This window comes from Paenibacillus sp. FSL L8-0644, from assembly GCF_038008165.1.
In the GTDB taxonomy this organism is placed as follows: Bacteria; Bacillota; Bacilli; order Paenibacillales; family Paenibacillaceae; genus Paenibacillus; species Paenibacillus polymyxa_D.
On record NZ_JBBOYN010000002.1, the window covers coordinates 57,672 to 115,342 of the forward strand.

Annotated in this window: 57 protein-coding genes and 1 pseudogene (2 of these 58 cut by a window edge); 20 read left to right on the plus strand and 38 right to left on the minus strand. The window is 44.0% G+C overall.

Features of this window, described 5'->3' with window-relative positions; translation table 11 throughout:
* The 3 genes and pseudogenes from NSS94_RS25425 to NSS94_RS25435 form a co-directional block, all read right to left on the minus strand.
* On the minus strand, positions 1–187 hold the start of the coding sequence (locus tag NSS94_RS25425) for an alpha/beta fold hydrolase (RefSeq protein ID WP_069011176.1). It extends 656 nt beyond the left edge of the window; the window shows 187 of its 843 coding nt (coding positions 1–187); its start codon is at positions 185–187; its stop codon lies beyond the left edge, outside the window.
* A 125-nt stretch (positions 188–312) separates the two neighbouring features.
* Entirely contained in the window at positions 313–681 is a 369-nt protein-coding gene (locus NSS94_RS25430) for a hypothetical protein (protein ID WP_165150101.1), read from the minus strand.
* Between the two features lie 158 nt (positions 682–839).
* Positions 840–968: pseudogene (locus tag NSS94_RS25435) on the minus strand (LysE family translocator); the annotation flags it as partial.
* 270 nt (positions 969–1,238) lie between these two features.
* On the opposite strand from NSS94_RS25435, the gene NSS94_RS25440 reads away from it, so the two are divergent.
* The 4 genes from NSS94_RS25440 to NSS94_RS25455 are packed head-to-tail and all read left to right on the plus strand — an operon-like array spanning position 1,239 to position 5,236.
* Positions 1,239–2,666 carry a spore germination protein gene (locus NSS94_RS25440; protein WP_340932127.1) on the plus strand — a complete coding sequence of 476 codons (1,428 nt, stop codon included), beginning with the start codon at positions 1,239–1,241 and terminating at the stop codon, positions 2,664–2,666.
* Positions 2,667–2,680: 14 nt separating this feature from the next.
* On the plus strand, positions 2,681–3,889 hold the full coding sequence (locus NSS94_RS25445) for a Ger(x)C family spore germination protein (protein ID WP_318628355.1): 1,209 nt from the start codon (positions 2,681–2,683) through the stop codon (positions 3,887–3,889).
* A 6-nt stretch (positions 3,890–3,895) separates the two neighbouring features.
* Complete coding sequence (locus tag NSS94_RS25450; protein ID WP_029515077.1) at positions 3,896–4,123, plus strand: hypothetical protein; 228 nt, start codon at positions 3,896–3,898, stop codon at positions 4,121–4,123.
* A 12-nt stretch (positions 4,124–4,135) separates the two neighbouring features.
* The gene (locus tag NSS94_RS25455; protein ID WP_340957757.1) at positions 4,136–5,236 is read left to right on the plus strand and encodes a GerAB/ArcD/ProY family transporter; all 1,101 of its coding nucleotides are present in this window, start codon (positions 4,136–4,138) and stop codon (positions 5,234–5,236) included.
* 55 nt (positions 5,237–5,291) lie between these two features.
* Here the strand turns inward: NSS94_RS25455 and NSS94_RS25460 are convergent, their stop codons facing one another.
* A complete protein-coding gene (locus NSS94_RS25460) occupies positions 5,292–5,984 on the minus strand; it encodes a pseudouridine synthase (protein ID WP_029515081.1) in 693 nt (230 codons plus the stop codon).
* Positions 5,985–6,099: 115 nt separating this feature from the next.
* Positions 6,100–6,297 carry a DUF3934 family protein gene (locus tag NSS94_RS25465; RefSeq protein ID WP_029515083.1) on the minus strand — a complete coding sequence of 66 codons (198 nt, stop codon included), beginning with the start codon at positions 6,295–6,297 and terminating at the stop codon, positions 6,100–6,102.
* Positions 6,298–6,507: 210 nt separating this feature from the next.
* On the opposite strand from NSS94_RS25465, the gene NSS94_RS25470 reads away from it, so the two are divergent.
* The gene (locus NSS94_RS25470; protein ID WP_029515084.1) at positions 6,508–6,936 is read left to right on the plus strand and encodes a VOC family protein; all 429 of its coding nucleotides are present in this window, start codon (positions 6,508–6,510) and stop codon (positions 6,934–6,936) included.
* 101 nt (positions 6,937–7,037) lie between these two features.
* Here the strand turns inward: NSS94_RS25470 and NSS94_RS25475 are convergent, their stop codons facing one another.
* Positions 7,038–7,409 carry a winged helix-turn-helix transcriptional regulator gene (locus NSS94_RS25475; protein ID WP_029515086.1) on the minus strand — a complete coding sequence of 124 codons (372 nt, stop codon included), beginning with the start codon at positions 7,407–7,409 and terminating at the stop codon, positions 7,038–7,040.
* Between the two features lie 234 nt (positions 7,410–7,643).
* On the opposite strand from NSS94_RS25475, the gene NSS94_RS25480 reads away from it, so the two are divergent.
* Entirely contained in the window at positions 7,644–8,219 is a 576-nt protein-coding gene (locus NSS94_RS25480) for an NAD(P)H oxidoreductase (RefSeq protein WP_029515088.1), read from the plus strand.
* Positions 8,220–8,381: 162 nt separating this feature from the next.
* Here NSS94_RS25480 and NSS94_RS25485 read toward each other — a convergent pair whose 3' ends face one another.
* The 4 genes from NSS94_RS25485 to NSS94_RS25500 all read right to left on the minus strand — a co-directional run bounded on the left by NSS94_RS25485 (position 8,382) and on the right by NSS94_RS25500 (position 12,006).
* The gene (locus NSS94_RS25485) at positions 8,382–9,389 is read right to left on the minus strand and encodes a FecCD family ABC transporter permease (protein WP_029515089.1); all 1,008 of its coding nucleotides are present in this window, start codon (positions 9,387–9,389) and stop codon (positions 8,382–8,384) included.
* Complete coding sequence (locus NSS94_RS25490) at positions 9,386–10,411, minus strand: FecCD family ABC transporter permease (protein WP_069011182.1); 1,026 nt, start codon at positions 10,409–10,411, stop codon at positions 9,386–9,388. Before NSS94_RS25490 ends, NSS94_RS25485 begins: the two co-directional genes overlap by 4 nt.
* A 33-nt stretch (positions 10,412–10,444) precedes the next feature.
* Positions 10,445–11,428, minus strand: a complete 984-nt coding sequence (locus NSS94_RS25495; protein WP_029515092.1) for an ABC transporter substrate-binding protein — start codon at positions 11,426–11,428, stop codon at positions 10,445–10,447.
* A gap of 128 nt (positions 11,429–11,556) precedes the next feature.
* Complete coding sequence (locus NSS94_RS25500; protein WP_029515094.1) at positions 11,557–12,006, minus strand: Imm63 family immunity protein; 450 nt, start codon at positions 12,004–12,006, stop codon at positions 11,557–11,559.
* A gap of 86 nt (positions 12,007–12,092) precedes the next feature.
* Here NSS94_RS25500 and NSS94_RS25505 point away from each other — a divergent pair, with 86 nt between their 5' ends.
* Positions 12,093–12,248: a hypothetical protein gene (locus NSS94_RS25505; protein ID WP_245231687.1), complete on the plus strand. Its 156-nt coding sequence runs from the start codon at positions 12,093–12,095 to the stop codon at positions 12,246–12,248.
* Positions 12,249–12,351: 103 nt separating this feature from the next.
* Here NSS94_RS25505 and NSS94_RS25510 read toward each other — a convergent pair whose 3' ends face one another.
* The 10 genes from NSS94_RS25510 to NSS94_RS25555 form a co-directional block, all read right to left on the minus strand.
* A complete protein-coding gene (locus tag NSS94_RS25510; RefSeq protein ID WP_029515095.1) occupies positions 12,352–13,272 on the minus strand; it encodes an aminoglycoside phosphotransferase family protein in 921 nt (306 codons plus the stop codon).
* Between the two features lie 196 nt (positions 13,273–13,468).
* Positions 13,469–15,490 carry an NAD(P)/FAD-dependent oxidoreductase gene (locus tag NSS94_RS25515; RefSeq protein ID WP_029515097.1) on the minus strand — a complete coding sequence of 674 codons (2,022 nt, stop codon included), beginning with the start codon at positions 15,488–15,490 and terminating at the stop codon, positions 13,469–13,471.
* Positions 15,491–15,778: 288 nt separating this feature from the next.
* Positions 15,779–16,309, minus strand: coding sequence for a hypothetical protein (locus tag NSS94_RS25520; RefSeq protein WP_029515099.1), 531 nt, complete (start codon positions 16,307–16,309; stop codon positions 15,779–15,781).
* A gap of 141 nt (positions 16,310–16,450) precedes the next feature.
* The gene (aguB, locus tag NSS94_RS25525) at positions 16,451–17,326 is read right to left on the minus strand and encodes an N-carbamoylputrescine amidase (protein WP_029515101.1); all 876 of its coding nucleotides are present in this window, start codon (positions 17,324–17,326) and stop codon (positions 16,451–16,453) included.
* Positions 17,327–17,355: 29 nt separating this feature from the next.
* Positions 17,356–18,387 (minus strand): agmatine deiminase family protein, encoded by a 1,032-nt coding sequence (locus tag NSS94_RS25530; protein WP_069011185.1) that lies wholly within the window; start codon positions 18,385–18,387, stop codon positions 17,356–17,358.
* A 118-nt stretch (positions 18,388–18,505) separates the two neighbouring features.
* Entirely contained in the window at positions 18,506–19,057 is a 552-nt protein-coding gene (yfcE, locus tag NSS94_RS25535; RefSeq protein ID WP_029515104.1) for a phosphodiesterase, read from the minus strand.
* A gap of 352 nt (positions 19,058–19,409) precedes the next feature.
* Positions 19,410–19,790: a VOC family protein gene (locus tag NSS94_RS25540; RefSeq protein WP_069011186.1), complete on the minus strand. Its 381-nt coding sequence runs from the start codon at positions 19,788–19,790 to the stop codon at positions 19,410–19,412.
* Between the two features lie 231 nt (positions 19,791–20,021).
* Positions 20,022–21,437: a glycoside hydrolase family 1 protein gene (locus tag NSS94_RS25545; protein WP_029515108.1), complete on the minus strand. Its 1,416-nt coding sequence runs from the start codon at positions 21,435–21,437 to the stop codon at positions 20,022–20,024.
* A 211-nt stretch (positions 21,438–21,648) separates the two neighbouring features.
* A complete protein-coding gene (locus NSS94_RS25550; RefSeq protein ID WP_029515109.1) occupies positions 21,649–22,257 on the minus strand; it encodes a DUF1349 domain-containing protein in 609 nt (202 codons plus the stop codon).
* Between the two features lie 35 nt (positions 22,258–22,292).
* Entirely contained in the window at positions 22,293–23,201 is a 909-nt protein-coding gene (locus NSS94_RS25555; protein WP_080658555.1) for an ROK family protein, read from the minus strand.
* Between the two features lie 314 nt (positions 23,202–23,515).
* Between NSS94_RS25555 and NSS94_RS25560 the strand changes: the two genes are divergently transcribed.
* The 3 genes from NSS94_RS25560 to NSS94_RS25570 all read left to right on the plus strand — a co-directional run bounded on the left by NSS94_RS25560 (position 23,516) and on the right by NSS94_RS25570 (position 25,625).
* Positions 23,516–23,851, plus strand: coding sequence for a ribosomal protein L7/L12 (locus NSS94_RS25560; RefSeq protein WP_069011188.1), 336 nt, complete (start codon positions 23,516–23,518; stop codon positions 23,849–23,851).
* Between the two features lie 17 nt (positions 23,852–23,868).
* A complete protein-coding gene (gene ybaK, locus NSS94_RS25565) occupies positions 23,869–24,348 on the plus strand; it encodes a Cys-tRNA(Pro) deacylase (RefSeq protein WP_069011189.1) in 480 nt (159 codons plus the stop codon).
* 86 nt (positions 24,349–24,434) lie between these two features.
* Complete coding sequence (locus tag NSS94_RS25570; RefSeq protein WP_069011190.1) at positions 24,435–25,625, plus strand: oxalate decarboxylase family bicupin; 1,191 nt, start codon at positions 24,435–24,437, stop codon at positions 25,623–25,625.
* 78 nt (positions 25,626–25,703) lie between these two features.
* Here the strand turns inward: NSS94_RS25570 and NSS94_RS25575 are convergent, their stop codons facing one another.
* Positions 25,704–26,423, minus strand: a complete 720-nt coding sequence (locus NSS94_RS25575) for a YebC/PmpR family DNA-binding transcriptional regulator (RefSeq protein WP_013310214.1) — start codon at positions 26,421–26,423, stop codon at positions 25,704–25,706.
* A gap of 218 nt (positions 26,424–26,641) precedes the next feature.
* On the opposite strand from NSS94_RS25575, the gene NSS94_RS25580 reads away from it, so the two are divergent.
* Positions 26,642–27,406 carry a spermidine synthase gene (locus tag NSS94_RS25580; protein ID WP_080658550.1) on the plus strand — a complete coding sequence of 255 codons (765 nt, stop codon included), beginning with the start codon at positions 26,642–26,644 and terminating at the stop codon, positions 27,404–27,406.
* On the opposite strand, the gene NSS94_RS25585 is transcribed toward NSS94_RS25580, so the two are convergent.
* From NSS94_RS25585 to NSS94_RS25595, 3 genes are all read right to left on the minus strand, one after another.
* Entirely contained in the window at positions 27,403–29,142 is a 1,740-nt protein-coding gene (locus NSS94_RS25585) for a proline--tRNA ligase (protein ID WP_341040468.1), read from the minus strand. The two genes, NSS94_RS25580 and NSS94_RS25585, sit on opposite strands and share 4 nt — an antisense overlap.
* Positions 29,143–29,647: 505 nt before the next feature.
* On the minus strand, positions 29,648–30,691 hold the full coding sequence (locus tag NSS94_RS25590) for a carbohydrate kinase family protein (protein WP_029514878.1): 1,044 nt from the start codon (positions 30,689–30,691) through the stop codon (positions 29,648–29,650).
* Between the two features lie 256 nt (positions 30,692–30,947).
* Positions 30,948–32,237 carry a glycoside hydrolase family 27 protein gene (locus NSS94_RS25595; protein ID WP_341040469.1) on the minus strand — a complete coding sequence of 430 codons (1,290 nt, stop codon included), beginning with the start codon at positions 32,235–32,237 and terminating at the stop codon, positions 30,948–30,950.
* A gap of 209 nt (positions 32,238–32,446) precedes the next feature.
* Here NSS94_RS25595 and trhO point away from each other — a divergent pair, with 209 nt between their 5' ends.
* Both trhO and NSS94_RS25605 read left to right on the plus strand, forming a co-directional pair.
* The gene (gene trhO, locus NSS94_RS25600) at positions 32,447–33,340 is read left to right on the plus strand and encodes an oxygen-dependent tRNA uridine(34) hydroxylase TrhO (RefSeq protein ID WP_209950193.1); all 894 of its coding nucleotides are present in this window, start codon (positions 32,447–32,449) and stop codon (positions 33,338–33,340) included.
* 209 nt (positions 33,341–33,549) lie between these two features.
* Positions 33,550–34,476 (plus strand): AEC family transporter, encoded by a 927-nt coding sequence (locus NSS94_RS25605; RefSeq protein WP_069011667.1) that lies wholly within the window; start codon positions 33,550–33,552, stop codon positions 34,474–34,476.
* Positions 34,477–34,494: 18 nt separating this feature from the next.
* Here NSS94_RS25605 and NSS94_RS25610 read toward each other — a convergent pair whose 3' ends face one another.
* Both NSS94_RS25610 and NSS94_RS25615 read right to left on the minus strand, forming a co-directional pair.
* Positions 34,495–35,274: an ABC transporter ATP-binding protein gene (locus NSS94_RS25610; RefSeq protein WP_029514871.1), complete on the minus strand. Its 780-nt coding sequence runs from the start codon at positions 35,272–35,274 to the stop codon at positions 34,495–34,497.
* A 180-nt stretch (positions 35,275–35,454) separates the two neighbouring features.
* Positions 35,455–36,294, minus strand: coding sequence for a YheC/YheD family protein (locus NSS94_RS25615; protein ID WP_341040470.1), 840 nt, complete (start codon positions 36,292–36,294; stop codon positions 35,455–35,457).
* A gap of 208 nt (positions 36,295–36,502) precedes the next feature.
* Between NSS94_RS25615 and NSS94_RS25620 the strand changes: the two genes are divergently transcribed.
* Positions 36,503–37,339 carry a DUF6492 family protein gene (locus NSS94_RS25620; protein ID WP_341040471.1) on the plus strand — a complete coding sequence of 279 codons (837 nt, stop codon included), beginning with the start codon at positions 36,503–36,505 and terminating at the stop codon, positions 37,337–37,339.
* A gap of 62 nt (positions 37,340–37,401) precedes the next feature.
* Positions 37,402–38,745 (plus strand): sugar phosphate nucleotidyltransferase, encoded by a 1,344-nt coding sequence (locus NSS94_RS25625; RefSeq protein WP_029514867.1) that lies wholly within the window; start codon positions 37,402–37,404, stop codon positions 38,743–38,745.
* Positions 38,746–38,974: 229 nt separating this feature from the next.
* On the opposite strand, the gene NSS94_RS25630 is transcribed toward NSS94_RS25625, so the two are convergent.
* Together NSS94_RS25630 and NSS94_RS25635 are read right to left on the minus strand one after the other, a co-directional pair.
* A complete protein-coding gene (locus NSS94_RS25630; protein WP_069011670.1) occupies positions 38,975–39,670 on the minus strand; it encodes a succinylglutamate desuccinylase/aspartoacylase family protein in 696 nt (231 codons plus the stop codon).
* 5 nt (positions 39,671–39,675) lie between these two features.
* On the minus strand, positions 39,676–40,710 hold the full coding sequence (locus NSS94_RS25635; RefSeq protein WP_029514864.1) for a glycosyltransferase family 4 protein: 1,035 nt from the start codon (positions 40,708–40,710) through the stop codon (positions 39,676–39,678).
* 353 nt (positions 40,711–41,063) lie between these two features.
* Here NSS94_RS25635 and NSS94_RS25640 point away from each other — a divergent pair, with 353 nt between their 5' ends.
* The gene (locus NSS94_RS25640; protein WP_029514862.1) at positions 41,064–41,537 is read left to right on the plus strand and encodes a C40 family peptidase; all 474 of its coding nucleotides are present in this window, start codon (positions 41,064–41,066) and stop codon (positions 41,535–41,537) included.
* A gap of 82 nt (positions 41,538–41,619) precedes the next feature.
* Here the strand turns inward: NSS94_RS25640 and NSS94_RS25645 are convergent, their stop codons facing one another.
* Together NSS94_RS25645 and NSS94_RS25650 are read right to left on the minus strand one after the other, a co-directional pair.
* Positions 41,620–42,996, minus strand: coding sequence for a sensor histidine kinase (locus NSS94_RS25645; RefSeq protein WP_029514860.1), 1,377 nt, complete (start codon positions 42,994–42,996; stop codon positions 41,620–41,622).
* Positions 42,993–43,706, minus strand: coding sequence for a response regulator transcription factor (locus NSS94_RS25650; protein ID WP_341040472.1), 714 nt, complete (start codon positions 43,704–43,706; stop codon positions 42,993–42,995). Before NSS94_RS25650 ends, NSS94_RS25645 begins: the two co-directional genes overlap by 4 nt.
* Before the next feature lie 147 nt (positions 43,707–43,853).
* On the opposite strand from NSS94_RS25650, the gene NSS94_RS25655 reads away from it, so the two are divergent.
* Positions 43,854–44,504: an undecaprenyl-diphosphatase gene (locus NSS94_RS25655; RefSeq protein ID WP_341040474.1), complete on the plus strand. Its 651-nt coding sequence runs from the start codon at positions 43,854–43,856 to the stop codon at positions 44,502–44,504.
* Between the two features lie 42 nt (positions 44,505–44,546).
* On the opposite strand, the gene NSS94_RS25660 is transcribed toward NSS94_RS25655, so the two are convergent.
* The 4 genes from NSS94_RS25660 to nadA form a co-directional block, all read right to left on the minus strand.
* Positions 44,547–45,221, minus strand: a complete 675-nt coding sequence (locus NSS94_RS25660) for a phosphatase PAP2 family protein (RefSeq protein ID WP_341040476.1) — start codon at positions 45,219–45,221, stop codon at positions 44,547–44,549.
* A 339-nt stretch (positions 45,222–45,560) separates the two neighbouring features.
* Positions 45,561–46,394 carry a membrane protein insertase YidC gene (gene yidC / locus NSS94_RS25665; protein ID WP_341040477.1) on the minus strand — a complete coding sequence of 278 codons (834 nt, stop codon included), beginning with the start codon at positions 46,392–46,394 and terminating at the stop codon, positions 45,561–45,563.
* Positions 46,360–46,680: a hypothetical protein gene (locus NSS94_RS25670; protein ID WP_013310179.1), complete on the minus strand. Its 321-nt coding sequence runs from the start codon at positions 46,678–46,680 to the stop codon at positions 46,360–46,362. The genes yidC and NSS94_RS25670 overlap by 35 nt, the downstream gene beginning before the upstream one ends.
* A gap of 170 nt (positions 46,681–46,850) precedes the next feature.
* Positions 46,851–47,957, minus strand: a complete 1,107-nt coding sequence (nadA, locus tag NSS94_RS25675) for a quinolinate synthase NadA (protein WP_341040478.1) — start codon at positions 47,955–47,957, stop codon at positions 46,851–46,853.
* 166 nt (positions 47,958–48,123) lie between these two features.
* Between nadA and NSS94_RS25680 the strand changes: the two genes are divergently transcribed.
* Entirely contained in the window at positions 48,124–49,278 is a 1,155-nt protein-coding gene (locus NSS94_RS25680; RefSeq protein ID WP_341040479.1) for an IscS subfamily cysteine desulfurase, read from the plus strand.
* A complete protein-coding gene (locus NSS94_RS25685; RefSeq protein ID WP_029514848.1) occupies positions 49,275–49,814 on the plus strand; it encodes a transcription repressor NadR in 540 nt (179 codons plus the stop codon). Before NSS94_RS25680 ends, NSS94_RS25685 begins: the two co-directional genes overlap by 4 nt.
* A gap of 134 nt (positions 49,815–49,948) precedes the next feature.
* Here NSS94_RS25685 and greA read toward each other — a convergent pair whose 3' ends face one another.
* On the minus strand, positions 49,949–50,428 hold the full coding sequence (gene greA, locus NSS94_RS25690) for a transcription elongation factor GreA (protein WP_013310174.1): 480 nt from the start codon (positions 50,426–50,428) through the stop codon (positions 49,949–49,951).
* A gap of 364 nt (positions 50,429–50,792) precedes the next feature.
* Between greA and NSS94_RS25695 the strand changes: the two genes are divergently transcribed.
* Positions 50,793–51,152: a hypothetical protein gene (locus NSS94_RS25695; RefSeq protein ID WP_029514846.1), complete on the plus strand. Its 360-nt coding sequence runs from the start codon at positions 50,793–50,795 to the stop codon at positions 51,150–51,152.
* 220 nt (positions 51,153–51,372) lie between these two features.
* Here the strand turns inward: NSS94_RS25695 and NSS94_RS25700 are convergent, their stop codons facing one another.
* The 3 genes from NSS94_RS25700 to NSS94_RS25710 form a co-directional block, all read right to left on the minus strand.
* The gene (locus NSS94_RS25700) at positions 51,373–54,429 is read right to left on the minus strand and encodes an endonuclease (protein ID WP_341040480.1); all 3,057 of its coding nucleotides are present in this window, start codon (positions 54,427–54,429) and stop codon (positions 51,373–51,375) included.
* Positions 54,430–54,528: 99 nt separating this feature from the next.
* Positions 54,529–56,430, minus strand: a complete 1,902-nt coding sequence (locus NSS94_RS25705; protein ID WP_069011683.1) for a serine hydrolase domain-containing protein — start codon at positions 56,428–56,430, stop codon at positions 54,529–54,531.
* 266 nt (positions 56,431–56,696) lie between these two features.
* A protein-coding gene (locus tag NSS94_RS25710; RefSeq protein WP_341040481.1) for an amino acid adenylation domain-containing protein crosses the window boundary here: on the minus strand, positions 56,697–57,671 show its 3' end. 10,245 nt of this gene lie beyond the right edge of the window; 975 of the gene's 11,220 nt are visible here — the last part of the coding sequence; the start codon falls outside the window, past its right edge — the gene reads right to left on this strand; its stop codon occupies positions 56,697–56,699.

The window sequence follows — 57,671 nt, forward strand, 5'->3', positions numbered from 1 at the left end:
CAACATCTCGGTTATCATAGCGAATGACAAAGCGACCTGTCTCAGCTAAACGCTGACAAAATTCTTGCTCCCACCAGACCAATGAGGATTGAGCCCCCATAATCAGTAATATTGCCGGGTTAACTTGCTCGCCGAAACTCTCACTACAGATTTCTATTCCATCGCTTTTTATGAGTTGTTCGTTCATGTAGAATTCCTCCCCTCAATGATATATAACAAAAAAACACCGAATATTACCTTCATCACTTATCCCCATAAAGTACTTACGGTGCCCCGCCTTAGGCAGACAGAAATTACCGATCTACTCGGTCGCTAGTTTAAATTATTTTGTTGCAAGAAATTCAGAAAATCTCTTTGCATAGAGCCAAGAGTAAGAATTTTTTTGATTATCCTAAACCTACAATGCTGGCCTTTGATTTTAAATGACCATATTGCAGAAGACAGGTGTCCAGAATGATATTTTTGTTCTTGTAAATCAGCAACTTCATATTCAACTTTTTGTACTACTTTTGTGGAAAATAGATTGAGGAAAAGGATAATAATCCTATCATTATTTAAGAGTAATATGGCTCGACTTGTATATGCCGAAAAGCTTTGTGGAGTTGAATAGCAGATAAGCATGTCAGATTCTCTATAAGGTTCTGCTAGCTTATTGATCGTTTTTTTTGTAATGAATAGCATGATCAACTACCTCTCTATTTGGATGTTTAAATGAATTGATAGAATATCCTTCAAAAATATTATACTACACAAGTAAACTATTCCAAAAAAGGATAGTCATCTGTAGCCTATTTAAACATACTCCCTCCTCCTCACTTTAGATGTGACATATACTCAAATGCTCCAAACGTATATTTCATTGCCTTTTTTGCTCCAAAATGATGCACTGTGGATAATATGACGATATTGGTAGGGCCTGGTGTGAAGGTAGCAATAAAACAATAAATTAAAACTGATGTAATATTCATAAGGAAAACTCCTTTTAGCGTATTCTCATGAAATATTACATCTTAAGATAAATAGCATATAGTATGTTATTGCAGATATTGTATCCTTCGTAGTCACGTTATCCCATCATTTTTGCTTTTCCTCATCATACCAAGCCTTCAAAGAAAGAGAATAGCCTTTATCCTCCACCGTTGAAGATGTCATTGACCTTACCGACAACAACGCAATTATGGATTATTGTGGTATTATTTTGGATTATTGTTAATACTACGTATCTGAGGAGGGTGAAAATGAAGTTACATACCAAATTTTCAAGACAATTATGCCAGAATATTGATCTCATTTGTGACTTCATGGGAAACAGTTCGGATTTTGTTGTTCGTGAGATCACGACTGGCCATAAACACGCTGCTCTTTTTTATTTGGACGGCATGACTGACATGCAAAAGGTACAGGATAACGTGATCCGTCCGTTGCATGATCGTGTCTCCTCTGACGAGATCACTTTACCGTTATTGAAAAACGCAATTTTGGACATTGGTGAAGCAAACTTTACTCAAAACTTTGAAGATGCCTTGGAACAGATCCTCTCCGGTGGTCTTCTCCTACTCCTGAACGATATGGATGAAGGATTGATCATTTCTTTGCCTGGATGGGAAGAACGCAGCATTTCGGACTCGAAGACACAGCCAGTGGTCAGAGGTCCGCAAGAAGCGTTTACAGAAACTTTACGTACGAATACGACTATGGTTCGTCGAAGGGTGAAGGATACAAGAGTACGTCTAACTACCCTAAAAGTTGGCAAAAAAACTAAGACCGATATATCGGTCATGTATTTACATGGGATCGCTGACCCAAAAAAGGTGCAGGACATGATATCCAAGTTAAAGAACATGCATGTGGAAGGCGTGCTTGAAAGCGAATATTTGGAAGAATGTCTCCATGAAGATAAACAATTCACGATATTTCCGCTCTTTTATAATTCTGATCGCCCAGACTCTATTGCAGCAGGAATTATGGAGGGGAAAATAGCGATATTTGTGGATGGATCTCCCTTCGCCATCCTTGCACCTGCGGTGTTTGCAGATTTCCTTCAATCCGCAGAAGACTATTATCAATCCTTTGTTTACAGTAGTATCATTCGAATATTAAGGTACATTTGCCTGGCAATCTGTATGTTGGCTCCGGCCATTTATGTCGCATTAACGACATTCCATCAGGATATGATTCCAACCGTTTTGTTATTAAGCTTATCCGCGCAACGTGAAGGAGTACCGTTTCCAGCATTTATTGAGGCGATGATCATGGAAGTGGTTTTTGAAATTCTGAGGGAGGCAGGTCTTCGTATGCCACGGACGGTCGGTCAAGCCGTTTCTATTGTCGGGTCAATAGTGATCGGCCAAGCAGCTGTAGAAGCAAACATCGTTTCGGCTGTTATGGTCATTGTTGTTGCAATAACTGCCATTTCGAGCTTTGTCATTCCCTCGTACACTTTTGCTATTCCAATCCGGATATTACGTTTCGCTTTCATAGGCATAGCCGCTATGTTTGGTGTGTACGGATTGACTGTTGGTATTCTCATGCTCTTTGTACATCTGAATGGGCTTCATTCATTCGGTGTACCGTATTTGAGCCCCTTTGCCAATTACAAATCGTCGGAGCAGAGGGACGCCATATTGCGTTTTCCATATAGAACTAAAAAACATCGTAAAAACTAAAGGAGTAAACCATCATGAACTCGTATCGATCCACCATTTTATTACTGTTTATGTGCATCTGGCTAATGGTGTTTCTTACGGGTTGCTGGAACAGTAAGGAATTGAGTGCAATTTCCGTCGTGATGGCTCTGGGCATTGATGCCGTTGATGACCAATATGAAGTCAGTTTACAAGTGGTTGACCCATCGAAAATGTCGCAGAATTCCCCCATGGAACGGACGCCAACGATCGTTTTTTCCAAGCGCGCCGATACCATATTTGAAGCTATTCGAAAATTAACAACGGAATCGTCCCGAAAAATGTATATGTCTCACTTAAAGTTTGTCATTTTTGATGAGAAAACGGCAAAAAAAGGAATCAAGGAGCCGCTGGACTTTCTGTTCCGTGATCATGAAGTTCGACCTGATTTCTATTTGGCCGTTGTCAGAGGAAACTCGGCAAAGGAGGCCGTTACTTTTGTAGCTCCAACCGAGATCTTGCCTGCAATGGATATGTATAAGGCATTAAGGCTTTCTGAAAAAGCATGGGCTCCAACTTCCGCGGTCAATGTGAAAGATATTTTAGAGAAATTTACAGAGGATGGCATTGAACCGGTTCTCACCGGTATTCGACTGACAAACGTAGAAAAAGGTCTAACTATTGATAATGTGACAAAGTCGCCCCAACATGTTAAATATTTTTTTACTGGAGTTGGTGTTTTCAAGGGCGACCGACTTATCAATTGGATGGATGATTCACAAAGTAAAGCCTTTACATATATATCCAACCGTGTTTCCAGCACCGTAGCTTCCATCGATTGTCCGAATTCCAAAGGGAAATTTGTTGTTGAAGTAATCCGTTCCAAAGTAAAGATGCGTCCAGAAATAATAGACCATGAGCCGCACATTTCTCTTATTGTGGATACAGAATCCAATATCGGAACGATCTCGTGCAATGCCAACCCTAAGAATGAAGAGACATTTAGAGATCTTCAAGAATCAGCTAAAGAGCATCTGCAACAGTCTTTGAAGAAAGGCATTTCGCACGCACAACAAATCGGTTCCGATATATTCGGGTTTGGAGAAGCTTTTCACCGCAAGTTCCCACGTGAATGGCATAGATGGAAAGAGGATTGGCCACAAAAATTTCAAACGCTTAAAGTGGATATTCAGCTCAACTATCGTTTAGTCCGGTTCGGAGACATTACCAGTCCAATTGATATGGGAATACACAATCAGGAGTGAATGCATATGCTTTATGTGATTCTCGTAACTTCCATTTTAACATCGTTGTATGAGTTTAAAAAATTTAAGGCGAAACAATATGTGCGTGAAATTGTATTCAGCTCGATATTGTTGATTATAGGCGTTATATTGATTATCCTACGGATCGCCAATATTAAACTGCCGACTCCACTGACGGGCATCCAAATCCTATTTCAACCGATAAGCCGGTTACTTACTGAAATATTATCTTAAGGAGGCATTGGGATGAATTCCAACCTGACCGTTCGACAAGCTATTATGTGGTTTGCATTATATCAAATAGGAAGCGCATATCTGGTACTCCCAGCGGCAATTACCGCTGTCGCTAAACAAGATGCCTGGCTCTCCATTCCAGTCTCCTTAGGTTTCCATCTGTTATTGATACCTTTATATGCCTCCATCGCTAGGCAAATACAGGGGAAATCTTTTGTAGAGCATCTCCGTTGCCTCTTCGGTCCCTTGGGCGGGACGATCAGCATCGTTTTCATTTTTTTGTTTCCCTTTCTTGTGTTCATTATGACACTTCGAAATCTGGGCGACTTTATCACGATAGCTATTATGCCGGAAACTCCCTCCGAAGCGATATATTTCATCATGCTAATAGTCATTTATTTCGCCGTTCGATCAGGCCCTGCTGTAATTGGCCGTTGCGCGGAAATCCTGTTTTTCTTCCTTCTTGCTCTGTATCTTTTGGTCAGGATTACCCTCCTTCCTGATACCAACATAGATAATGTGCTCCCTATTTTCGAGTATGGTTTGAACCCTATCGTTCTCGCTTCGTTCAATTTGTTTGCCTTTCCCTACCTTGAAGCAATTCTGTATCTTTTTTTTGCACAGTACATCCCCGATCCAAAAAAGTGGAGAAAGACAGTGATTACCTCTGCATTGATTAGCGGCGGCATGTATTTTTTCATGGTTCTACAAATAATCGCCGTGATGAGTGAAGGTGTTGTATCTAATTTGACATTTCCCACTTATTTTATTAGCCGAACAATCAGTAACGGGGAGTTTCTTCAACGGTTTGAAATTGTTGTTGCAGTGTTCTGGTTTGTCACCATATTTTTTCGACTCGCACTACTTTTATATGTTTCAGCGCAAGGGCTTGCAGATGCTTTTCGTCTTCGAAGCGCTAACTCTCTCTTAGTTCCTCTGATCCTAATCGCATTGGCAATGGTTCACTCTATTTGGCCAAATATGCAATTTTTAACCAAGTTTTTTTCAGTATGGCCTTTTTACGCCATGATTTTCGGTATCGTGTTTCCTATTGTGCTATGGCTGGTGGGTAAGGTAGGCGGCTCGCTAAAATTTCGTAAAAAGTATCACTAAAGTTGCGTTGGCCGTATGAACATACTGTCCTTCAAATAAACTTTTGTTGTACTCATTATTGCAATTTAGCAAGAAGCAACTCCAGTTCCTCCCTCTCAAGATGTCTCCATTGCCCACGTTCCAGATGATCCAAGGTAATATTCATAATTCGAACACGTTCCAACTTGAGCACCCTGTACCCCAAGGCCTTACACATTCTGCGAATTTGCAAGTTCAGACCCTGCGTCAAAATAATGCGGAACTCGTATTCGCTTGTACGATCAACCTTGCACGGTTTGGTAATAACGTTCAATATTTCAACGCCACAAGACATAGCCTGCGTAAACTCGTTTGTAACAGGTTTGTCTACAGTTACTACATATTCCTTCTCATGACCATGCTCGGAACGCATCATTTGATTGACAATGCTTCCATCGTTGGTTAATAGAATGAGTCCCTCTGACGCTTTGTCCAGCCTGCCAATGGCAAAAATCCGCGAAGGGTAGTTAACATAACTAATAATATTACCAGCAACCTGTTCTGCTGCGGTACAAACAATGCCTATAGGCTTATTCAGAGCCAAATATACAGGTTCACTGGAATTATACGGAATAACTTCCCCATCAATCAGCACGATATCCTGTGGCTCTACTTCCGCGCCCGCTTCACAGACAATGCCATTAATCGTAATTCGTCCTGCTGCAATCAGTCTGTTGGTTTCCCGACGTGAGCAGAATCCTGTCTCACTGATGTACTTGTTAATTCTCACGATTCACCTGCTTCTGATTATAATATGTGAGTTTAAATAAAATAATTAAAAAAACACCTGATTGTTCTTGCTTAATCAGATGTTCGCCGTTTACGACAACTTATACTTTCCCGGCTTATTTGCTACTGTTGCCGCCGTTTTTATTCCTTGTTGGTTTGGCAGTGCCGCCTTTTGTGCCACCTGCCGCTTTGCTTCCCGGTGCGCTTGTAGAAGCGCTTTTTGTCCTTACTGGCTTCGCAGTTTTGTTCCAGCGTGTCCATCCCTTACTACCTGTGCCTCTGCCGGTCCCGCCGCCCTTGCTTTTTCCACCCATATGATCACTCCATTACTAGTCGTTCAGATTTAACTAAGCTATCATACCATTACTTTGAATATAATGCCCATTTGTTTTAAAAATTGAACATGTTAAGCCGCAAATACTTTCGCAAAACGGATCTTACTGTATTTTTGTTAGTTTACAGGTTAATAATGAGATAAGGCCATATAGTATGGAAAAATAATGATTCTTAAAGGAGTGAAACACATGTCTGTTGATGTTTATCTTAACTTTAATGGAAACTGTCGTGAAGCAGCGGAGTTTTACGCAGAGGCATTTGGGACTGAGAAACCACAAATTATGACGTTCGGTGAAGCACCGCCCAATCCTGATTATCCTCTACAAGAAGAAGCCAAAAATCTGGTCATGCACACGCGGCTTCAAATTGATGGTAGTAATGTCATGTTTTCAGACGTTTTTCCTGGTATGCCATTCGTAGCCGGAAACAACATCAGCCTCGCCATCGTCAATAAGGACGAAGAGAAAATTCGATCGTACTTTCATAAATTAAAAGAAGGAGGAACCGTAAACATGGAACTTCAAGAAACATTCTGGAGCAAATGTTACGGTAGCCTTAAAGATAAGTTCGGAATTGAATGGCAATTAAGTTATGATAACGGAATGACCGACAGTTAGTCTGTTATATTACCCTGCGATAGTTAAGCCCTCGCAAGCTATTCTAATTGAATACTTTGTGAGGGCTTAATATCAGCTTAAAGTTACTCTATACAGCAGCCTTAGAATTCTTCCAAAACCTTGAATTTGTCTCCATGAATCTTATCCAGGTGATCCTCTCCCCAGTAGCATAAATGGTCTAGCGCGGGTTTTAATCCCCAGCCGTAGTCCGTTAACTCATACTCTACTTTAGGAGGGATTTCATTATAAACCTTTCGTGTAACGATCTCATCCTTTTCTAGGCCTCTGAGCTGAGTGGTCAGCATTTTTTGTGTAATGCCGGGTATTAACCGACGAAACTCAGACGTTCGTTTCCGTCCTGTCATCAGATGGTAGATAATTAAAGGCTTCCATTTCCCTCCCATCACCTCTAAAGCCGCTTCCACTCCAACTTGATACTTCTTTTGAACCCTATTTTTTGTCTGTTCAGTCATTTCTTAATCCTCCTTTAGAAGGCTTCGTTTGCTCAGAACAACCCATCACTTCAATTCATTACTCAGATCAGTTTCTAGGGAATCTACCTAGGGCACTTCCATGTTCCTATGGCACCTGTATCATCCTATAGAACTTAGAAGTGCGTACTTCCAGATTATTTTCCTACTGTATATAATAGCATCAAGCATTGAGCATTCCTAGAAGTAAGCTATTGAGAAAGGTAGTGAAGAAGCATGAAAGTATTAACCGTTGTTTCACACCCGAGAAAAGATTCCTTGACCTTTAAGGTTGCTGATCGTTTCGTACAGGGTCTTGCCGATGCAGGCCACGATTATGAGATATTAGATTTGCATGGGATTGGTTTTGATCCTATTTTAAAAGGAGTAGATGAACCGGATTTGACAGTTGCGGAACAGTCCTTTTCCCCTGAAGTAGAAATGGAAATAAGGCGGATGAAGGAGCATGATGCATTGGCATTTATTTTTCCACTTTGGTGGTGGAATTTGCCAGCTATGCTGAAGGGTTATATTGACCGTGTATGGAACAACGGGTTTGCGTACGGTTCGAATCACCTGCATCATCAGCATATCTTGTGGCTTGGCTTGGCCGGCGTTTCGAAAGAACAGTTGAAAAAGCGTAACTATGATGAAATGATTACTCATTTGCTGAATGTGGGAATTGCAGATTATTGCGGAGTTTCCAATTCCAAGGTTGAATTCTTAGATGAGACCCTGAGTTCAAATTCCGGTCATTTTGTAATGCTGCTGGATCAAGCTTATCACTTTGGTTTGAATTATGGCAAGGATTAGGCTTTATTTACAATCCCCTCCGACACGAAGGCCGGAAATCCTAACAGAATGCGAGAAAGAATTATCTTTCCGCAAGGAGACCTAAGTAGTAACGCGAAAAAAGACGTTAACCCAGCCATATTTTGCATGGACAGGGGTTAGCGTCTTTTCATTATTCTGCATTTAACTAGCTTTCGACAGCAAGTAAAGGAAATAAGGGGTAACCAGTATGGTGATAATAATTCCGGTTGGAATATCTGCACCAAAGCTTATCGTCCGAGTAAGTGTGTCAGCAATCAAAATGACGAGTGCACCAACTAATGCTGTCGTAGGTAGCAATAGCTTATGATTGGGCCCTACTAGCTTGCGCGCTAGATGGGGACTGACCATGCCTACAAAAAAGAAATTCCCTCCAAGTGCCACGCTACCAGAAGCGAGCGCAACGGCAGCAATCGTCAAGCCGATAAACTCCCTTTTAATTGCTACACCGAGGCCCGATGCTGTCTGATTCCCCAAATTCAACGTATTGAGTGTGTTAGACCTGTAAAAAACGTAAAAACAGATGATAAACACCCACGGGAGCAGCACCATAATATAGCTCCAGTCGTCCCCCCACAGGTCTCCAGCCTGCCATCTCAGAGCAAAGTCATACTGTTGCTTGTCTAGCCGGAGTGTCAACATCAGAGATAATGCGCTGTAGCCACTCCCCATAGCGACACCGGTTAAAATTAGGCCTGTAGGCGAGATGTCTCTTCCCCGCCTGAAAGCAAACATAAAAATCAAGAAAGCTGCCGTGAGGCCGCCTGCAAAAGCTAACCCTGGAAGAAGAATCGGCGATAGCAATCCTTCACTAGCGAACAACGTAATATACATAAGTACAAATAGCCCCGAGCCTGAGCTGATGCCGAGTGTCCCGGGACTGGCCATGTCGTTTTTGAGCAAGCTTTGCATGATACAGCCTGATATCCCCATGCCAATACCTACCAATATAGAAAGCACAATACGTGGCAGTCGAAAGTCAAACACGATCAGGTTCTGTTTGCTCGTTCCTTCGCCCATGATGACCTTGAAAACTTCGAGTGGAGAAAGGTTCATTTTCCCAACATTCATACTGAGTATAGCCACTAACAGCGTCAGCACTACTAACAGTAAAATAATGCTAATACCCCTGCTATTGCGGGACAGCTTCAACTAAACTCCCTCCTTTGCTTGCGCACAAGGTAGAGAAAATAGGGTACGCCCACCAAGGCAAAAATAATGCCAAGGGGTGTTTCGTGAGGGCGATTGATCAGTCGTCCAAGTAAATCCGCTGCCAACAGAAAGACTGCTCCATACAAAGCTGAGGCCGGGATAATATACCGATAATCCGTTCCGACCAGATGGCGCATAATGTGTGGCACGATCAAACCCACGAAGCCAACAGGACCGACCACAATTACCGATAATCCTGTTAGAATTAATACAATTAGGGTTGAAAACAACTTAATCCTATTGGCACGAATACCCAAGCCTGATGCTACATCCTCCCCGAAGCTCAAAATCGTAATTGAGGGAGAAAGCGCGATGGCACAGACCAAACCCACTACAAACAGTGGAGCAATGAAAGCTAGTTCACCCCACTTGGCACTGGCTGTACCACCAGCAGACCAGTAATCAAGGGCTTGGCCAATCTCATACTTAATAGCGATAAACGTACTAAATGCACCAAAAAGCATGGAGATGGACATTCCTGCCAGTACCAGTCGCTGAGGCGTCATGCCTCGCTTGCCTATAGATGCGATGTAATACGTAATGCCCGTAGTGATTGCTGCACCTAGGCAAGAATACAGCATGGTTTCTCCGTAGGTGCGACCAGGCAAAAAGGCCATACATAACGCAATAGCAAATGTCGAGCCTGAGCTTATGCCAATGAGTCCCGAATCCGCTAGTGGATTACGAGTGGTTCCCTGCATAATCGCCCCACACACAGCCAAGCTACACCCTACCATGATATCTGCCACGGTGCGTGGAAACCGCAAGGTGTGAATAATCTGATGTTCCGTAATGTAGGGATCAAACTGAAATATAGCCCCCCACGCCAGCTTCAAGCTCATTTCAGCAGCACCAAAGGTAATGGATGCTGCGGTAACCACCAGAAGCAGGAACACGCCCACGATCATGCAGCCTATAAAATGAAATATTCCTTTTTTATTTGGTTCTTTGTGAGTAGACATCGATTACACCCTTAGTTGGTCAATTATGCATCATTACTTCGTCTGTTCCAGCAATTTGCTAATCATATAATCTAGCTGTCCCGTCATACTAGCAACGTCCGAATAATAGAACAGTCCTGCATATTTCGCTGGAATTTCGATGATATGTCCGTTTTTAACGGCTGGAATGCTGCTCCAGATTTTTGTCTTCGCATATTCGGATTCCTTGCCTTCCTGCTTAAACCAAAGGACATAATCTCCAAAGTATTCAGCAGCTACCTCGTAGGATAAAGAACCACGATTCTCTCCGGAGTTTTTAACCAATGTGTTGAGCTTTTCCGGTTTGTGAAGTCCAAGATAATTGTAAAGCAACGTTCCTCCGCGTGAGCCTGTTTCATAATAAATTCCGTAGGAGCCACTGCCCCAGTCCTCGAAAATGCTAAACGTTTTGTCCTTGAATATGTCGGAATTTAGTTTTTCTTTGGCCTGACTCAGCTTGCTTTCAAACAGTGAAATCACTTTGTCCGCTTCTGCTTCATGTCCTGTGGCCTGACCAAGAAATTTCAAACGTTCTAGGGAGGTCATTTTATCCTCAGGTATCACAAGAACAGGCGCAATTTTAGACAGCTTATCATAATCCTTTGTATCATATGTAATGATAAGATCAGGATCATACTTCATAATTTCCTCAGTTTCCCACTTTTCAATATTGGGGACGTCGTTAAACTTATCGTAAAAAGGCATCGTTTCTTGTTTCCACCCCATGACTGCGGCCGGCTTAATCCCTAGTGTAAATACATCACCAACATACCAGTTCACGACTACCCGTTGAGGATTAGCGGGCACCTTCACATCTCCTTTTACCGTAGAGACTGTACGTGTATCAGAATCACTGCTTACCTCTTCCTTCGTGGACGACGCGGATTTAGCAGATGAATCAGACGAGCTGCCAGCATTCCCACAACCTGAAATAACGAAAATCACTACGAATAGTGCACATAAAATCATGTGAAACTTCTTGTTCATCATACGATGCATGTTGCAAATCTCCTTTGAAATATAGTAAGTGCAAAGCATACTTAAAATTAATGATATTGATAATCATTATCACTAATATAAAATTGTAAATTTCACCTCACTGATTGTCAACTGTTTCTTGTTTTGTTTTACTTTAATGGGTTCTCCAGTGTTGCTCTTCTATTCGCTTCATGCCATTCCTGATAGATTCCTCCAATTTCATAAAATGCTTTGTTCATTGAAGTTGTCAGCTCCTTCATGATCTCCTTTGTATATTTTAAATGAGTATTTATGTTATCCACTTTATATTTGCGAAGCAGATTCAGATGGGCAATGATGTGAATTGTATCTTCGATGATCCAATAAATCACATCCTCTTCCTCTTTCGTAAGCTTGTTCAGCATCTGTATGCCTCTTTCATACATTTGGAGCGTATAACCCCGCTTGCTCACTTGCACATACGGACTCAGATCATCATAAAAATCCGTACAGAAAGGTCGTCTTACATATTGCTCATACTGCTCTTCATATATTGAAGTTTGTTCAAGCAGTTTAATCGTCATATCTATGAGTTCTTGTTCGCTATATATTTTTTTCATCAGATTTTCCCTTCCCTCTCTCTACTAAATAAATTCAAGTCATATGGACGAAAGCATCGGCTATTCTATGGGTAGTGGTATCCCTGATGTTCAATGGAACGTACGCGCTCGCAGCTTCAGCAACATCAACGTTTATCGTTACGTTTCAACAAGCAACCTTGGTATACAACGATCACGTAGGCACGATTAGGCCATTGCTGTCCAGGTGGCAGGTCAATCCATTAGTGAAGGTAACAGCGTAAAGGCCTCCTCCGTTTCTGCCAAAGGTTCTACCGTTAAGCTAAAAGTGACGATAATAGAATGCTAAAAATAGACCGTCACTCCCAGGAGCAGCGGTCTTCATATTTACAAGTCGCGGTAACTGGGCAGGTACCATTTCGGTATATAGGATTGAAAGTCATCATATGCCTCCAATACCTCTTCAGCTCGTTGCACCATATCGTCTACCTCTTCTTTGCCAAATGGAATGGCCCAGTGGATCGATGAAAGCTGATTGCTTGCAATATACAGAGCCATTAATCTAAAAAATAAATCAGGTACATTGTTATTAAAATAACCGTGGATTCGGCCCGAAGCGAATAAAGGACTTAATGCTGCACACCAGGTAATTCTATTGAATTCTTCCCAAGGATCACCATAGTCCATTCTATTAAAATCGATGATACCCAGTTCACCAGATGGGGTAACCACCATATTGCCCACATGATAATCCCCATGCTGAAATGTTTGAGGACGATTTTCTAATAGATGACGGTTTTGCTCAATAAAGCTTATGGCTTGATCTGCTCCCTTTAAGAAAATACCGCATGACTTATAGTTTGTAATATACCTGTTGATTTTGCCATTATAATGCTCAGCCCATGGGGCTCGATCTGGCTCTGCATGAATCTCATGCATTTTTTTCAATGCATCTCCCGCTTGAACTCCAAGTTGATACTGTTGTGCTGCAGCTAACGTGGGGATCATCTCTTCAGCATCTTTCCCTTCGATCCAGGTGAACAAGGAATATACAGATTGACCCTCATTACAAAACCCAAATTCAAGCGGCCGGGACATGAACAGATTCTCCACGTGATTCAGTTTTTTTACAGCTTCAAACTCGCGTTTCTTTTTATCATAATGAACCATATCCGCCATTCTTAGCAGCAAGTCTCTACCATCAGTGGTTCGAATATAATATTTTTTGTCACTGGACCAGCCTCTATGAATCTCTTCCACGTTGCTCCACTTGCTGGCACCCGGTATTTCACTAAAGAGTTGATTCACGCTCATCCCCCCACGTTAAAATAGCCTTACTTACTAACTTACTATATGCTTTCCATAGTTTACCTTTGAAATGACAGAGGAATCAATCTTCTTCCAGAAAAAACTCAAATAAAAAAGGCTGAAAAGACAAGCTGTCTCTTCAACCTCAATATTCACTGAGTTGCCATCGTGAACACCCATCACTTATATTATAAAATCAGTAAGAATACGAAAACTCATGTTTAAATTCGTCTACCCGTTGAATGGTTTTGAGAATATTGCGACCTTCACGTGTACCATCAATAATACGACGAGCTTGTTTACTATCCCCAATATTAATAACTTCTACTTGATGTTTTTTACCATATTCGAGCAAGCTGTCCATCAGCGGACTGTATGAACGCATACCCAAGCATACGAATCCAAGATCAAAAGGAATCTCAAACTCCTGTTCTCCATGCTTTACTTTGAAACGGTCGCTACACACTTCTGTCAAAGCTGTTTCCGTATGGACGTTCACTTCCCGCTCCTCTACCATTTTCATCATGGAGATTCGGGTAATCATATCCAGATCTTTACCGAGTAGCGGCATCATCTCAATAATGGAAACCTCTTGTGCTCCACGCTCTGCGTAATATTCGACGACATCCAGTCCCACAGCCCCGCCACCAACTACAGCAATGCGTTTACCTTCAAACTCCTGGAATTTCTCCATGTTGTGCAAAAGATCAAAGATGGAGAACACTTTTGTCCCCGGTTTGCCCAGTTGCTCATGCAAACCTGCAATAGGCGGAAGAAGTGGTATGGCCCCCGTCGCATTGACAATAATATCAGGATTCAGGGCACTAATCATCGCCAAATCGGCTCGGCTCCCTGTTACAATGTTCAGATTGGTTAACTGTTTGGTGCGTTGAATCAGATAATCAGGGAAATCATTGATGCGTGTTTTGTCTGGCAAGCGGGCAATATCACGGGCCAAACCGCCCAACTCTGGTTTCTCCTCAAAGAGGGTTACTTTGCAGCCTACTTCGGCTGCCGTACATGCTGCTTCCATCCCAGCGGTACCCCCACCGATCACAACAACCTGAACATTGTTTTTAACACGTTGTTTCCGGTATTCAGCTTCCTTGAACAGATCCGGATTTACCGTACAGCAAATCGGTTTACTTTTGGAGATACGATGATCGGCACAACCAATGTTGCAAGAGATACATTTTCTAAGCAAATGTTCGTAGCCGTTTTGCACTTTAAGCACCCAGTTCGGTTCTGCAATCAAGCCTCTACCCATTGCCAGAAGATCCGCGTCACCTCTCACCAAAATATCCTGCGCAGCCTGTGGGCTCCGAATATTACCTGAGGTCATCGTTACCTTCCCGAATTTTTCTTTTACCGCTTTGGCCATATATGAGCGCCAACCATCTGGCAGGTTCATCCCGTCAATCTGGAACTGGATGGAATCATTCAGAGCAGCAGAAACATTCAAAATATCTACCTCATCATTAAGATACTCCAATAACTCGAGTGTATCTTCCAGTGTGTTTCCACCTTCTGTGAACTCTTCCGCGCTAAAACGTAAGCAAATAGGGAAGAATGGGCCTACCACTGAACGAATTTCATCAATGACTAATCTGGCAAAACGGGTACGGTTTTCTGCACTGCCGCCAAATTCATCCGTGCGTTTATTATACATCGGCGAAAGAAACTGACTCAGCAAGTAGGAGTGTCCCGCATGAATTTCAACACAGTCAAATCCTGCTCGTTGCGCTCTTCCCGCTGCTTCTCCGTATTTGCGCACAATGGCGTAAATTTCTTCTTTTTGCAAAGGTCTTGGAATCGCTCCGCCCTTTTTAGAAGGAATATTGGAAGAAGATACAGGCTGAATTCCGTTCAGTCGTCCCGCATAAGCTGAAGCACCCGCATGGTTAATTTGTACAGAAACACAAGCTCCATAAGAGTGTAGGGCTTCTGTTAATCTAAACAGTCCGGGAATAAACTGATCGTTATCCATACGCAGCTGGGTTGTTCCGTTTGTACCCATTGGGAAATCCAGACAAACATTTTCTACTGTTATCAAGCCGGTACCACCTTTGGCCCGTTGCACGTAATAGTCAATATGATCCTGAACAAAGCTTCCGTCCATGGCAGCAAAGTTAGTTCCCATTGGGGGCATAACAATCCGATTTTTCAAGGTCATGCGTCGTATGGTTAGAGGTTCAAAGATAGCAGGATAGTGGTTCATTGTTCTTCCTCCTTGCGAGTGTACAAATTTCATGTTCAAGCTTCCATTAAAGCATTCTCATATGTGATTTATTTCACTTTTGGGAATATCGAGATGTTATTGAGTACGATCATTCCTTATGACTTGATTTTATATCATCTAATCCATAAATTCTAATGCTATTTTATGTACTAAATCATAGTTTCAATCTATAGATTAACTGGAGTTATAAATAAAATAAAAAAGGAACAATCCTGTGAGGAATGTCCCTTTGGTGTGGAAAAATCATGCTTATATTCTGGTATCCATCTACCGAGCTGTTCTTTTAAAACCGTTGGGTACACGTACCAAAATCCCTTCCCTAACGTATCTGTCCAGCAGTCCACACATTGTGGTATATCCATTTACTTCGAATAAAGGTGCGTAGGCTGAGGCTTTAGGAGAGGTATTCAGATATTTAAGGAAAAATCCTTCGTCGATGACCTGGGTATCGTAAATATAAGCCTCAATAGATGTATGCCGTTCTGGGTGATGCTCCCCAATATTCATAAACAGACAATGATCACCATGCAAATCAGCTGACCATATTCCATCAATAATCAAGTCTGTTTCTTTCTGTTCCAGCCATTCAAACTGAGTTGGGAACGGGTCGAACTCAGAAGGTCTGAATTGGTGGGTTTCGGTAGCCATTCGTTCACATAAACGCTGAGCAGATAGTGTGTATTCGTCCCACAAGCCCAGAATAGCCATATCTCTTTCATTCGAGTATTCCCACTCTTGATCCTCTTCTGTCGAAGTTGAGAACTGTGCGAGTGATTGGTCTATCCCCTTATGTCTCATTGCTGTTTTCTTTCCTCCTATCCATCACTAGAAGTGCTCCATTCAGAAACCAAAAATCCCCTGCCCGAAAAGCCGGGTGAGTCCAATGAAAGGAAACACCCCGGCTTGACGTCAAGGGAGACTTGTCTATCCGTATCAAGATTATACTTTTAAATCACCATCATAGGTGGCAATCATATTGTACAGTTCAGGACGACGGTCACGGAAAATGCCCCATTCAATCCGTCCTACTTCCAGCTCATCCAGGTCAAATTCAGCAGTAAGCACTTCTTCATCGGTACGACCCGCTTCTGCGATCTTGTTACCTTGATGTCCGGCAATAAAGGATGAACCGTAGAATGTAATACTAGAGTCTTCGTCCGTTTCAGTTCCGATCCGATTGGAAGCTATGACTGGAATCAGGTTGGAAGCCGCATGACCCAGCATGCAAGTCTGCCAGTGATCCTTGGAATCAATGGCAGAATCCTGCGGTTCCGAGCCAATAGCTGTCGGATAGAACAAAAGTTCTGCGCCCATGAGCGCCATACAGCGGGCCGCCTCAGGATACCATTGGTCCCAGCACACGCCTACCCCAATTTTGGCATAACGTGTATTCCATACTTTAAAACCGGTATCGCCCGGATTAAAATAAAATTTTTCCTCATACCCAGGACCGTCCGGGATGTGGCTTTTGCGGTATTTACCTAACACTTCACCGTCTGCGTCAATGACGGCAAGACTGTTGTAGCGCGCGTAGTTTTTCTTTTCATAGAAGCTGATTGGCAGCACAACCTGTAATTCTTTGGCGATTTTCCTAAAATGGTTAACCGCTTTGTTGTGCTCCAGCTCAGTGGCATATGAATAATAATCAGACTTTTCCTTCTGGCAGAAATATGGAGTCTCGAACAACTCCTGTAGCAAAATAATTTGTGCGCCCTGCGCAGCCGCTTCACGTACTAACTTCTCTGCTTTACTAATATTTTCTTCGATATTGGTAGAACAGCTCATTTGAGTTGCTGCAACTTTTACTTTTCTCACTTTAGTCCTCCTTTTAGATGTTGTATCGTTCAACGCTTTACAGCAGGCATCTGCTGGGTCGTACAGTGCACGTTACCGCCTTCACGGATGACCGCCATACCGTCTACAGTACGAATGGTGCGATCTGGAAATACATTTGCCAGCACTTGCTCAGCTGCAAGATCACTCTCAGCGGCAGTGCCGCCGAACACTGGCAAAATAATACCGCCATTCACAAAATAGAAGTTAATATAACTCAGTGTCAATCGGCTGTCTTCATAATCCACACGCGGCGGCTGACCGATTCGAATCACTTCCAGCTTACGGCCTTTGGCATCCGTTGCTTGCTCCAGAATGCGCAGGTTTTCCTGCGTGATTTCGTAATTTTCATCCTCAGGATCATCACACACTTGCATAATGACCTTGCCAGGAGCTGCAAAACAAGCAATATTGTCCACATGACCGTCTGTTTCGTCGCCACTAAGACCACGTTTTAGCCATATTATCTTCTCGGCACCTGTATACTCACATACATGCCGTTCAATTTCTTCTCTGCTTAATTCCGGATTTCGGTTGGAATTGAGCAAACACTCTTCGGTTGTAATCAGTGTGCCTTCGCCATCTACGTGCAGTGAGCCGCCTTCCATCACAACCGGTGCATCAAACCGTGGAACTCCAAGTTTGTCCAAAATTTGCGGTGCAACCTGGTCATCCAGGTCCCATGGGGCGTATTTGCCACCCCAGGCGTTAAACTTCCAGTTAACACCTGCCAACTGACCATGCTCGTCTGTGAGAAAAGTAGGGCCGTTATCACGCAGCCACGCATCGCTGTGCTCAATCGACAGCAGTTCTACCCGTTCCCCAAGTTCAAGCGCCTTAACGCTCTCCAAATCTTCCGGATTTACGACCACAGTAACTGGTTCAAATTCCGCCATGGCGCGTACAATTCCGGCATAGCCCTTGCATACATCAGCATGCATATCCGGGTAAACCATTGAAGATTTTACAGGCCAAGAAATATACGTGCGTTCATGTGGCGCCCATTCAGGCGGCATCTTATAATGTGAATCCTTAATTTGCATGTATTGAAGCTCTCTTTCTTTTTCATAATGTAGACTCCGCTCCTATCATACAATAATATGATCTTTGTCTCAATCGAAGCGGAAAACTTTCAATAATTTACATTCACATTGGAGTAAATTACTTTGAAAATGTGATTGCTTTCACTGTATTCCCATCAAAATCCTTCACAGTGAATTGTGCCCCCTCCAACACACCGTAAGAGGATGGATAGTTTTCTTTTGGCAGCGAGATCGAACCGGGGTTCAGTATAAAGATCCCATTTTCCACATCCGCTACCGGAATATGAGTATGTCCCTGGATAAACACATCTCCCGCTTCTAGTGGTGGTAAATTTCCGATACTAAAGCCATGTCCGTGCGTGACATAGATTCTCCGTCCTTCATGGTATAGCAAAGCATAATCACCCATCATAGGAAACTCCAGCAGCATCTGATCCACCTCTGCATCGCAATTTCCGCGCACAGAAACCGCAATATGGGACTTGTGCTTATTCAGCAGTGCGGCGACTTCTGCCGGATTATACCCTTCTGGTAACGGATTACGTGGTCCGTGGTACATATAATCTCCGAGCAGGACAAGACGATCGGCTTTCTCCTCCCTGAACTTTTCCAGTGCCAATTGCAACCAATGCAGTGAGCCGTGAATATCTGATATAAACATCAATTTCATAATTATTCTTTCCTTTCTGAATAGGCTGAAAATATTCCACTTAAGCACATTATTGCATTATTCCCTAAACAAATCTGTGCAAAAATGTTCTTTCGTTTGGTCATACTCTTTTTAAGACAATAAACTACAGCTCCGAGTGAGCTGTAGTTTATTGTTATTCCTTTTATATTTGTACTTATCATCTTCGGTGATTTTACGGGTGACCTTGCAAGGGTTTTCAACCGCAATCACACCAGAAGGCACATTACCACCGATCCATCCTCGCTTCGCTTATTTAGATACAGAAGTCAGATTTCTTTTAAAGCTTCATTGTAGGATTCCACATGCTCACTCTTCAGAACTGAAAAGCTACTCACATTGAAATTTCCACTAAATTACCTTCTGGATCTTTAATTACGCTTTCATAATAGCCGTCACCTGTCAATCTTGGCTGACCCACTACTTCATATCCTGCAAGCATGAGCTGCTCTGTCTTTTCATTCACCAGTGCTTTACTTCCAACGGAAAATGCCACATGAGCCCAGCCCGTAATATTGATCTGTGGAGAATGATCTACTCCCGTTTTGCGCATAACTTCTAACCTTGCTCCATCCTCAAAAGTGATAAAATAGGACTCAAACCCTTTTGTCGCATTATAATATTTATCATTAGATTTCCCATCAAAGTATTGCTCGTAAAAACTCTTCATCTTTTCTAAGTCTCTCACCCAGATCGCTACATGCTCAATCTTCATTATTTTCCTCCTTCTGTAGCCCTCATCATTAAAAATCATTAATTTATACTGGACTCTATTTTCTGTATAGTTATTATTATCGTTTTAATAAGTCTTAATATATATTAGTAATTAATTTTTGTCCAATTCTAACACCCCTAAAAAATTAGCAACCGCTTCGTAAAAGAAAAAAAGCGGTCGCTATCTATAAGCCTTCATTTATATATAATTAATCACTGGATTATTTATAAATTAACGTTTCAAGCTTTCACCATTCGTAGCAATAACTTCTTTATACCAATGGAACGATTTCTTCGGATATCTTTCAAGTGTACCGCTGCCATCATCGTGACGATCTACGTAAATGTAGCCATAACGTTTCTTAAGCTGAGCGGTCGATGCGCTGACAAGGTCAATACATCCCCAAGACGTATAGCCCAAAACCTCTACTCCGTCCTCAATAGCTTCTCCAACTTGAACCAAATGATCATTCAGGTAGTTGATCCGGTAGTCATCTTCAACCGTTTTTTCGCCTTTTTCATTTGTAATCAGTTCATCAACGGCGCCCAGACCATTTTCAACGATGAATAGTGGTTTTTGGAAGCGATCATAGAACGTGTTCAGGACATAACGTAAACCTTGCGGATCAATTTGCCAGCCCCACTCACTTGCCTCAAGATGCGGATTGATGACACCACCAAGGATATTACCTTCACCTTTGACTTTTTTAGCTTCGTCAGCTGTCTCACAAGTACTCATATAATAGCTGAACGAGATAAAATCAACGGTATGTTTCAAATCTTCGGCATCACTTGGTTCAAAGTGAATAGTAATTCCGTTTTCTTTAAAGAAACGTTTCATGTAACCTGGGTATTGACCTCTTGCGTGAATATCGGCAAATGCCATGTTTCTGTGATCAAATTCCATCGCAGCAATGACATCGTCTGGATTTGGTGTCAGCGGATAAGTAGGCATACTCAGCACCATACAGCCAATTTTGAAATCAGGGTTGATCTGATGACCGATTTTTACCGCTCTTGCACTCGCTACAAGCTCATGGTGAATAGCTTGATAAAGATCTTGCTCACTAAGTTGATCTTTTGGTGTGCTAATTCCTCCACTCATGAATGGTGCTTCAAGAATGGAGTTGATTTCATTGAAAGTCAACCAGTATTTAACTTTATCTTTGTAGCGATTAAATACAGTTGTAGCATAGCGCTCATAAAAATCAACAAGCTTACGGTTTACCCAACCATCGTATTCTCTGGACAAATGTAAAGGTGTTTCATAGTGAGATAGTGTAACGAGTGGCTCAATTCCATATTTGTGAAGTTCATCAAACAAATCATCATAAAATTGCAAGCCTTTTTCGTTAGGCTCCAGTTCGTCACCTTTAGGGAAAATACGTGACCATGCGATAGAAGTACGGAATACTTTGAAACCCATTTCCGCGAAGAGTTTGATATCTTCTTTATAATGATGATAAAAATCAATACCGATCAATTTCATGTTATCTTCTGTGGGTACATCCGTAACGGGCCCCCAACCACCACGAGGAGTTACATCCTGAATGGACCAGCCTTTTCCATCTTCTTGATAAGCGCCTTCGAGCTGATTAGCAGCAACTGCTCCGCCCCACAGGAAATCTTTTGGAAACTGTGTACTCATATTTTCTCCGCCTTTGCTGATGTTTTTATTAACTAGGATAGAAACACGTTACCTCTATGCTAATGTGTTATAAAGTACTTCTAATTGAATCTTAAGGTTTGTAACGCGTTTCATGTCAAGTTTTATTTTAAAAACATCCAGAGCTTATCATAGTATTATCTCCAATAATTACTCCCATATTTATAACTCTTCTATATATTGAGTAAAATGACTATTCTTCAAATGGCGGATCTACATGAATATCTCTATCTGGTTCAGTACTTACCCAGCGTGTAAAGATAACCTGAAATCCGGCTCGAGTCGGCGCGCAGGCAAAAGGACCTGCCTGTTGTCCCGTTTCATAAGGAAAACGTGCTACACGTACAGTGCGCCAGCTTTGATTTTCGGTTCGGGCTCTAATGATAACCGCATCCTGTAGTTGTGAAGCACGGATCGTGACATTTTTCCCTACCCAATCGGGTACAGGAGCTAATGACCAATCGGAATAGCCATCTGTGACTACGACTGCCAGCTGAGGAATTCCGTCATTTAATTCGATTCCGGCTTTAATCCACTTTTGTTGTCCTTGATACAGCATTATACCGGCCTGATCGTAAAGCTCCGTAAATGAGCCTAATTGAAACGTGACTTCGATGGCAGAGCCTTCTTCCCAGTCTGTAAGCAGGGAATGTCCGCTACTGCGTTCAAACCCATACAAAGTTTTTTCCCAGTAGTCGCTTCCTTCTCTGGTTTCAACTTTAAGGAACTGGTCTTCTTCTATGGATGATACAGGATGATTAGTCCATGTCCCTGTAGTCCATGCAATCGATTTTTGATTCATTAATCTCATCCTCTCATGCTTTATTGAACGATGCCCTATTTCCTTTTCTCCACCAATTGCAAATTGTACGTCAGACTTTCAAGGGTCACTGAAATCAACCCAAACATGTATTCATCATGAGTATCGTTTTTCACAAAAATTTCGGGCATATGTTCTTTGGGTACATCTTTTAGACAGCCGTTATAAATATCGTCCAACAGATTCGGCTTGGATAACTCTCCAGTCAAAGCGATAGATACAGGGTCTATAATTGCAATAATGGAAGTTATCGTTTGGATCGCCAGAGGAACAAATCCCTCTGTGCTATTTAACTGTTTAAGCTGTTCCTCTCTTGTTAAATCAAAAGGTAAGAAGGAAACTTCCCCCGCAAATTTGGTATTTCCTTTTAACAAATGTCCATCGACAATAAAACCCGCTCCGGGGAAATTGTCTTTTGGAAACGTAACAATAGCAAAGGTTTTATCCTCATCATAATTCTGCATGTTATAAAATCCGTAGACTGTTAAATGCATATCATTTTCAATGGTAACTTCTAATCCGTATTTATCTTGAAGCTGTGGACCTACAGGGACTCCTATGAGCAGGTCGAGATCACAAACATCGATAATTCCTTGATGAACAACCCCGGGGATGCCAATTCCAATGGCTTTGACGTTTCCATAGTTATTAATCAGCTCTCCAATTTTGGTTTCTATGACCTCATAATCAATATGAGGCACAATGGAAGTATTCTCGATGATGATATCACCAAGCAAATTAGCAACAGCATAAGTAAGAGAATGTATACCGCCTTCCGTTTTCACATTTAAACAGATAATATAAGAATAATCAGCGTTATATTTGTAACGTCTAGCCGGACGTCCGCCGTTCGACTCTTCCAATTCCGTCTCTAATACTTCCCCGGTTTGAAGAAGCTCATTCAGAATATTTCCGCAGGTTGCCACACTAAGACCTGTGATACTGGCTATCGATGACTTGGTTGCATATTCCTTGGATTTCAGTGTGTTTTTAACTAACTCTACATTAATTTGTTTAACCCGAATGGTGTTATTGGAGACTGGTTGTATTTGAATACACTCCTTTTCCAGTATTTATTAAAAGGTTTATAATAAGTTGTAATATAACGCTCTGCCTGTAAAAAGTCAATTTGTACGCCTTTTCCTCTTCTCCTCTATCATCATGCTATACTATAAATAAGAAATAAATTTTTAGTGCAGCATTTCTGCGTTGAAAGTCACTTAAATAGGGGGGAATTCTGTTGTCAGCTATTGAGTATATAGCAATCATCGCATTGCTCCTCTCCGTCATACTTTTAATTAAGGTCTACAGCCTTCAATCTCGGCTTAATGACTTGAAATCCGACGTGGAGCGTCTAGAAAATCGTTCAGGAATACAAGGAACATCGCTGTCAGGCACCATCCCTGCCTCTCCTCCACATATTCTAGATGCAGGAGCTTCAGAAGATATCAATGAAAGGTTGCTCCTGCTCATTAGGGAAGGAAAAAAGATTCAAGCCATAAAAGAACTGAGAACGGCTAAGGATCTTTCCCTTAAGGATGCAAAGGATTATGTGGATCACTTGGAAAAACTCTAAAGAAAGGAAGAAATAAGATGAGTGCCAGCAAAACAAACGCCATGCGCATATTGGACGGGCAACATATACAATACAATATTTTGAGTTATGATCATCAAGATGGAAAAATAGACGGTATGAATGTGGCTGAGAAAATCGATAGAGCCCCGGAGATAGTTTTCAAAACTTTGGTTGCACACAGCAAACAAAATCTGTTTGTTTTTGTAATTCCTGTACATAAAGAGCTTGATCTCAAAAAAGCAGCCAAATCCGCGGGAGAGAAAAAAATTGAAATGCTTCCAGTTAAGGATTTGCAAAAGTTTACGGGATATATTCGCGGTGGCTGCTCCCCCATTGGAATGAAAAAGCTCTACCCCACTTTTATCGACCAGCCTGCATTGGAACTGGAAGCCATCGTTGTAAGCGGTGGGAAAATTGGGACCCAACTGGAGTTAAGTCCGCACGATTTAGCTCAAATCATTCAGGCTCAGTTTACAGATCTAACGCATACAGCATAAAACTCACTACATGATCATAAAATCTTTATGCGTATTTTCTTATCCCATACTTCATCAAGCTTCAACCTGGAGAGGAAGATTTAATGATGCATAATGATTGCCCTAAAAATGCAAGAATCCCCCAACCCATCAGATGTGATGGTGCTGGGGGCATCGACAAGGGTCCACGTGATGTGATGAGGGATCTACAGAATCCCGATATGCTGGTTCCCCCCGTAACGGACAATGGTCTCATTCCAAATATGAGATTTTCTTTTTCTGATGCCCATATGCAGCTTAATCACGGTGGGTGGTCAAGAGAAGTAACGGTAAGGGAATTACCTATTGCTACAACCCTTGCCGGGGTGAATATGAGTTTGACACCGGGTGGTGTACGTGAGCTTCACTGGCATCAGCAAGCGGAATGGTCATATATGCTGTTGGGAAGTGCTCGCATTACAGCAGTAGACCAAAATGGACGTAATTTTATTGCTGATGTGGGTCCCGGAGATCTCTGGTATTTCCCTCCTGGCATTCCGCACTCTATACAGGGACTTGAGGATGGGTGCGAATTTTTGCTGGTTTTTGATGATGGTAGTTTCTCCGATCTGAACACCCTATCCATCTCCGATTGGTTCGCACATACTCCCAAAGACGTACTTTCTGCAAATTTTGGTGTACCAGAAGCTGATTTTGCAGCAATTCCTCAAGACCAAGTATATATCTATCAGGATTCCGTTCCCGGTTCTCTTCAAAGCCAAGCGGTTTCCTCTCCCTATGGTACGATACCTCAGTCCTTCAAGCATGAATTACTAGCCCAGCCCCCAATCAAAACGCCGGGCGGAAGCGTACGAATCGTCGACTCCTCCAATTTTCCGATTTCCAAAACCATTGCAGCTGCTCTTGTTGAGATTGAGCCCGGCGCCATGCGAGAAATGCACTGGCATCCTAATAATGACGAATGGCAATACTATCTTGCCGGGCAAGGACGGATGACTGTCTTTGGCGGTAATGGTGCAGCCCGTACGTTTGATTTTAGAGCCGGAGATGTTGGATATGTGCCTTTTGCTTACGGTCATTACATTCAAAATACAGGCTCCAGCACACTTTGGTTTCTTGAAATGTTTAAAAGTGACCGTTTTGCAGATGTTTCCTTGAATCAATGGATGGCCCTTACGCCTACAGAACTGATTCAGAGTAATTTACATGTAGGTACTGATGTGATCTCAAATTTACGAAAGGTAAAATGGCCCGTTGTCAAATATCCCAGTTATTCTTATGACCCTAAAAAGAAATAACCATAAGAGGTCCGATGATTACTATACAAAAAAACACCGTATCTAAATACGGTGTTTTTACAAACTAATTAACAAAGACTATTCCTCAGAGTCTACATTGTGGTAAACCTGCTGAACATCCTCCAAATCTTCTAATGCATCAATCAGTTTATCGAATTGAACCTGTGCATCTTCTGGAAGAGAAATATCATTTTGGGCAAGCATGGTGAGCTCCGCAACGGTAAACTCAGTTACTCCTGCTTGTTTGAAAGCTTCCTGCACAGCATGGAATTGATCAGGCTCTGCATATACGATGACGGCTTCATCTTCTTCAATGATGTCACGTACCTCTACATCTGCCTCCATCAGTAGCTCCAGCACTTCATCTGCGGTTTTACCCACCAGACCAATAACTGCTGTTGAATCAAACATGTAGGCTACAGATCCGCTCACACCCAGGCTACCACCATTTTTAGTAAAAGCAGAACGCACATCCGATGCTGTACGGTTAACGTTATTGGTCAGCGCATCTACAATGACCATGGAACCGTTCGGTCCGAAACCTTCATAACGAAGCTCTACGTAGTTTTCATCGCCAGCACCTTTTGCTTTTTCAATAGCACGGTCAATGATTGCTTTGGGTACATTGTACGTTTTTGCACGTTCTAGAACTACTCTTAGTACCCGATTGGATTCAGGATCAGGTTCGCCTTGTTTGGCTGCCACATAAATTTCCACGCCAAATTTAGCATATATACGACTCGTATTAGCATCCTTGGATGCCTTCTTTTCTTTAATGTTATTCCACTTACGTCCCATAATATCCCGCTCTCTTCCTGTATGAATATACACAACGAACTTCATTATATCCTTGTATATTATATCTCCTAAAGGACATACGAACAAGTTTAAACAACTCTGTTATGGAAAAATAAACAATTCTACCTAATTAGGGATGCTTGAAAATGTGTACTTTCATTTCTCCTCATCTATGGACAATCTCCCTATCCATGTCTAAGATGAAGAGGAAGTCTGACTTGAAGGAGATCATTCACTTGGATGTCTTGTACAAAAAGTTGAGCCATAATCATGAAATCACAGTATACGAAACCACCGAGCTGTATGGTGAAAAGGGATTATTTCGGGTGATGCAGTTTTCAAATACAGCCGTCCAAGGCGCGGTGGACTTGAATCATCCACAACGCATTTTGTTCGAATATCCGAGAGCAATTATCCATCTTATGGAGCTGAACGATCCATCATTTGAAGATGTATTTGTTATCGGGCACGGTATAGGTACAATAGCGGGTCATTTTACAGATAAACGTTTTAAGATTGCCGAGCTGGATGCACAAGTTGTAGAGTTCAGCCGAACATTCTTTGGATACGATCAGGATAATGTGACTGTTGGCGATGGACGACGCCTTCTGGAGAAGGAAGCGCCGGATGCTTATGACTATGTTATTTTGGACGCCTTCACGGAGCTGGGTACGCCCTTGCATTTAGTATCCTGGGAATTTTTCAAGATGGCCAAAGAAAAGCTGGATTCCGAAGGCTCCCTGATCATGAATTTAATGGGCAAAAGTGAACACGACCATTTGATCAATGCCATTCATACAACGTTGCGTGAAGAATTTGCCTATGTCTCAACTTTCTCGCTCCCCTCGGAAGGCGCTGCCGACGTTCAAAATATCATTATGATAGGTCGGGACAAGCCAATCCGGTTTCAGGCACGTCAGATGGCGGACTTTCATGAGATTACACTCGGAGAAGGCCATATTCTACGGGATATAGATGCTTAGTGTAGTTCCAATATTCGTCTCTCTACATCTTCAATACGAATCGTCTCTTTGTTGCAGCTTTTTCGTTCCACTAACTCTACTTTCCCGTGTTCGGCATCTTTACCTACGATGATGCGCACGGGAATACCTACTAAATCGGAGTCTTTGAATTTAACCCCAGGCCGTTCCTCACGATCATCCAGCAGCACCTCCACACCGCGATCCTGCAGCTGGTTGTGTAATTTCTCGGCTATTTGCATCTGAAGCCTGTCTTTCACAGAAATCGGAATAATATGAACTTGAAACGGGGCTAGTGCATAAGGCCATATCATTCCGTTCTGATCGTGATTTTGCTCTACAATGGCAGAAAGGATCCGGGATAAGCCAATGCCATAGCAGCCCATAATCATCGCTTGCTCAGCTCCAGACGCATCCAGAAAGGTCGCACCCAGCTTCTCACTATATTTGGTGCCCAATTTAAATACGTGTCCGATCTCAATTCCACGATGAAGTTTCAATTCCCCTTCGTCACATCGAGGACATCTATCCCCTTCTATGACATTGCGCAAGTCAGCCACATGCCGAAGATCTATATCGCGCCTTGGGTTCACATGTCGATAATGGTAATCCAGCTCGTTCGCGCCTGCGATACCGCTGGACATTTGGACAACGGCGTAATCCACCCACACAGGGATTGTCAATCCGCATGGGCCTATGAACCCCGAGGGGGTTCCAGTCGCCTTTGACACGATGTTTGTACTTGCTATTTCGAATTTTTCACTACCTAAAATATGTTTAATTTTCACTTCGTTAACCTCATGATCCCCCCTAACAACTACAGCAATAGGTTGATCGTCAGCCATATAAATCAGTGTTTTGATGATTTCTTTGGGCTCTATGTGAAGCGATTCAACCAGTTGATCTATTGTACACAGGCCTGGAGTATGGAATTTTTCCATTTTAGCTGTATCAAAAGAAGGAGGGCTGACTTGTTCATTTTTATATGAGACAGGAGATATTTCTATTTTTCCCGTCGATCGCGCCACGGCTTTTTCAAGATTAGCTGCATATTCACAGCAGGTACATGCTACAATGGTGTCCTCTCCAATATCAGCTAGAGCCATAAATTCATGGGTTTCACCTTCGCCACCAATGGCACCCGCATCTGCTTCTACTGCACGAAAGTTTAGACCACAGCGAGTGAAAATGCGATGATATGCCTGGAACATGGTCGAATAGGTATGATCTAGTCCTTCCCAATGTGCATCAAACGAATAGGCATCCTTCATCAAAAATTCTCTACTGCGAAGCAGGCCAAATCGCGGACGTCGTTCATCCCGAAATTTGGTTTGAATTTGATACAACGTTACAGGCAATTTGCGATAAGAATTCACTTCATTTCGTATTAAAGACGTAATGACCTCTTCATGTGTAGGCCCCAAAGCAAACTCCCGACCATGCCGATCTTGCAAACGCATCAACTCAGGACCATAAACATCGTATCTTCCTGATTCTTGCCACAGCTCCGTTGGCTGCAATACAGGCATCAGCAGCTCCCCAGCCCCTACGCGATCCATTTCATCCCGTACGATTTGCTCTACTTTTCTGAGCACCCGTCTGCCCAGGGGCATATAGGTGTACATTCCAGCCGCCAGTTGGCGGATAAATCCTCCCCGCAGCATAAGCTGATGACTGATCACTTCAGCTTCTGCGGGTGCTTCACGCAAGGTTGTCAGTAATAATTGGCTTTGGCGCATGTGTAGCTTCCTCCTTGTTGGACGATAAAATGTACGCAAAAAGACACATCCGTCAGGGACGAATGTGTCGTGGTACCACCCTTCATTTGACCGTAGCCATACACGGAACGGTCCTTCATTAGATAACGGCGTCTAGCCGGTAACGGTTTATCATACAAACCGCTACAGCTCGCAAGGCAGGGAAACGTTCATTCGCGGCGAGAAACCTTTCAGCCCATGAGTTTCTTCTCTGTATAGCGAGTATTGAACCTTTGATCCTTGGTCTACACTATTCCTATATATTACAATTTTCACCACTTTACACGAAATGTAATTTCTAGTCAAGGAGATAATCTTCTGCTACACAGCAAGAAACTCGTTACCCTGCTCTGCCTGTAAGGGCCGCATAGAATAGATCAGTCTGTCCATCATACAACATGCTCCTTTTACAAATTCAATAATTGAGGCCATTACATACGTGAAGCTCCAAATATGCGCTGTTGTAGGTTAGAGTTCTCTTGATTAATTATGTATCATTCTTTTTAAAATACACGCCCTTGAAAAACACAAAATTTTGCGTATGTGTGCCATACAGCTCCTGAAACCTAGAATGAAGTTTATTCATAGAAAGAGTCTCTGAGACCGTCCGATCCGTTTGCAGGGTCAAGTCGACACAGCTAATTCCAAATTGGCACACTTGCTCCATAGGATAACCTTGGGTAATTCCATATATCATCCCGGCAATAAAAGCATCATCTGCGCCTGTGACATCAATGACCTCTTGAACGGGATGAATGGGAATTTGGCCATGAGTTCCATCCTGAGAGGCGTACAAAACACGATCAGCACCGCAGATAAAAATGACATTCTGAACTCCAAGTTTGTGAAAAATTCGGGTGGCATCCAACATATGCTGATCATCTGTAAGTTCTAGCTCCAAATAGGCTTCAGCCTCCACCGGTTTACATACCAGCCACTCCACTCCATGCAAATTTCGGGGAAGCTTTCTCATCTTCGAGGCCGATACCGAAGAAACGACAATCGGAATCCGATGCTCATGACAGACATGTATGGTGGCTGCAATTACGTTCATAGAGAAATTAGTGTCCAGCAGAACGAGTCGGGATGAGGCAATTAAAGGAGCATTTTCAAAAATTACTGAAGGACGAATCTGATCATAAATCTCCATTTCTGCTGTCGCTACAATCAGTTCACCACGCTCGTTCAGCAAGGCAGTATAAACCCCAGTTGACGGTTCACCTTGGACTTGCAGAGGAACCACGTGCATGTAACGGCTGGACTGTTCGATAATAAATTCACCTTCCGCATCGTCCCCAACTGCGGTCAGCAGGCTGACCCGCTGGCTCAACCTCCCTAAATTTTCGGCTACATTTCGTGCTACCCCACCGCAAGATTGCAGTCTTGTACTGCTCGGATTGGAGGTATGAAGCTGAAATGTACCTTTAATCATGATTTTACGATCCAAATTGGCCCCCCCGATACATAGTATTGGTTTGCTAGAGGGCCAAGGCTCGTCCTGTTCATTTTGGTGGATTTTTTTTAATTTCATCATTTGACTCCTTTCTCGAGTCTATTCGTTAAAATGATTTAAATTTGTACAGAAATAGGCACTATATAAAATTAACACGTTCCAAATGTCATATTCCCAAGAATAATGTCGAGTTCGTTAAAATATCCTAAAGTTACACATGCAAAAAAACACCCTATTGTAAAGATATCTTTCACTTTTACGATAGGGTGATTGGGTTGGAACTACAGCATAGTTCTTCCTTACATTATGTTATTCAGGATTTTTGCAAAATCCTCTATTTCAAAATAAATAGAGCTGCTCCGTGAGGAGGTAAATCTGTGGACAGCTCTTGTGCTAAAACACCTAAATCTACATGGTTCCATAAATCTCTGGCATTTGCCTGACCTTCAATACCAAGGTCTTTTAAGGATACACGCACCTTTGAAGATTCATCCCCAGCATTAAACAAAGCTGCATATACATGCCCTTTCCCGTTATGTGAAGTCCAAACGATATGTTCATCCTTTCTATACACCTGCCGTGCATTCAAACCGTTGCGATGAGCATTTAACACTTCTTCATTAGTCAGCAAAGAAAGAGTCCATGCATCATTATCCCGCAGTTCGCCCCCGAACATCAGGGGAGACCGGAAAATGCTCCACAAGGTCATCATCGTTAGCTGCTCATCCTTAGTAAAGCGTGTCCATCTGTCATGGCTGCCGGAATCTACCGAATCTACCGAACGAATACCCAGATGACCCAGTGGCAGCATGTCGCAATCCGGCCAGTGACCTGGACCTACATGTTCTGCCCATTTCTCGCAGCGCTCAAACATACCATACAGTAAAGGCCATACATCCCAGAAGTCATCAGTCATACGCCACATATTCGCGTTTGCGATTAAATCAGATGCATACTCCAGCGGTGCAGGACCAGGCGATAGACTCAACACCATCGGACGTCCGCATTGGGCGATAGCCCGCCTAATCAATTCAATTTCCGCCAAATGAATACCATAGAGACGTGATGCAGCAATGTCATCTACTTTGACAAAATCCACACCCCATTCCGCATACAGATCAAACAACGAATTATAGTACTCCTGTGCGCCTTCCTTGGATGCATCTACCCCATACATATCTGTGTTCCAGGGACAAATAGAGTTGGGATGCGCAATTTGTCTCGCCGTGGCTGTGGTTCCCAAAATCGGGGTATCCTGATGCACCGCCTGGCGGGAGATGCCTCTCATAATATGTATACCAAATTTCAATCCCAGACCGTGTACATATTCCGCAAGAGCTTGGAAGCCTCGTCCATCTGCTGCCGAAGGAAACCGATTCACCGCTGGAATAAGACGTGAAAATGAATCTATTGCCAATGGGACAAACGGGCGATACTGTGAAGATACTGCTCCTGACTCATACCACTGAATATCTACCACGACATATTCCCAACCATATTCCTTCAGATGCTCCGCCATATATTGAGCATTTCCCCGTACTTCCTCTTCCCGTACTGCTGCACCGTAGCAATCCCAGCTATTCCACCCCATAGGTGGTGTATGCGCTGTCAAATGATGCTTCATTTCATTCATCCTTTCATCCAGTAGATCTCATCCTGCTACCAAAAATCCCCTCATCAGTACGTAACTATTATAATGTAAACCCTTACTTTTGTCGCTCGTCTCCTTTTTCATTTCCACTTTTTATACATTTAAGTTGACTAACTAAAAGAATGTGGTACATTTAAAATTGCTTTTAAAAAACTTTGACTTGAATCAGAGGGTGATTTTACATGTGTGAACATACTTATCGAATTTTGTTGTTTTACAAATATGTCAACATTGAAGATCCTGCCACCTTTACGGCAGAGCATCTGGCTTACTGCAAGGAGCTGGGCGTCAAGGGAAGAATCTTGATTGCTGCGGAAGGAATCAACGGAACACTGTCTGGTACAGTAGAGCAAACGGAGCAATATATGCGTGATTTGCGCGCCAATCCGAAATTCCACGATATCGTTATTAAAATAGATGAGTCTGACGGTCATGCGTTCAAGAAAATATTTGTACGCCATCGTCAGGAGCTTGTTACGCTGCGTCATGAAGATGAGCTGGACCCTAATGAAATTAGCGGTAAGCGTCTGTCACCAAAGGAGTTTTATGAACAGCTTCAAGATGAAGATGTAGTTGTTCTGGACGGACGTAATGACTATGAATATGACATCGGTCATTTCCGCGGGGCTATTCGCCCCGAAGTCGAATCGTTCCGTGAATTTCCACAATGGATTCGCAACAATATGACTCAGTTCAAAGACAAGAAAATTCTGACGTACTGCACCGGAGGTATCCGTTGCGAAAAGTTATCGGGTCTTCTTATCAAAGAAGGATTTAACGATGTAGGCCAGTTGGATGGCGGCATTGTGACTTACAGCAAGGACCCGGAAGTACAAGGACGTTTGTTTGACGGTAAATGCTACGTATTTGACGAACGAATCTCGATTCCGATCAATCATACGGATGAGGACGTCATTGTCGGCAAGTGCTTCCATTGTGAAACGCCGAGCGATCATTATATCAACTGCCCAGTGTGCAATCTCCAGCATATTGCATGTCCGGATTGCGAAGAACAGCATCAGCACTATTGCTCTGACGATTGCCGAACCAAAGCGGAAACCGTAGCTACTGCATAAATTGGCAGTATCATTGGTTCATTATAATAAAAGGGATGCCCTATTAGCCGTTCATCATGGCTGTGGGCATCCCTTTTATTGTTTTCACAATAAGTGTCGTAGGCTTCATAGTATATACCTATGGCCTTGATTGTATTTTCATCTTGGACGGGCTCGAAAGTAGCGTCTTATAATGGAAAATGTCATTACAGAAAGGATGGGTGGAATTCATGATTCAAATCGTACTTTCAACTCTATTATCGGTTATCGTTCCGCTGTCCATTCCGGTGATCGCCGGATTTTTACTTGGAAAATTCATGAAGCTGGAAACGAAACCGCTCTCGACTTTGTATTTATATTTTTTAAGCCCCGCCATGATTCTGGACACGCTACTCAAAGCACAGCTTACCTGGCATGATGTGGCGCAGACTGCCGCTTTTTCAATATTAAACCTGCTGCTGTTGTGGGGAATTGCACAATTAGCAGGGAAAATCTTTAGACTGAGCACTCCGGAAACGGCTGGACTTACCTTAATCTCCACACTCACCAATAGTGCAAATTATGGCCTGCCCCTAATTTTACTTGCCTTTGGGCAGCTCGGTCTGGATAAAGCCTCCGTGTATGTCGTCATCCAGATAATTATAGTCAATACCATTGGCGTTTATTTTGCAGCCCGCTCTGAATTTTCTGTTCAAAGTGCTGTTAAGTCGGTGTTTTCACTTCCTGCGATCTATGCAGCTCTACTCGCCATGGGACTGCGGCTACTGGACTGGCATCTTCCCTCAGGGATTCAATCAGGCGTCTCGATGATTGCTGCTGCCTATTCTCCGGTCGTGCTGGCGATTCTGGGTACCCAGATGGCTTATGTAAAAATATTTAAGTTGGAGTCGTCTATTAAAAAAGCCAGCTACGCCGGACTAACAATTCGGCTTCTACTCTCCCCGCTTGCGGCTTGTCTTGCTATGCTGATACTGGGAATTTCAGGTCTTTTGTTCTCCGTTCTCTTCATTCTCGCCTCAATGCCGGTTGCTGTAAATGCTGTCATTTTAGCAGAAAAATTTAACGCATCGCCAAAACTGGTTTCCACCTGCATCCTGTGGAGCACGCTTGCCTCATTCCTGATATTGCCTATTCTGATTATGTTGGTAGCAGGTTAGCGAGAAAAAAAAGACTCTCTACACCATAGAGAGCCATGCGCGATTCTGTCTCCATTCTACTTGCACAGGCGTTTCAAAAAAAGCACTAAGCGTTTCACTGCTTAGAATATCAGTCGTTTTACCTTTAGCAAATACCGTGCCCCGGCGGATTAAAATCGTATGCGTGTACATCGGTAGAATTTCTTCGATATGATGTGTAACATACAGTAAATTCGGCGAAGCCGGCGACTCCGATAACTGGCGAATGCTATCCAGCAATGCTTCCCGGGAAAAAAAGTCCAAACCATTACACGCCTCGTCCAAAATCAGTAGCTTGGGCGAGGCCATTAATGCGCGGGCGATAAGCACTTTCTGCTTTTCTCCCTGTGAGCATCCCTGATACAACCGATCCACGAGATGAGCACACCCCAGTTGCGTCATAAGCTGAACGGCCTGTTCATAATCTGTATCCGTCGTCTGATCATAAAGTCCAATGGAGGCAAATTTGCCACTAATAACAACATCCTGCGTACGCTGACTCCCATTAATTCTTTCCTGTAAAGAGGAACTGACCCAACCAATAGATTTGCGCAGCTCCCTCAGATCCACATCCCCAAAGGTATGGCCCAATACACCAACACTACCTGTGGTTGGCCATATGTAACCGTTAATCATATTGAGCATCGTTGTTTTACCTGACCCATTCAAGCCGAGTACAGCCCAGTGCTCTCCCTCAGCTACCTGCCAGTTGATTTGATCCAGTATGGTGCGGTTATCTCTCTTCCAGCTTACATTGTTAAGTTCAATGACAGAATTCATGGCTGCACATCCTTTCTATTCATCGTATCATCTGATGTTTATACGCATAGTAAAGATCATCGTTCGTACGTCTAGCTTCTCTTTCATGTAAGCATAGCACAGGGTCACAGGTTGTTCAATTTTAAATTGCCCACTCCATTGTTCATATAGGAGTGGGCTGGCAATGTAGTAATCTACTGGTCAAGATATTTTTTCTTTTTTAGGATCTTTAACTACTTTCTTATCTTTATTTTTATTTTTATCTTTGCTTGGGACGGTGACTTTCCTTTTTTCATTAGCCAGCCGCCAATAGCTTAATACTTTACGGTACATCGACTTATCTGATAATTGGTTAAAAATATATGGGTCTGGCTTCGTATTCACCTCAATAATCCATGGGGTAAAGCGATGATCCAGTCCAATATCCACACCAATTTGCCGGAAATTTGGATATGTTTTTTGCAGTTGCTTGGCGATGGTAAGACCCAGTTCATTTAGTTTCTTGACCAGCTCCGCCTGTTTGCTTTGCGATAAATGGGATTTTAGTAACTGCTCCAAGGCCATCGGCTTACCACCACTATGATAGTTAGTCACGATTTTACGGGGATGACCCAGACGTCCAATAATTCCAGTAGACTCCCATAGCCCTTTTTCATTACGCTGCACCATGACCCGAATATCAAAATAACGCATTTGATGGCGTAGTAAATGGATTCCCTTTTGAATAAGATAACTTTTCTTCCCCGTATGTTTCGATAGGCTGGTATATAGTGCATCCAAATGTTTAAATTCTTGACGCGTTTCCTCATATTGATAGGCGAAACGCTGGCCAGCCTCCTGCTCTACTCTCATTACACCTTTACCAAAGGTACCTCGCTCGGGTTTTACATAGACCATACCGTATTTCTCCAGCATTGACTTCAAATTTGCTTTGTTATATTTGCGAGTTTCTGGTACATAAGGTTTGATGCTTCCATTCTGAAGCAACAATTGGGTTTTATGCCATTTGCTGCGCGACGCCTGCGCTTGTGAAGAATTCACTTGCCCCTCTCCTCTCTACTCTCAGGTAGAACGCTCTTGTTAAAAAAGATCAATCTATCGTATGCGCTAACTCCCCATTCGAAGCTTCATCAGCCCTGTCCTGCATAGAAATGGACGTTTGACCTTGCCCGGTCGAAAGCGCCTGTCCAAGCATACGATATTGGGAGACGCTGGGAGCGTATATTTGCACATATAGGGAGTGAATAACATGTCAGCGCAATCGGATGGTCCACGGAAGGGTTCCCTTACAATCGATGTTCTGATTCCCGCAATTGATAAAGATATTGCCACACTACCGCTGGTAATTGACAGTCTGCGCCGTCACGTGCAGCACCGAATTGGAAATATTTATATCGTTTCACCGCAAAGCACCGGGATTCGCCGTCTGTGCGTAAACAAGAAATGTACATTTATAGACGAAAAAACGGTGCTGCCCATTACCAAAAAACATATCCATTACGGAACAACGCGCTGGGACCGTTCAGGCTGGCTGTATCAACAATTGCTCAAAATGAATGGCGACAAAATCAGTAAAGCCTCTTTTTTCCTCGTCATTGACGCGGACACGGTTTTGATTCGTCCACATACGTTCCGTAAAGACGGAAAAACGATTTTTTACTACCGCAGCTGGAGCCAGCCTGAGTATTTTCGCACCCATCACAAGCTGATGGGCGTTAAAGCTCCCTCACCAAAGTCCTTTGTTACTCATTATATGCTTTTTGAAAAAGCGCGGCTTTCCCAGCTCAAGCAAGTTATCGAGGCCCGTCATGGAAAACCTTGGTACAACGCAATTATCCACAGTATAGACCGGACAAAACAGTTTGGGTTTTCCGAATATGAAACGTATGCCAACTATTTATACAGTAATCAGCCCTCTCGGATGATTTTGCGCAAGTCATTGAATAAAGCGCTTCATCGTCGGGCTTCTTCCCTGTCGCAAAAACAATTGGATGTCTTGGCTAAGAGCTATCGCTCCTTATCTTTTCATCAACGCAAGGTGTACCAGCTTACTCCAAAAACAAAGATTGAATCATCGCTAAAATAGTTTTTAAAATCCTGCAAAATGATGCAGTCCAAAATAGATCTGCATTGAAGGAGGAAACGTCCGTGCGCATCGTATTATTATGCGGTGGTGCCGGAAAACGGCTATGGCCACTATCCAACGAAATCCGGTCGAAGCTGTTTCTCCGGTTGTTGTCCGCTCCTGACGGGCATAAGGAATCTATGCTCGGTCGGGTGTACCGTCAGCTTACCTTAACCGGGCTGGATTCCTCTGCCCTGCTTCTGGCTCATCGGAGTCAAGTAAATCTAGCCTTTCGCCATACAGAAGGTCGTCTGCCCGTTCTGGGCGAGCCTGCCAAACGTGGAACCTTCACCGCTGCTGCACTGGCAGCTGCTTATTTTCACACCAGAGGCACAGGGCTGGATGAAGTTCTCTGCATTGCCCCAGCGGACATGTTTGCAGGAGAGGATTTCTTCCATAGCATAGCAGCGCTCTCCGGCATATTGTTTGAGAGCGGAGCCGATCTGGCTATGCTTGGGACAAGGCCCACTCATCCCTCCGACCAATACGGCTACGTCGTTCCGGGTCTGCAAATGATACGGGAAGGGAAAACTTCCTATGCGCAAGTTGCTCGCTTCACAGAAAAGCCGGATCTCCCCGGAGCACAACAGCTTATTCATCAGGGCGCGCTCTGGAACTGTGGTGTTTACGCTTTTACATTACGGTATATGTTGTCCTGTATGGAGCGAAGTGATCTGCCGCTGAACGATAAAGCATTATGCGCGATGTATGATAGCCTCCCCGTTCGCAGTTTCGACGAAGAGATTGCAGAGCGTGCCGAACATGCCATCGTCCTGCCCTACGATGGCGAGTGGCACGACATCGGCAACTGGCAGGCCCTAACAGAGCAGCTAAACAGTCAAGTAATCGGGCGTGGACAGATTAGTGGGCAGACTCACGGCACGCATATCGTTAATGAGCTGCCCTATCCACTTCATGTCATTGGTGTGGAAGATATTATTGCTGCCGCGAGTCCCGATGGCATTCTCATTGCGTCCAAGAGCCATGCCCACGTAATCAAGGAGCAGCTAGGTAAACTTCAACTTCACCCCATGCATGGTGAAACCTCTTGGGGCAGTTACCGAGTGCTGGACGAATTTGATCATCGGAGTCTGAGCGATATACTGGCCATACGGCTGACGGTACTGCCAGATCAACGTTTGAATGGCCGTATTCACGGCAGTGGACTTAAAGTATGGACGATCGTGTCCGGCCGGGGAGAGGTCATGCTGAACGGAGAACGTTTTGCTGCGGCAAGCGGTTCTGTATTTAGCATTCCGGTCGATACGCATCACACAATCCGTGCCGATCTGGATACACCACTGGAGCTAATTGAGGTACGTCTGGGAAACAGCTTGGTGAACGCCTTCTATAAATCCGAGTCCTGACAACACATAGATCAGGATTTTGCAAAATTTGATTTCAGTCGCTCCAAAGTGCAATATATAGACGAACTAGACCATTTCGATCTATATATTGTTCATTGGAAGTCGCTTATTGGATTTTTGCAAAATCCTCAGATATAATGCACGCTACGGATTCTGAACGAAGGTCGCAGGTCGCACATAAAAAATCGCTCCTGAGCAAGGTGAAAAAGTCCTTGCTCCAGAAGCGATTTTATTTTGTGATGCAGTTACCTTTGACTATTCCGGCTTCTTTTAAAAAATGCTGAACGATCTCCAACTGATAGTGTATGCGTACTTTCTTGGGCAGGCTCCAACCCGTTTCCACGGTAACCGCGCGTGCACCTAAAATACGGGCTACAGCGGTGCGGGAGGAACCTGGAAGCTCATGCAGCCGAAGGTTGAAATGTCGGTCGCTCACCTGTATGGAGCGATTCATTCGCTTAATAACCCGACGAACCGCAGGAACCACCGGGTTGGCCTTGTTGGAGATTAGCGTTTGACCAAGCACCTCGGCATCCTTTTGTGACAATCCATTGGCCTCATGCAAGTCAAGATACCATTCAGGTTGATGCTTTTGTGTTAATTTGAATAGAGCAGCGGAAAGTGGTTGTGTTGCCAGCTGCTTTTTTTTGCGCGGAAAGGTTCGATTAAGATCAGGTATTCCTCTAATCCGTTTGCGGTAAGCCTTTTGGTTTACAATCGGTACAATTATAAGCTTACCCTGGCTAATTCGCAGTTTTTGCTGATTCAAAAGCTTCACCAGTTTCTCAGCAGCTCGTATGCTAGCTATTTCATTACCATGTATCCCCGCGACCACCATCACACACGGACCTTTCTGCCCCCCTGTGACTATATAATAAGGAGTTGCCCAAGAGCCATTTCCGAGCATATATCGTTTGACCTGCATCCCCTTCACCTCCGTATAGGCTGTCGTTGTCCTCTCTTCTGTTCTCGCCGACGGATGATTTCACGGTATAGTCTTAAGTAGTTACTGGTCATCTGTTTGTTGGTAAATCTTTGGTTGACATATGAACGAAGCTGCGCTGGTGACGGATAATTTTTTTGCTGTGCCTTTCCTGCCATTTGGCTAACTGATTTGCAAATCAACTGTGGAAAGCCCAAGAGTACCTCGGGAACGGAGCCGTTTTTCAATGCCAGCACCGGTGTTCCACAAGCCATGGCCTCGACCATTACGAGTCCGAATGGCTCTTCCCACAGTGTCGGAAACAGCAGACACTCTGCATGTTTCAGCAGCTTCTGTTTCTGAGCGCCTCCAACTGCACCTACATAGCGTATATTCGGATTACGCTGAATTCGTTTCTGAATCTCTTTACGGAAAAATTCTGGAGCTTTGATAGGACCTGCAATAAGCAGTTTTTTTCCTGTTCGTTCTGCAACCTGAATGGCCTGCAATACACCTTTATCTCGTATGATTCTGCCCATAAACAGCAAGTAGCCACGCTTCTCACTGCTGAACTCGTATTCATGGGTGTTGATACCATTATAGATATAAAAACCTTTGCCCCTGCCCATCAGCTGACGCGCTCGTTTACTGACATATACCGGGTTTTTACCGTGTCTCTTCACTGGAAGATGAACGGTGCATACTGATGGACAAGGCAGCTTCCTACGTCCCACAGAAGAACGAAAAGTATGATCATGAATGATATGTGTGTTGGAAGGCATATGCCGGAGTACATATTGGGGGATCTGACTTTGTTTCAAACCCTTGGGGTAGGTAATCAACCGCGCACTGCTCCTGCTCCCACGGGCGGCAAACAGCGATACATGATGCCCTCGTCTCACCAATTCCTCAGTTAATTCATGCACGACCTTTTCCGTTCCGCCTTTGTTAGAGGGTACCGGCTGTGCATCGGGATAGTTGGAAATGACCTGAACAATGGTTAGACGCCGTTTTTTGAGTGCTTTATTCTGCCTTGAAGCCATACGAATTCCCCTTCCTGACCGGAAATACGGTGTGATCCTTACGATGTCAACGGGAATCAGAGCATACTCCCGTACAAGTTATAAATTGTAGTATATAGGTATGTATATTTTGCGTGATTGCTTGTGCCAATCGTCTGCAAGTCGTTTTTTGCCATACGAGCCTATCTATAAGGGGAGTCTATACAATTTGTCAAGCTAAAATTAAGGAGAAAATTCTCATCGTTTTCTAATAAATGAGGACAAAGCGTTGGGGTAACAGGTTTTTAACCATGAGTGGTAAATTCCGGACATTTTATTTGTGTTATTGTCATTTCAGGACATCAACACAATACGAATAACGGAGGAATTTATATATGAAACGTACTTCAAAAAAATTGTGGATGGGTATTTGCTTTACTATGACTTTGGCATTGAGCGCAGGGAGCTTCGTCGTTGGGCCAGCCACCACTCATGCCGCTTCGGCAAGTAAAGCTGATCAGATTATTTCAAAAGGTTCCCAGTTTATGGGTGTGCGTTATGAGCATGGAGCCCCAGCAGGCAATACAAGATCTTTTGACTGCTCTTCGTTCACTCAATATGTATTTGCACAAAATGGCATCAAGCTTCCACGTTCGTCCAGACAGCAATCAACTGTTGGCACTTTCGTACCGCGTAGTCAGCTGAAAAAAGGCGATTTGGTCTTTTTCTATGCGCCAATTCATCATGTAGCCATTTACATGGGGAACGGCAAAATTCTGCATACGTATGGTAAAGGCGGCGTAACGGTTACAGATCTAAATTCGGGCTGGTGGAGCCGCAATTACACAACAGCACGTCGTGTCCTCTAGGATAAATTTTAGTTGATTCCCATCCACCGAATGCTTAACTTACAAATAACAATAAAAAGGGCTGTTCCGCGAGTAGATATTTCTACTGGAGGGACAGCCTTTCCTTTTGTCTTTGGGGCAGCGTGACGATGACTACCGTTCCTTCTCCTTCTACGCTCTCCATACGTATCGTACCCTGATGAGCATCTGTAATTGCCTTGGCAATCGGCAACCCCAGCCCGGTCCCTCCAGTTTTACGATGCCTGGAGCTATCTACCCGATAAAATCGTTCGAAGACCCGCTTGATCTCGCCCTCAGGTATTCCGATCCCATAATCCTTAACCCGGATATAGACATCCTTTTTATCTTTAGATAACCCTATTTCAATCTCATCCGAGCTGTATTTTAATGCATTATCCAGTAGGATCACTAGCAATTGCTTCATTTTTGTCAGGTTGGCATCCAGCCAAATTTCTTTCTCTTCGGTTAAAATAGAAATTTGACGATCATGTACAGGCTTGAGATGCGCTACTACCTGTTGACAACAACCGATCATTTCTATCCGCTCATGCGGCTCAGGGTCTTTCTGCTGTGAGGAGGCAAGAGTCAGCAACTGCTGTGTCATCGTACGCATTCGCTGAGTTTCTTCATAGATCGATTCAATGGATTCCTTATGAATGTCCTCATCACGCGTGCCCCACCGCCGCAGCATGTTGGCATAGCCCTCAATAATCATAAGTGTGGTATTCAGTTCATGTGAGGCATCTGAAACAAACTGCTGCTGGCTCTGAAAGCTTTCTTCTAATCTCTCCATCATTCGGTTAAAAGTAGCGGTCATTTGGGACAATTCATCTTGATTATGACTGCCAGCGGGGATTTTTTTAAATTTTAAGCTTCTCTCAATTTCCTGCATCGTTTGAATACTACTGGAAATCGGCAGCAATATGGCATTCGCCAAAATCGTGCTCCCTACCAAACTTAGCATCATTGCTCCTACAGTCGAAGTGATGAGAATCGTATTTAAAATATCGAGATTGGTTTCGAGTGCATCCCATTTTTCCACGATCTCCAGCGTTCCCTTCTGATTGCCCTCCGGAGAAAGCACGGGGAGATGGATTACCAGAATTTTATGACCCTGTACATCAGTCAATTGAGAGCTTTGAGAAGTGTTAAAACGAATATCGCCCAGCTTAAAGCGTGACTGGCGACTTACTTCATACAGAAGTCGGGATTGCTGATCAAACACCCTCAGAATAGTATCTCCGGAAAGCTCATCTTTCAATTTTGGACTCCATGCATTCTTCAGAATCATGGTATGTCCGGTTTCGGCAATGATTTCAGTCCACTTATTTTGCAGCACTTCTCTTTCATTTCGCGTAGCGATTTTGACGAACAACAAATGAACCGTGACATCCACAAACAGGAGTATTATCATCACTAAAATAGAACTGAGCAGGGTGATTTTGGTCCGCAGCTTCAATGTTCTTCCTCCCTGATGCAGTACCCCACACCACGTACGGTTTTAATTAATTTCTTTTTGTATCCATGATCAATTTTTTTGCGAACATACCGGATATACACATCTACGACATTCGTATCACCAACAAAATCAAACCCCCACACGTTCTGAATCATTTGATCCCGCTGCAATACCTGATTTTTGTGTTCCATCAGATAGAGAAGCAGATCATATTCTTTGGGAGTCAATTCGATTCGGTTTCCTTCCCGCACCACTGACCTAGTCTTGCGTTCCAACACCAAGCTATCCACTTGGAGCCTGGACGGTGGCTTGTCCTCTTCTTGTAAAGCAGTAGCTGTTGGCTCCATTTGATACCTCATACTGGCCCGCATCCGCGCTAATAACTCCTCGATCTCAAAAGGCTTCGTAATGTAATCATTGGCACCTTCATCCAGACCTGAAACCTTATCAGGAGTCGTGTTACGTGCAGTGACCATAATAACTGGTGTATGATTGTCCACTTTTCGAATCTGCTTTAGCACCTCGACCCCGTTCATCTCCGGCAGCATGACATCCAGAATGATGATATCCCATTTACCAGCTAGGGCTTTTTCCAATCCTTCTCTGCCTGTCTGTGCGATTTCAACTGCATATCCTTCATGGGACAACTCCAACTGAAGCAATCTGGATATCTTCTCTTCATCATCAATAACCAGCACCGACTTTTCCATCGCAAAACCACCTATTTTCTATAGAAAAAACAAATGAGTAATGGAAATGACATTCATTTTTTATTTGATTTTAAGCTTTTATCCGTGTAGTCGCTCTATAATATAACTTTGTTATTCAATTTTTTGATGTTAAGGAGTAATTTATTCATGTTAATTAATGTAGACTATGCTTTATTTCACTGGATCAATGAACTGGCTAATTCCCTCGCCTTTTTGAATGGAACCATGCTTTTCTTGGCGCAATATGTACCGTATTTATTCGGAGTGGCTTTGCTAATTTACTGGTTCACTTTTAAAATGCCGCATCGGATGATGGTTTTAGAAGCCGTCATAACGGTTTGTATCGGCTTTGTAATGAGTTGGGGCCTTGGACATTTGTTTTACAGAGATCGGCCTTTTGTCGGACATTCAGTCATTCAGCTTATTCATCATGATCCTAATGCTTCATTCCCGAGTAACCATGCACTTGGAGCTTTTGCACTGGCTGCTATTTTATGGCTTCATCATCAAAAATTTCGTGTCCTCTGGGTTATCTTGGCTGTACTCATCGCAGTATCCCGCGTGTGGACCGGAGTGCATTATCCCTCGGATATTTTGGCAGGTGCGCTTATTGGTGCAGGTTGTGCCGTCGGCGTTCATCAATTCATTCGAAGCCGGAAGCTTCCTGGCATCTTCATGCAGGCGGCTATTATATTTTATGAAAAATGGGAGCAGAAGCTGGGGCTCAAGCCTGGTGAACAGGCCAGAACCAAGATGACTGAACACACTTCCTCTGTCCAAATGAAAAGCAGACGCTAAAGCGTCTGCTTTTTTTAGAAACTTCATTATTTATGCAACCCGTTATGCTGTCGATTTGGAGCGAAGTAACAGCATTCGTCGTTCTTCGTACCGTTGATAAAACCAAATACAAGCTGCCATCCAGCAGCCACTCATAAAATAGCCACCCACAACGTCGCTAGGATAATGTACACCCAAATAAATGCGGCTCGTCCCGATTGCTACAATCAGCAGGCTGCTGAGCACAATGAGAAGGATACGCCCCAGCCTAGAAGGAACATGCTTCCACACTAAAAATGTCAGCGCCGCGTACATGCTGAAAGCTGTCATGGAATGTCCGCTTGGAAAGCTGTATCCATTCTCTTCAATAATACGGTTAATCTCCGGTCTCGCACGCTGAAAAAGCACTTTCAGTATCGTATTCAGCATTACCGATCCCAATACACCAGCCGCCAAAAAAAGCAGTTCTCTGCGGTGTCCCAATACTCTATAGAGCACGAACATGGTCGTTAAAATGATGATCACAACTGGAATCCCGCTGCCGATCATGGTGAAAAATTTCATTACACGGGTCATGGCGGGCGACTCCAGTTGTCCAATAACCGAAATAATTTCATGGTCAAAATGCCGAACTTGATGGTCACTCACCCATAATGCGATTAAGCCAAAACCCAATGCACATACTATACATGTGAGCAGAGCCAAGGAAATGGGCAGCTTTGTTGCTGTTTGCTTCATTTTCTATAGTTCCTCCATAATTTCATTGCGTGATAAAATAAAGTGCAGCATTAGCTTACAATAGGTCTTACTTTGTCCACTTTTCCCTTATCATTTCATTAAAACAATTAGTTGCTCCTCCAAATGATGAAACCCGTTTTCAAAAAATATCACTATCAGAATCATTTTATTATATAAGAATTTCATATTGACTACAAAATCGCAAGCGGAATGTAGCGAAAAAAGCAGCAACAAAAAAGGACGCCATTCAAGCCTTATAAACGGCTCGAATGACATCCTATGATTACACGTGGCATACTACAAACGTAATTCCCAAGTTAAACAAGCATCATCTACTAATTAGGTTGGTGTGACTTCTCCAAGTTTAACCTTACTCTCTGCTTCCTCTATTGGATAGCGTCTGCGGAACCACAGCGACTGAAGCAGCAAGAAGGTGCCGCTTACTGTCCAATATAATGGCATGGCAGCAGGAGCATTGAAGGAAAAGACCGCCATCATAATCGGTGAAAGATAGCCCATGATCGCAAATTGCTTGCGCTGGTCAGGCGTCATCTGAAACTGAGAAAGCTTGGCCTGTGCCAAGTATACAATTGCGACGACGATTGACAAAATCCAGTCCGGCTGTCCGAGCCGGAACCATAGGAAAGAGTGAGATGCGAGCTCCGGGGTTAAGCGGATTGCTGTATACATACCGCTCAAGATCGGGAACTGAATGAGAATAGGCAGACAACCGATATTAAGCGGATTGAATTGATGTTCTTTGTAAAGCGACATCATTTCCTGCTGCATACTCTGCTGGCTGGTGGTATCTTTCTTGTTTTCATACTTCTTCTTAATTCGGTCCAAGTCGGGCTGCATAGCGCTCATCTTGCGCTTCATACCCTGCTGGGCACGCGTTTGACGCATCATAAGAGGCAGTAAGGCCAGACGGACAATGAATGTCAATGTCATAATCGCCAGCCCAAAGCTTCCACCAAACCATTGCGCCAATTGCTGAATAAGCCAAGAAAGCGGGAACACCACGTAATGATTAAAAAATCCGGGTGTCTGTGCATTTATCTCCGCAGCATTCGCACCACAACCAGACAGTAGCATGACCACCGCCAACGCTACCATTAATCCAAATATCCGTTCTTTTTTACCCCAAAAGGTGAATCCCTTGAATCGTTTCATATGTTCCTCCTCGTTGATTGGCTGTGCCATCGTTCAACGAGGGAGAACAATCGGATGCATCTTCATCCGGCGCTTCTTTACGCCGGATATGTCGGGCTAGCCGGACAGGCATGTCCTGTCCACGGGCAGACATCGGCATCTGCGGAGAGGCATGAGACCTCACGGGCCCACCTTCGACCCAGCATTCGGGTACATTGCCGTGCAAATGAGCGAGATACGTATAAGTCACTGTGCACAGCAAGCCGATTGTAAATAAATAAGGGAGTAGGTCTTGAAGCTCAAACAAGGGATTCACCTCCTTCGGTTTGTTGCTACAATTATAGCACGAAACCGGACAAGCGACTAATCTTTAATTAGAGATACGGGTTGGATCACAAGCAACTGAAATAATTATTTCTGCTCCTTCGGTCTAATGCTCAAATCCGGTGGAAGGACGCTCTATATTACGGTAAAAACTTAACGGATAGCAAGCATACGATTCAATGCTAGTACAGCATCCTGTCTTATCTGAGCATCCACACGAATCACACCCACAGGCTCACCCCGGTCAAACTGTTCCATTGCCCACAGCAAATGGGGAAGATCGATCCGGTTCATGGTCAGGCAGGGACACATATCTGGATTGAGCGATTCAATGTGCTGTTTAGGGTACTGCTGCTTGATTCGTTGCACGAGATTCATTTCTGTGCCAACAGCCCATTGGGTCCCTGGCTCTGCCGCACGGATGGTATCGATGATGAATTTTGTGGAGCCCGCGCAATCTGCGAGCTGTACGACTTCATAAGAGCATTCGGGGTGAACGATGACCCGGACGTTCTTATCACGCTCGCGAACGTTGCGAATATGATCTACTGTAAACTTTTCATGAACAGAGCAATGCCCTTTCCATAAAATAATTTTTACGGTTGCTGGGTCCTGTTCAGTCTCAAGCTGATCTGCCAGCGGATTCCACACGGCCATTTCATTTAGCGGAATTCCAAGATCGTAAGCTGTATTGCGACCTAAATGCTGATCCGGCAAAAACAAAATACGTTCCTTTTGCTTCAGCGCCCACTCCAGCACTTGCTTAGCATTCGAAGAAGTCACGGTAGCCCCACCATGCCGTCCTACAAAGGCTTTGATCTCTGCTGTGGAATTTACATACGTTAACGGAATGATCGTATCTCCTACCAACTCCTGTAAATGCTTCCATGCTCGTTCTGTCTGTTCCACATTCGCCATATCTGCCATCGAGCAACCTGCACGCATATCCGGCAGGACAACAGTCTGTCGATCGGTAGTTAGCATATCCGCTGTCTCCGCCATAAAATGGACCCCACAAAATACAATGAACTCCGCTTCCTGATTTTGTGCAGCCATTTGAGCAAGCTGTAGAGAATCTCCTGTTATATCAGCAAACTGAATAACCTCGTCCTTCTGATAGTGGTGGCCCGGTATAAGCAGCTTGGGTCCCCATTTTTGTTTCAGTTCGGCCACTCGCTGCTCCATTTCAGCAACCGTCAGTGTCTTATAATGCTCTGGCATAAGCCCTCGATTTCCTTGTAAAACGTCAAGCATAGACATTAGAATCCCTCCATATCGATGCGGCTGATCGTTCCGCTCTCAGCGAACAGATAACCGCTTTGTGTACATCCATATTTACAAGTGTCTTGACACTTATATTTACACATGCCTACAATAATCTCAAGAGTTTTTGAATGGAATTATTTTTAAGCTGGGAGGATTTGGTGTGATTTATCTCGACTATGCCGCTTCTACACCCATGTGTGGTGAAGCTTTAAATATGTATAACGTATTAAATAAGGAAATGTTCGGAAATGCCAGCAGCCTTCATGATGCGGGCGGTCAAGCAGCCTACACGCTGGATTACAGCAGGCAACGAATAGCAAATATGATTGGCGGGCAAAAGGAAGGCATCTATTTTACAACAGGGGGAACAGAATCCAATATGTTGATTGTGCAATCGATCCTGAACGGGTTGCCGCAGCATAAAAAGCATTGGATCATGAGCGCTTTGGAGCATCACTCGATGTACAATCTTGCTACTTTGCTGGAACGTCAGGGCTATGAACTGACCATTGTGCAACCGGATCGGGAAGGACGAATGTCTCGCGAAGCTCTTTTACCTCACCTGAGAGAAAACACCGGACTTGTCTCCGTACAACACGCCAATTCGGAAACGGGACTAGTTCAGGACCTTGCTGCCTTATCTCCCCTGCTACGCGAACGGGGTATTTTGCTGCACAGTGATGCGGTACAGACATTTGGGAATATTCTCGTAGATGTAGAAGCCATGGGAGTAGATGCACTCTCTGTATCGAGCCATAAAGTGTATGGCCCCAAAGGCGTCGGTGCTGCATATCTCAAACCCGGAACCCCATGGCGTCCCGTGTACCCTGATACACTACATGAAAACGGATTTCGTCCTGGAACGGTTAATGTTCCCGGGATTGCAGCCTTTGTCGCGGCGGCAGAAATGATGACCGAACAGATGGAGTCGCATCAGGAGCGATATGCTACCCTGAGAAGACACTTTATTACGAAAATTCAGGAAAGATCCATTCCGTTACGTTGGGTGGTACAGGAAAGCGAGAATAAAGCAGCGCTTCATCATATAGTAGGCTGTTTTTTTTACGGTTACGAGGGACAATATGTTATGCTGGAATGTAATCGCAGAGGTGTCTGTATATCCACTGGAAGCGCATGTGCTGCCGGACACCACGATCCTTCGCCTGCCTTACAGGCGCTTGGAGCATCCGGCCGTGAAGCGTTACAATTTATCCGTATTTCTTTCGGAAGAACGACCACCATCGAGGAATTGAATGTATTGGTAGATATTTTGACAGACCTGACGCATCGAAAAGAAAGGAGCTTATCCCGTTGACTGAATCTTTAAAACGGTCAGGTACGGATCGCCGCGAACAGCTACTATTGTGGCTCAAGAGCGAATCACCACTGACCGGGAGCGAACTGGCGCGCAGATCCTCCGTCTCACGACAAGTAATTGTACAGGATATTTCCCTGTTAAAAGCAAGCCAAGAGCCTATCCTTGCAACGAGTCAAGGATACATTTATATGGAGCCTGCGGGTCAGGCAACTCCCTTAGCCTCACGTATTATTGTGTGTAAACATCGACCTGAACAGACAGAAGAGGAACTAAAGCTGATTGTGGACTACGGTGTAAGTGTGCAGGATGTTATTGTTGAGCATCCGGTATACGGGGATCTGACTGCTCCGATACGGGTTGGAACTCGCAAGGAAGTGGACGATTTTATCCGTAAAATCAGCTCCACCCAGGCCACTTATTTGTCCCAGCTGACGGGAGGCATCCACCTGCACACCTTGAATGCCTCGGATGAAGATAAAATTAATGATGCCTGCGCTGCATTGGAGCAAGCAGGCTTCCTAATGACGGACTAACTTAGTGCGCTTAGCGGAGTAAAGAAAATCCTGTCCAGTGTATGTGGAGTGCAACTGTGCTCCACATGGACGGTATGTAAGCAGCGAGAAATAAAAAAATCCCGGCCCCCTCATATAAGGGAATCGGGAATGAACTATGTGAGCTTAATTTCAAGCAGCTCATATTTAATTACAGCCATGGGTGCATCCACATGAATGATACTGCCCACTTCTTTTCCCAAAAGTGCCTTGCCTAAAGGACTCTCATAGGAAATTTTGTTATCAAGAACATCCGCCTCAGCAGGACTTACAATTTTGTATTCCATCTTTTCTGAAAATTCGATGTCATTCAAAATGACAGTCGATCCAATACTAACGGTTCTAAGGTCTAAATTACTCTCATCCACGACCCGGGCTTTGGTCAGCATCTTCTCCAATATGAGAATGCGGGTTTCCATAAACGCTTGGTCGTCCTTGGCTGAGTGATACTCACTATTTTCTTTCAAATCGCCGTAGCTGATAGCCAACTTAAGGCGTTCGGCTAGCTCCTTGCGTTTTACGGTCTTCAGTTCCTTTAGCTCATCCTCCAGCTTGGCCAATCCCTCTTTAGTTAACAATACTTCTTCATTCGACATATTTTATCTACAACTCCTATTTCAGCATTTTGCTTAATTCCAATTCAACGCTCAAAATACAATAAACGAACTAAACCGTTTTAGTCTAAACATTGCTGATTGAAAACGCTCTGGGATTTATGCAATTGATCATTTGGCTTGCTTTATTGTAGTTTACTCTAAATCGGACCAACATGCGAAATAAATTACTGGATAACAGTAGCCAACTGCCTTCAGCCAGGGTGATTCTTATAGTAACCAATGCTCTCTTATTCGCATATCGTATGATCATAACGTATTTTGATGAGCACTGTAGTGCCGCTGTCCTTGTCCCGAATTTTCATAAAAACCAGGCAAGAACAGTATATGGCGGGAGGAAGATTCAATGGCTTCCTTAGGAAAGAACGGCAATGGGAATGGCAATGGAAACGGGAATCGTAAATCCAAATCCCCACCTAACGGTCAAAAGAAAAATGGATTAAACAGTAATTCGGCTATCTTTTCCGCGCTTCAAGGAAAAAATGTGGAGGTCCTTGTGGCAGCCCTCCTACTAACAGGAAAACTAAACGTCGATTCGGTGACTTTATACAGACAAGCAACATTGTTTTTAGGACTCACAGGAAAATACAAAACACTAGCATCCACTCCATCCAATGTCGATAATATGGTGAAATTTTTAAATGATAACGGGAATATGACACTGGACCAGGTGATACAAGCCTTTTCACAGAAAATAAATAATTAACAAGTGGCGAAAGGAGACTTATGTGGTGAGTGAGTTTGATGGAGAATATTTTGCAGAGGTTGTCATTATTGTGATTCTAGTTGCCATGTTCTTCTATGGCTCCTCAGATATAGAGGGACTTTCCGCTTCGCCAACCCAATCCTAAAATGATAATTCCCGCTTCGTAAAAAATAAAAAAGCATCTATAGACTCTCACGAGGTCAATAGATGCTCTTACTTTTTAACGGCCCATCATTTCTACTTCATGGCCCTTTACTTCTACACTTATCGTTTGACTAGAAACTTCTCCTGAAGCATTGACTAACTCGGCCCGGTACTCATATGTACCCGGCTTTTGATTTTGGATGCTGGTCACTGCACTTTGGGCCTGCGGACTTTGGCTCAGCAGATCCTGCGCGTCGATCAGCTTTCCGTTTTCATACAAGTTGTATTTCGTCGCATTTGTGCCCCACCACATGTTCATAGCGAGAGTATAGGCACCATCACCATCCCAATTGTCATGAGACAGCACTGGAATGCCAGGAGAAGCATCGGTCACTTCGACAGTTAACGGGTCGCTGGTCGTTTTACCAGAAGCGTTGATCAGTTCTGCAGTATACGTGTAGGTACCGTTGGTCTTACCTGTAACAGGAATGACTGCATGCTGTGCTCCAGGAGAAGCCGCTTGCAACGATTGAGTGCCAATCAGCTTGTCATTTTCGTACAACTTGAGTTCATCACCATTCGTACCCCACCACAGATCCATAGTGATGTTGTAATTGCCATCCTTCAGCCCAGTGTCCTGCCCGTTATCATGCGACAGCACAGGTTTACTCGGCACTTCACCTACACCAGTCTTTTCGACTCTAACAGTTACAGGATTGGATACGACCGTTTTACCATCCAAGGTAACGCTGGCTGTAATCTCCGCGCTCCCCTCTTTTAGGGCCTTAAGTTCTCCATACGTATCCAGCGAAACGGATTCATGACTGCTGACATACTGAACAGAAGCGCGGTTTAAATCTGCTTCGCTGCCATCTGTCAGCGTACCCTTGAGATGTGTCACTGCCGTATCCCCAATGTTGAGGGTCGTTTGATCCAGTGAAAGCTCTACTTCTTGCAACTCTGCACCTGCCTGAGCTGAAAAATCATCCAGTCCACGCGGTTTCAACTGATAATTCCCTTTGAAAATCGCCGAAATTCCTTTTAGCTTCACGTGCTGTCCTTCTTGATATGGAAAAGTTGTCCGTGTTAAGCCTGTACGTGCATCGACACGCACATGGTGACTTACTTCACCTGATACTGCATCAAATTCAAACGAACCTACGGGAGTCGCGTCTATCACATTACGAATCATTGCCGTAGGAAGCTCAACCAACTGTCCTTGGCTCGCATCACTGAGTTGGGTGACTTGTACAGCTTCTGGAAGTTGTCCTTCTCCCGTTTTTTCAATTGCCACTGGATCGGTTAACTCTAGCTCACTATTAAACAGTGCCAAGCTTGCTGTAAGCTTTACTCGATCCCCTTGGTGAAAGCCGCTTTGGTTCTGATATACATAAATACCGCCACTTTCATCCTGCATGTAAAAGGCTTGACCACCGAATACACCTGGTTCTGTCGTCACAACACCCTCTAAGGTCACGACTTTACCAGCCGGGAGACTCCGTGCTTCTGCGACACTGATACGAGCTGGAACCGTATTGCCTTCCTCAGGCAACGGCTGGGCCGGGACATCAGCCAACACGACGGATTGAGTCAGCAGATTGCTGCCGTTTTGCCTCAGTCTAAGATTAGCTGAACCACTGGTTCCCGGCTTGATTCGCACCGTCAAGTCCTTATAGGCATGCCCTTTGCCGTTGGACTCCAGACTAAATGTTCCGCTATAGCCGTAAGAGGTTGGCCAGCTTCCATCCGGATTTTGAATCTGGGCTACTTGATTGCCGCCCTCTACATAAATACCTGTGCTGAATCCGCTAATCGTACTATTGGGAGCCAGTTGGTCGGCAGTAATCCGAATTTGAAAAGGCTGTGCATTGGGCAGCTGCTCTTGACGAACGATGCTGTACACTGGTTGCGCACTGGCTGTAGATCCGCCATAGGACCCTGCTTTGAAGGTTCGCTGATCCCACCATTTGTAGCCAGCTGCGGGAGCGGACCAAGGCTCGGCTTGTGGTTCCGTGGAAGCCTGTGGCTCTTCAAAAGGCAGTAATGCCGTCGGCTGGTCCAGCTGTAAGCTTTTCACTTCCGTCAGGCTGGTATACTCCTCCTTCTTGGACAACCAGTCTACGATATTGACCAGTAACTCGGCGTCATCCTGCTCCTTAAAGCCGTCATACGTTGTCTTCTTGGTTCCTGTCTCTTCGCGCAAATATTTTGGCGTTGCATCTTCGACAGGAGACGAGTCCCCAATGAAAGCAGCTTTGCCTAGTCCTACTTTCGATACAGCTGCATAAGGTCCTTCCGGAATGCCGCCTCCGTTATACACGCCCTGATCTACCGCGTTGCCCCAAGCCTGATTGGTTTTAGGAAGATATACGATTCCCTTGGCTTTCGCTGGGTCGATAATTGCGAGTGTTGATCCTGCATGCATTGCCACATTACTCACTCCAGCTGTAATGCCGAACGCCTGTGCTGGCTCGACAATCTGATTGGCCGTGATATCGCCTAATGCATTGTAGCGAAAGCGCACACCAAACTGGCTGCCCAGCCAATCTGAGCTGACTACGCCCTGCATTGCTACCGAGCTTTTTTCTTCCGCACTCATTCCCTTCGCAGGGTCTTCCCATGCACCACGACGATAGCCATTAATGCTCTCCGATCCGTCCCAGCGATTCTTGTTGCGGTCCGCGTTATAATGATCTCCAATGAAAAAAATACTATTGCCTGCTTTTACATACTGCTCCATTGCAGCCTGTTCGCTCTGTTTAAAAGGAATATTCGGCTCTGCTGTAACAAATACATCATAATTCTTTAGATCATTGTAAGTAATGGGCGTAGATTGGCGAAGCTCGTGTACATCATAGCCATTGCTCGCGAGGGCTTGGCCGAAGTCTGAAAATCCACCATCAATCACCCAATCTGCTGCGCCAGCTGTCTGTCCATGAGTATTATCAAACAGCACTTTTTTACCAGCGTTCTCATTGACCACTTTCGCTGCAATGAAGGGGGCTGGGTCCGCCGGACCTTCTGCCCGTACCGGTTGCATGCTGCCCGCAACACCAGCATACAACGATAAAGTGAAAACCATAGCAGTTGCATATTTGAAGCTACGGGATGTAAAACGACGAAAGATTCCCATTCTTTCCCTCCTGTTTGTTGGTTTAAAGCCCTTCTGGGGGGCATCAGATACAAATTTTAGCATTCATTTATGTTCGAATATGCATTGTTTTGTAAATCTTTAGGAATAATGGATAGGAAGGAAATTCCAATAAAAGAGATACACTGTATGCAGCAATGTGAGCACCGCAAATAGGATTTTCCCGGCAGCCCGGGTTCTTCTTTCCCCTGTAATCAGCTTTGCGCCATTCACGATCAATACCCACACGGCAATGAGTGCTGAAATGAGTGGCAGTGTGCAAATTCCCCAGATATACCACGCGGAATAGCCATACACGATCTGATTGTTACCATAGACGACCTGCACTCCGAGAAAAATCGTGTTTAGTGACGCAATGAATGCAAGGTTGGACGAAATGTGATTATTCGTTTTACGGATAGCTTTGATCACATATCTTACGATCCAAATCAGCAAGGTTGTGATGAAAAATAAGGAGGCGGCTGCATAGCTGACAAGCAGAGTCCAGGTGCGGTGCCAAAGTGTCGTTTGCTTCATGGTTTTACTATCCGGGGCAACCATCATCCACGTACCGTTTTCCTGATACAGCAAAATTTTAAGCTGGCCCTCCTTTTCCACAAACAATCCATCGCCTGCTGCTTGAAAAACTTTGTCTGTTGCTTCATTCTCATTTGGGTATTTTCCTTTAACAATTAACGTATGATCATCTTGAATTCGCACGGTGTATGTAATGTTTCCCAGTATTCGAATCCATTTTCCCCACCCATGAACAGGATTAGAATCCACCTGATATACGCCCTCAATCTCTGGCGAAAGCTTCACTTGCGTGGTAGAACGAGCCAGTGACTGAGAAGCGGCCTGCGGATTTGCGGGCAGCATTTGGGCTATCGCATCGATGACTTTTCCATGAAGCAGAGTGTCCGTGTCAGCTGAATTAATGATCACAAAAATACCGATCTTTTGTGACGGAATCAGTACCATTTCGGAAATAAAATCATCAATTTCCCCGGTAGCCCACAGCATAGGTACTCCTGTCTCCAAATGACCACGAAAAAATCCGTAGCCCACGCCATCCAGGCGTGCATCGACTGCAAATTGCTGCGCATGCATCACTTTTACCGTATGTGGCTGGAGCACCACTTTGCCCTCATACTTGCCTTGGTTTAAATGAGTGATCAAGTAATGGGAAAACTCGTTGGGTGTGACGTTCAACGCTCCTGCTCCGGGCAGATTGATATACGACAAAGGCTGTTTCAAATACGCTCCATCCTTCCACTGATACGACTGGGCCTGTGCAGGATGATTTAACGGCAATTCCAGTGTCGCGCTGGGCATATTCATCGGCTGGAACAGATGTGTACGAAGGTAATCATTCAGTCCCTGACCGCTTACTTGCTCCACGATATTACCGATCAGACCGAAGGCGACATTACTGTATTCATACTGAATTCCAGGTTTGCGGATAGGTGGCTGATTTTGAAAATACGTGCTGAGATACTGTTCTGTGGGTAAAACGCCTGCCCGAGTCGAGCTGTTAATGTCGTACAGCGCTTCATCCAATCCTGAGGTATGTGTCAAAAGCTGATGCAAATTGAAAGGCTGATTCTGGTATTGCGTAGCTTTATAGCTGTGGAGATAGTTATTCACGTCTTCATTCAAATCAAGCTTGTTTTGCTCAACCAGCTGCATCGTGGCGCTTGCACTAAATGATTTGGTTAGAGAGCCGACACGAACAATGGTCTTTGCTGGATCGAATGCCATTTTCCGCTCCAGATCTGCATATCCGTAGCCTTTACTAAAAAGAATTTGGGTTCCCTGAGTCACGACGACCGCAGCCCCCGGAATATGCAATTTTTCCAATTTTGTAACCATGATATCGTCCACTTTTTTTTCCAATGAATTAGGTGTTATGCTGTCTATTGCCCATGCCGGAGCAATGAGCAGGTTCCAGAGAAACAACGCTGCTAAAAATGCGGATAGGTAGCAAATGCCTTTATTCTTCATATTGAAGTACCATCCTTACGTATGGAGTTGATTTAATGATTTGAACCGTGCGGTGATTGCATAGCGAGCAGATATTTATACTCCGTATGGAAGCCATCAGCATGGCGCTATGGAATCATCGCACTTCCCATCGCGGGAGTGCACATAATAAAGCGAATCCTGATCGAGTCGTGTAAGCAGACGGCATCTTACCTGTCGATCAGGATTCATGTGTTACAGATTAAAAAATTAGTGATTCAGTTCTTAAAATCATCAACCGTAGATTTTCAAGATTTATGATGTGCTAAATCTTGTGTCATGTCTTTGTCCGTGTTCCGAGTTATCTTTTGTATTGCGGCACGGATACTGTTTACATTTTTCTCGATAAATCCGGGTTCCAGTAGTTCATAATGATTACCAATCAAGCTATGCTCTTCATAGCTACCTTGTGTAGCGTCTTTCCATAAAAGTCGATTATCTCCTGTACCCCTCACCGTTTCCGATCCAACGGCGACAAAGCCGTGAATATTCGCCTGAACGCTCTCTGTATTCACAAGCTGGTTGCCATACACCGCGTAAGCGATCATTTTACGTTGGTACGTTTCATTCAACAGCTCACGGTAGGAGTCGGGAACCTGTTCCAGCATGTCATGAATTTCATGCTCTGTTTCTTCAGCTGTGAAGGGCAGGGCTTCCGCCCTTTTGACCGAATCGAGCATAAAAATATCTGATACGGTATGACCTTGACGTTCCAGTGTGTCAGCAACCTTATGCGCCAGATTACCACCTATGGAATAACCAAGCAGTACATACGGACCTTGCGCTTGCGTGCTGACGATCAAATCAACGTAACGTGCCAGCATGGCCTGCTCATCGGCAGCATCATCCACGAACTCCAATCCATACACGACTGCGTCCTGATCCAGTTGTTTGGCCAGCTCCGCGAACGACAGCCCGTATCCAAGCATAGGAGGAAAGCAGAAGATGGAGATCGGACCGTGTTCATTCAACCGTATGATTGGACTATCGGCCTTGTATTCCAGATCCGCTTTCAATAATGTGAGCGCCTGCTCTTCTATAGTCGGGAAGTCCATAACACTACGGATGGGGAGCTCAATGTCTGTGGCAAGGTGAACTTTGCGTATAAGCTCCAGTACTTTCAAGGAATGTCCACCCAACGTGAAAAAGTCATCATGGATACCCACTTGTGGAATTTCAAGCACTTCCTGCCAAATGGATGCCAGCAACTGCTCCACATCGGT

Coding starts and splice junctions, on each gene's coding strand:
- NSS94_RS25430 (WP_165150101.1), bottom strand. CDS start 681: ATGCTATTCATTACAAAAAAAACGATCAATAAGCTAGCAGAACCTTAT.
- NSS94_RS25440 (WP_340932127.1), top strand. CDS start 1,239: ATGAAGTTACATACCAAATTTTCAAGACAATTATGCCAGAATATTGAT.
- NSS94_RS25445 (WP_318628355.1), top strand. CDS start 2,681: ATGAACTCGTATCGATCCACCATTTTATTACTGTTTATGTGCATCTGG.
- NSS94_RS25450 (WP_029515077.1), top strand. CDS start 3,896: ATGCTTTATGTGATTCTCGTAACTTCCATTTTAACATCGTTGTATGAG.
- NSS94_RS25455 (WP_340957757.1), top strand. CDS start 4,136: ATGAATTCCAACCTGACCGTTCGACAAGCTATTATGTGGTTTGCATTA.
- NSS94_RS25465 (WP_029515083.1), bottom strand. CDS start 6,297: ATGGGTGGAAAAAGCAAGGGCGGCGGGACCGGCAGAGGCACAGGTAGT.
- NSS94_RS25470 (WP_029515084.1), top strand. CDS start 6,508: ATGTCTGTTGATGTTTATCTTAACTTTAATGGAAACTGTCGTGAAGCA.
- NSS94_RS25475 (WP_029515086.1), bottom strand. CDS start 7,409: ATGACTGAACAGACAAAAAATAGGGTTCAAAAGAAGTATCAAGTTGGA.
- NSS94_RS25480 (WP_029515088.1), top strand. CDS start 7,644: ATGAAAGTATTAACCGTTGTTTCACACCCGAGAAAAGATTCCTTGACC.
- NSS94_RS25490 (WP_069011182.1), bottom strand. CDS start 10,411: ATGTCTACTCACAAAGAACCAAATAAAAAAGGAATATTTCATTTTATA.
- NSS94_RS25495 (WP_029515092.1), bottom strand. CDS start 11,428: ATGCATCGTATGATGAACAAGAAGTTTCACATGATTTTATGTGCACTA.
- NSS94_RS25500 (WP_029515094.1), bottom strand. CDS start 12,006: ATGAAAAAAATATATAGCGAACAAGAACTCATAGATATGACGATTAAA.
- NSS94_RS25505 (WP_245231687.1), top strand. CDS start 12,093: ATGTTCAATGGAACGTACGCGCTCGCAGCTTCAGCAACATCAACGTTT.
- NSS94_RS25515 (WP_029515097.1), bottom strand. CDS start 15,490: ATGAACCACTATCCTGCTATCTTTGAACCTCTAACCATACGACGCATG.
- NSS94_RS25520 (WP_029515099.1), bottom strand. CDS start 16,309: ATGAGACATAAGGGGATAGACCAATCACTCGCACAGTTCTCAACTTCG.
- NSS94_RS25530 (WP_069011185.1), bottom strand. CDS start 18,387: ATGCAAATTAAGGATTCACATTATAAGATGCCGCCTGAATGGGCGCCA.
- yfcE (WP_029515104.1), bottom strand. CDS start 19,057: ATGAAATTGATGTTTATATCAGATATTCACGGCTCACTGCATTGGTTG.
- NSS94_RS25540 (WP_069011186.1), bottom strand. CDS start 19,790: ATGAAGATTGAGCATGTAGCGATCTGGGTGAGAGACTTAGAAAAGATG.
- NSS94_RS25545 (WP_029515108.1), bottom strand. CDS start 21,437: ATGAGTACACAGTTTCCAAAAGATTTCCTGTGGGGCGGAGCAGTTGCT.
- NSS94_RS25550 (WP_029515109.1), bottom strand. CDS start 22,257: ATGAATCAAAAATCGATTGCATGGACTACAGGGACATGGACTAATCAT.
- ybaK (WP_069011189.1), top strand. CDS start 23,869: ATGAGTGCCAGCAAAACAAACGCCATGCGCATATTGGACGGGCAACAT.
- NSS94_RS25570 (WP_069011190.1), top strand. CDS start 24,435: ATGCATAATGATTGCCCTAAAAATGCAAGAATCCCCCAACCCATCAGA.
- NSS94_RS25575 (WP_013310214.1), bottom strand. CDS start 26,423: ATGGGACGTAAGTGGAATAACATTAAAGAAAAGAAGGCATCCAAGGAT.
- NSS94_RS25585 (WP_341040468.1), bottom strand. CDS start 29,142: ATGCGCCAAAGCCAATTATTACTGACAACCTTGCGTGAAGCACCCGCA.
- NSS94_RS25590 (WP_029514878.1), bottom strand. CDS start 30,691: ATGAAATTAAAAAAAATCCACCAAAATGAACAGGACGAGCCTTGGCCC.
- NSS94_RS25595 (WP_341040469.1), bottom strand. CDS start 32,237: ATGAAGCATCATTTGACAGCGCATACACCACCTATGGGGTGGAATAGC.
- trhO (WP_209950193.1), top strand. CDS start 32,447: ATGTGTGAACATACTTATCGAATTTTGTTGTTTTACAAATATGTCAAC.
- NSS94_RS25605 (WP_069011667.1), top strand. CDS start 33,550: ATGATTCAAATCGTACTTTCAACTCTATTATCGGTTATCGTTCCGCTG.
- NSS94_RS25610 (WP_029514871.1), bottom strand. CDS start 35,274: ATGAATTCTGTCATTGAACTTAACAATGTAAGCTGGAAGAGAGATAAC.
- NSS94_RS25620 (WP_341040471.1), top strand. CDS start 36,503: ATGTCAGCGCAATCGGATGGTCCACGGAAGGGTTCCCTTACAATCGAT.
- NSS94_RS25630 (WP_069011670.1), bottom strand. CDS start 39,670: ATGCAGGTCAAACGATATATGCTCGGAAATGGCTCTTGGGCAACTCCT.
- NSS94_RS25635 (WP_029514864.1), bottom strand. CDS start 40,710: ATGGCTTCAAGGCAGAATAAAGCACTCAAAAAACGGCGTCTAACCATT.
- NSS94_RS25640 (WP_029514862.1), top strand. CDS start 41,064: ATGAAACGTACTTCAAAAAAATTGTGGATGGGTATTTGCTTTACTATG.
- NSS94_RS25650 (WP_341040472.1), bottom strand. CDS start 43,706: ATGGAAAAGTCGGTGCTGGTTATTGATGATGAAGAGAAGATATCCAGA.
- NSS94_RS25655 (WP_341040474.1), top strand. CDS start 43,854: ATGTTAATTAATGTAGACTATGCTTTATTTCACTGGATCAATGAACTG.
- NSS94_RS25660 (WP_341040476.1), bottom strand. CDS start 45,221: ATGAAGCAAACAGCAACAAAGCTGCCCATTTCCTTGGCTCTGCTCACA.
- yidC (WP_341040477.1), bottom strand. CDS start 46,394: ATGAAACGATTCAAGGGATTCACCTTTTGGGGTAAAAAAGAACGGATA.
- nadA (WP_341040478.1), bottom strand. CDS start 47,957: ATGTCTATGCTTGACGTTTTACAAGGAAATCGAGGGCTTATGCCAGAG.
- greA (WP_013310174.1), bottom strand. CDS start 50,428: ATGTCGAATGAAGAAGTATTGTTAACTAAAGAGGGATTGGCCAAGCTG.
- NSS94_RS25695 (WP_029514846.1), top strand. CDS start 50,793: ATGGCTTCCTTAGGAAAGAACGGCAATGGGAATGGCAATGGAAACGGG.
- NSS94_RS25700 (WP_341040480.1), bottom strand. CDS start 54,429: ATGGGAATCTTTCGTCGTTTTACATCCCGTAGCTTCAAATATGCAACT.
- NSS94_RS25705 (WP_069011683.1), bottom strand. CDS start 56,430: ATGAAGAATAAAGGCATTTGCTACCTATCCGCATTTTTAGCAGCGTTG.